The organism is Ureibacillus sp. FSL E2-3493, from assembly GCF_038077515.1.
Classification (GTDB): domain Bacteria; phylum Bacillota; class Bacilli; order Bacillales_A; family Planococcaceae; genus Ureibacillus; species Ureibacillus halotolerans.
This window is the reverse complement of record NZ_JBBOPK010000001.1, coordinates 2,277,230-2,334,900: the sequence shown is the minus strand read 5'-3', so window position 1 is coordinate 2,334,900 and position 57,671 is coordinate 2,277,230. Positions and strand designations below refer to the sequence as shown.

The window sequence follows — 57,671 nt, the reverse complement described above, 5'->3', positions numbered from 1 at the left end:
CTGAATTGGAACTAATGGAGCAATTTGCTGTAAGTCGTCCTGTATTGAGAGAATCGTTAAGTGCATTGGAAACTTTAGAGATTGTTACAAGAAAACCGAGGGATGGTACAATTATTAATGATCGAATTAGTAGTTCTCCGTTCAAAGCGATGTTAGCTTTATCGATTAATGATGTGCCCGCTATTATTGAAGCCCGTATGGTTTTAGAACTCGGCCTTGTTACAATGGCGTGTGAAAAAATTACGGATGAAGAGTTGGAGAAACTAAAACGTACGATTGATTTAATCGAGGAAAATCGGGATACGGATTACGGATATTTGGATCAAGAATTTCATCGTATTATTGCAGCGGCGGCAGGAAATCCCGTTGTAGAGGGCATGATTGTGGCGCTGCTTATCGCACATAAAAAGACGGACAGCTTGATTACTCGTCGTGATCCCGATATTACAATTGAGCATCACTTAGCCATTTATTTGGCATTAAAACAAAGGGATCATATCGCTGCCTACAATGCGATGTATAAACATTTATCCTTTGTTCGTTCGAAAATTTTAGGCAAACAATTATAGTGAATAATCGCTATCGAAATGATTAATGGAGTAAAGGACAAAATGAATAAATGGACATTAATTAGCAGGAAATTTATTCAAATACTTTCTCCCTCTTAAGGTTTTCAACATGTAAAAGCGCTAAAATGCGCTTTTATTTTTTATATTGAGGAAACGTTTGTACCAAGGGTGTTATTGAAATAATTCGAAATGATAATTATTGTAAGAGTTGAAAGACTTAAAGTAGAGATTTTTAATCTCATTATTGTTAATGAATTTAATAAATAGTCGAAATTAAATAAGAGAATAACTAATTCATATTTACTAATTAGCAATATTTATAGTCTATAAATATTTATAAAATTCATTAGCATTAATATAAGAAAGATGGTTAAAAAAATGGCTAGGAGAAAGAAACAAAATCCAATTGAAGAGTTGATTGGAATATTATTTGTAATGATAGTCTTAGGAGTATATTATTTGAATAAATCATGGGGTATTGCATTTAGCGTAGGTATTATCTATATTGTGGGTGTAATCATCATATTTATATTAATAGAAACTATTCGAAAAGCTAAACTTCGAGAATCTGGTATTGAGGAAATCGATAATATGACTGGGATACAATTTGAAAAATATCTAATGGTACTTTTTCAAGATTTAGGATATTTGGTTAAATCAACACCTAAAACGGGAGATTTCGGTGCGGATTTAATTTTGCAGAAAGACAAAAGGAAAGTTGTAGTTCAAGCAAAGAGATACAAGAAAAATGTTGGAATTAAGGCTGTTCAAGAAGTAACTTCAGCAATTAAATACTACAACGCAAATGAAGCATGGGTAGTCACAAACAGCTTTTTTACAAAAGCTGCTATAGAGCTTTCTGAAAGTAATCATATTACCCTAATTCATAGGGATAAATTAATGGATATAATAATCTCAAATAAAAAGCAAAAGAAAATGTCAAAATAATAGAAAAGGAAGACAAATTTTAAATTGCGAGCATTTTTTTAAATAGCACTCTTCTTAGTTTCCATTGCAGCTTCTGAAAAAATTATAGAAAGGTAGTTATTTAATTGCATCTAAATGAAAAATTAAAAGATATGGTAAAACCATATAATAATAATTTCGATTTACCGTATTTTCGACCTTTCGTTCGTAAGGGCAATCAGACTGAAATTGATATTTTTTTAATAGGCATTAATCCTGCAACTCCAATCTGTAAAAAACACATGGATATGGATAAATACATAAATTTACTTTTAGATTATGATCGTTTTTACGAAGAATATGAAAAAATACGGTTAGACAATGGAAAGTCTAAAATTTCTAGAACAAGAACTGGAATTGTGAATTTCATCGAAGATGTTAGTTCTCAAACTGGGAAATCTATTTTAGAAACGAATATTATTCCATATCCAACAAAAAATTTGAAGTGTCTCAATAAAGTCCCAGAAGAAATAAAAGATTATGCAAAGAAAATATTTTTTTCTATTTTATTAGAGTATTCTCCCAAAATACTTATTGTTTTCAGTAAAACTAGTTTGGAGTCTTTAATAGAACTCTTGTATAAAAAAGAAATTATAAATTATAAAATTGAAATAAGAAAAACTATTAAAGAGTTGGAAGATAGCAAAACTCCCGTTATTGAAATTATTTATCCTAATGGTAAAAAAGGGGCTATATTTTGTTGTAGACATTTAATGTATCACGGTATAAATGGTAACAGTTTTTTAAAATTCAAAAGAAATTTAATTGAATATATTAATAAATTATAAAATTTGTTCCTATTCATATTCTAAATTTTAACTATGTTTGAAATAGCTACTTTAAGTTGAAACGCCCTAACGATTTTTTAATCATCAGAGCGTTTCTTTATTTTATCATGAACTTGCTTTTACTATAATATCCGGTTCATTTTGTTGGTCCTGTTCTCGTTTTTTCGCTGTATAGCCATAGTAAAATTTCAGAGCGGGCATAACGAGTAAGAAAATGAAGAGCAGCCTAAAAATTTGGAAGATGGAAACGATGGAGACATCGGCACCAATGGCATCTGCTAATAATACCATTTGATCGAGTCCTCCTGGTGCCGTACTTAAAAAGCTTGTGGCAAAGGAGTAATTTAAAAAATAGGAAACGATAAAGCTAGAGCCGTACGTTAAACCGATTAGTCCTACTGCACTCAAAATACCTGCTACTAAATATCGGACGGGCAACTTGACCATATGGGGCTTTAACATAAGACCGATATGTGCGCCGATTAATAGTTGGGCTGCATTCATAACAGGTGCAGGTAACGGAGCCAAATCAATCGCCGTAAATTGTAATCCAATAATAAGCAAGATGGGGGTTAAAAAATAGGCAACCGGCATTTTGAGCTGTTTTGCTACATAGGCACAACCCCAGGCGATTAAAATTAATGCGACTAAACTAAAGGTCATCGGGACATTCGTTGTTGGCTTACTTATCATATGACCAGAAACGATAAATGGGATGACAACAACGACTAATAATAGACGTACAATATGGAAATACGTTATGGCTGCTAAATCAACATCCTTTTCTTCCTCAGCAAAGACGACAATTTGCCCTAAACCTCCAGGAATCGTTCCTAAGATGGTCGACTTTAACGATAATTTTGACCATTTACTTAACCCAAACCCTAACAAAATGGAACTAGCAATCAATATCACATTTAATAGAAACATATAGAGTAGTAGTATGCCAATGCCACTAAAAAGGCTTAGGTTAAATTGTTCTCCTATGGCTACCCCTACAATAACTAGCCCGAAATCCCGTAACTTTGGAGACCATACTAATGTCCCTTTATAAAGAAATTGGGCAATCAGAATCGAAAAAATTGGACCGAGCATCCATGGAATGGGTATATGCATCCAGCTAAATATATACCCTCCAATTATCGCTAGAACTAATACTTTTAACATACCTTTCAACAACATCACCCTTTCTGACATATAGTCAGAACTTACGAAACCACCAAACATTCATTATGACTGAGTGAAATCATAAGGGAATGCTGGTGGTATAAATTTACTTTATGCTTTTACCGGCTGATCACGATTGACATCATCACGACGGCGATCTCCCCAGTAAGTAGATCCGTGTTTCAAATATTCATCGTAACTCCACTTAACTGGCTCCCAATCCGGTTCAAAAATTAAATAGCTATTTGTAAAAATTTCCACACGAAGACCGCTACCAGGATCTTTTACATAAATAAACATTGCTTGTGAAATTCCATGTTTACCAGGTCCAACAAAACCTACTTCATTTTCACATAAAATATCAGCAGCCCGTAATAGATCTTGTGAGTTATCTAACCAATAGGCAATATGGTGCATTTCATTCGGTCCCGTTGATTTTTTTGTCATCATCGCTACGTCGTGAACTAAGTTTGTTACGCTCATCCAGCTAGCTACTTGCACATCATCCGGGTTAACGAAGTATTCTCGAAGCTTGAACCCTAATGTTTCGGTTAAATATTGTACGATTTCTTTATTATCCATGGACGTTTGTAAATTAACATGGTCGATCCGTCGCGGTGAAACACCTTTAGCCCAAGATTTATAGACTTGGTTTTTCAAGACGGATTTACGTCCTTCTTCAGCCGCTGGTTTTTCCATATCGTAATAAATTTCGAAACGATGTCCACTTGGCAGTTCAAAACGGATTGCTTCACCTTGCCCAACTTCTTCACCATCTGCAATCCAACGTACATCTGTCCCTGCATCTTCTAATAGGCGAGCAAAGTTTGCCACATCTTCCTTGCGTTTTGCTTTCCAACCGATGTGGTCGATGTAAGAAGTTTCTCCAGCAGTAATCGAAAGGGTATGGTGCTCAAAATCACCCCATGCTCGTAAATAGTGGGTCCCGTTGACTTCTCGGGTTTCTTCTAAACCAATCACTTCTTTAAAAAACCATAACGATTTTTCTAAGTTTTCGGTTACTAATGCTACGTGTCCTAGTTTTGCAATTTCTGGTGCATAAATAAACTTTTCCATAATTTCACCTCATTTGTAGATTGAAAAACGGGCTATCTATTAACCTTGAATTCCTGTTTGAATACCAAATAAATGTCTACCATAACCATGGATTGCATCTTCGTATAACGATGTGATATGGGTTGCAATTGCCATCAAGTCACGTGTAAACATTTCAACTGGATGACCTTTAAGTAAAGCGTGGCCACCTAAAGTTAATAAACTTTTAACGCCAATATGAACACATTTATCGATAATGGAAGCGCGAATTGCTTTATATTTTGCCCCTTCATAAGGACCGCCTTTATCTTGTTCCATCATGATAATGTATTGATTTAATAGCGCTTTCGCAGCCTCCATCTCTAAGCTTAATTCAGCTAACACCCGTTGACTTGTAGGGGATTCTTTTTCTACAACACCGGAGAATCGAATTCGTCCAGCTGTATGTTTTTCAAATTCAGCTAAAATCCGTTCGGCGCCTCCAACTGCCATTGCTGCGAACCCTACATAAAAGCCAGGATAGAACGGTGTGTTGTAGTATAAATAATCTTGATCGAAATCCTTTTCTTTTGGTTGGCTGCACTCAATTATTTTACTGAAACGGATAATCGCTTCAGGCTTCACAAATACTTTATCGACGATGAGTGTATTACTTCCTGAACCACGTAAGCCGAGGGAATCCCATGTTTTCACGACTTCTAAGTCTGACACTTTTAAACAAATACCAACCCGTTCAGGCTTTTCTGCATCGTCAAATTTCATCATGGCTCCAACGCCGACCCAATCACAATAATTGATACCGCTTACAAAATTGTATTTACCTGAAACGTAATATCCGCCTTCAGCTTCTTCTACTTTTCCTACAGGTGCAAACACGTCCGCCACAAAGCCACCTTGGTTAACAACTTCATCCCGTAGTGGTTTGGGTAAATAAGATACCCACGCATTGTGTACCGAAAAGAAATAAGTGAGCCATGCCGCTGATAAGTTGTGATAACCAACTGTACTTACCATATCGACAAAGGTACGCCAGTCTAGTTGGGGGTATCCATATTCTTTCGGAAGAATTAATCGGTGAATGCCTTCCTTCCGAATTAAATTAGCAATATTTTCAGAGATGGTTGAATTTTGATCTGCTTCTAATGCTTCTAGTTCCGCAGCTTCTCCAATTTTTTTCGCCTTTTCGATTATTTCATCATAAAGCACTTTATTTTCAACAAGTACTACCATACAATCAGTCCTTTCAAATGGGATATAATCGATTACTTTGCAGTAACAGCTTCTTTATGGGTAAGGGCAAAAAAATCAATAACGAGTTGATTGACTAGTTTTGGTTGATCGGTTTGACATTGATGCCCACAGTTGTCAATGTACTCAAATTCAATGTTTGGAAGTAACTTTTCCAGCTTATAAGCGGTCTCGATGGATGCCACTGCATCTTGTTTCCCCCAAATAAATTTGCCAGGAACTTTTAGTTTTGGTAAGGAATCTTTAATACAGTATCGATCCCATAGTTTTGCATCCGTATTCATTTTTTCCAAATACTCATCAAATGCTTTATTTGCTTCTTTTACGCCTGGACGTGTAGCTGCTTGGTGGCGAAGTTGAATTAATTCTTCGGGAACTACTGTATCGCCAACAGAATTTCGATTCATAAATTTACGAAGGGATTCTTCTGTATAGTCGTAACCGATAACCTCTAAAAAGGATCTTAATTTTCTCTCAGGTACTTCTTGCATCGCTTGATAAATTGTATTACTGCCAATATAAACGATCTTTTTCACCTTTTCAGGATGATCAATAGCATATTTTGCTGCGACATAAGCTCCTTGGGAATTTCCGACTAGATACACTTCGTCGAGACATAATGCTTCAATAAAATCATGGACATGATCTACTAAACTTTGATGTCCATTAACTGGCCATGCATGGGGTCTTGTATCTGTAAAGCCCATTGATAATTGGTCTGGTGCATAAGCTCGATAGCCCGCTTCTGCTAAAGCAGGTAACATAAAGCGCCAACCAGCTGCACCACAAGCACCTGGACCTGCCCCGTGTAATAAAATGACTGCCGGGCCTTCCGTTCCTGCCCATGAATAATGAGTACGAACACCATTGGCTAACACCCAGCTATTATAAAAACCTTCGAAAATTGTCATGTGTTTTACCCCCTTGTTTTGTTTGATATCGCTTTTCTGAGTTCAGTATACAAGTTTAAATTTCGAAATATCATATTAATTTTTATTGAATCAATAGTATGAATCTTTAAAATTTATTGAAATTGGATTGTCTGTTGATTTAATATTAGAATCATAAATTCGAACAGAGGGGGAATGTTCATGAATAATGTGACGTTTGATGCTGAGGGGACAAAAAATATATTAATGTCAGCAAACGCCTTTCTCACATTAAAAAACAATTTAGTCAATAACATCGGATCCCATAAAACAAAGGGGTTTCTTTTTCGGTTTGGAAAGGAATTTGGCATGGAGGCAGCAAAAAATTATTTCCAAAATAAAACGAGGAAAAAAACTGTAGGTAAAATGCATGCAAGGCTAGGACATGTTAAAGATGTTACTTTTATGGGGGAGATTGTGAAACATCCTGACGGCAAAATCGAATGTATTAATACAAGAGGGAAGTGGGTTGAGTCCTTCGAAGCGGAACTTCACGTTAAAAATTATGGCATAACATCCGAATGTGTTTGTCATACATTATGTGGGTTTGCTAGTGGCGCATTATCCTATGAATTTGGGACATCCATTATTGCAATTGAAACGAAATGTGTCGCAAAGGGAGATCCTTGCTGTGAATATGAAATTCGTCTAGAAAAGGACTGGCTTCCAGAACAACAAGAGTTAATCAACTTATATCAAAGTGATAATATTTTAACAGAATTAGAAATGACCTATGATGCGTTGCTCCATCATAAACGAATGCTTGAAAAAATATCGACCTTTCATAGTCAACTGACACAAAATGTAACAGAAAAACACTCGATGGATGAAATCATTCAAACCGCCTTTGATTTACTTCAAATTCCGATTTTGATTGAAGATATACACGGCAATCAGTTAAGTCAAATTGGTTTAACTGAACAACAGCAAGAAAATATAAAAAAAGAACAATCCAAATTAAAATATCTTGAAAAAAAACATAACGTGTCCTACTATGCAGGACATTCCCATTTCAAATTAGTGACACCAGTATTAATTAATAAAAAAAATTATGCTACTTGCTCCTTCTTTTATTTCTCACCTCAGACAATCGACGACAATGACTATTTGTTTTTAGAAAAGATATCGAATGTCATCGCATTGTGTATTTTATACGAGGAAGCCCATTTTGAAGAACAGCAACGGATGAGAAGTTCCATTTTAGATCGGTTAATTCATAATCAAAATATTAAAGATATTGAATCTTACTTTAAATTTTTACCGTTTAAATTCGAACCACCATTTACGACAGCTGTCATACAAGTTCAAAAACTAAAACCGAATAAAGACATTATCGATTTACATGAACAGTTAGTTCAATTATCACGCTTGTTTAAAAAATGGGAGTTGCCGAGTATTTTTGCTGTAGTTGGGGAAGAAATTGCGTTATTAAACTCCCAATATACGAATAAACAATCTTTCATCAATAAATTTAATACTATTTTCCAGCAAATGGAGGAACTAAATGGGAACTATAAATATACTTTAGGGATTAGTGGAAACTTTACGGAGTTTAAACATTTTGAACGAGCGTTAAAAGAAGCAAGGGTTGCTCAACGATTTCCAAATAAAAAACTTATAACCGACTATGAGGATTTAGGAATGTTAGGGGACATCGTTACTAATATGAGTTTAGAGCAATTACACGAAATGGCAAAAAAAACATTAAAGGATTTGTATCAATTTAACGATCCACGAAAAATGGAACTGTTGCATACCCTTTATGTATATTTGTTAAACGGACAACGCCTAAAAGAAACGATGGAAGAACTCGCTTTATCAATCGGTGGAATTCAATATCGGATTAAGCAAATAGAGGAACTGTTGCAAGTTTCCGTAAAAAATGCTTCAACGACCGCCTATTTATTATTAGTCATACAGGCATTAATATTGTCGGGGGAATTACAATTTGATTAAGACAAGCTTTATATAATAAACATAACAAAAAAACTCATCGAAAAACCTTTCGATGAGTTTTTTTGTAATTTATGCATTTTCTTCAACTAGAAGAGATGGTGTTATCGATTCATCTTTTTTCGTAAAAGCAGCTTTCCGTTTTCGTGTCATGAGTAAGAACACGGCACTAATGATGTATAGTGCGACAACGATTAAAACGCCTGAATTGAAACCTGATCGAATATCGTCTCCTGCTAATGTAATTAAATAGCCTGTAATATATGGGCCAATAATTCCTGCCATACTCGTAAAGGATAAGGAAATCCCTGTAACACTGCCGATTAAATTTTTCGGAACGATTAATGTTTTAATCGTAGTCCCTAGTGGAAGTAAACATGTATTCATGATTAAGCCAACCGCAAGGAAAATAACAGCTAACACTGGCGAATTCACAATCGTTGTTACTCCATAGGCAACAGCACCGATAAGTAGGACAGATGTTAAGACGATATCGTATGATTTAATAAGACTTTTCCTTTTACGGAATAAAACATCTGTAAATTTGCCGATGAAAATAGCAAATATTGTGCCTGTTATCCCCATACAGGCAAATACAACACTCATCACTTGTGACTCAAGTCCAACAATTTGCGTTAAATAAGTTGGCGCCCATGTCAAAACCCAAGTGTTGATCCACATGGAAACAAATTCAACGACAATAACTGACAGAACATACGGATTCAACATGACTTTCAAAATGTCTTTAAATTGAGCATCCTGTGTAGACGGAAGATCTGTAATCGTTTCTTGAATTGGTTTTTTCGGCTGTCCTTTCATGAAGAAGAAGGCAACTGCCCAGATGAGGCTGGCGATGCCTAAAGTTGCAAATGTATGTTGCCAACCAACTGTGTCGATTAAATAAACTAAAATCGGTGCAGCTAAATAAGTTCCGACAGTTGTCCCAGATGTCATCATTGCATAAGCAGATCCACGTGTTTCACTAGTAAACCATTTCGCAACATGGGCAACACATAATCCGTAAGTACCACCTTCAAAGAAACCTAAAAGGACACGAATGGTAATTAATCCTGCTAAGCTATCAACAAAATAGGCACTTGACAAAGAAATCGTCCAACCGATTGCAATCAGTATGAGTAAATACTTTGTATTAAACCGATAGGTCAGAGTGCCGAGTATAATACTTCCAATCGCATAGGCGGCAAAGAAACTACTACCGACCAATCCAAATTGATCATAGCTCAAATTCAGTTCATTCATAATCGGGTCTGCAGCTAAGCCAAGGACTGACTTATCTGTGTAATTCATAACAGACAATAAGAAAAGCATCGCCAATACTACCCAACGCATCATAACATCCCCCTAAGTTAAACATTAAATTTTCAATCCCTGTACCGTCCCCAACTTTTTAAATTTTGTTACCGCTTTCAAATTAAGTTAGTTCAAATCGCCCCCTTATATGGAATGAGTGACTGTTAAATTTTTTGTTTTGACACCTTGTTTGTTTGGATAGAAAACGAACAAAATGTCAATTTTTTTCGGAATATTCCGATGAAACACATTCTATAAGATTGATAATCTATTTACAATCTAAATTTTCTGACGATTGGAAGTTGAGGAATGAAAATTTTCTTGTTTAACTTGATAGAAAAGGAAAGGGGATATTACTCGAGAATATTGATACGTCGCTAGTTCAATCGAGTTAAATTTGTTTTAAAATCTAGCATTTGTTGCCATTGATTTTTATTGTTTTTATCTGAATTTTCAATAAAAATAGCAATTATAAAGATTTTTTGATTATTTTATGATAATACCAACCACAAACGAAACGGGGGAATATAGGATGGATAATCGTTTATTTCGAAACGCAATGGGGAAATTTGCAACAGGTGTCACGGTGTTAATAACGGAAAATGATGGGGTGCCCCATGGTATGACAGCAAATGGTTTTATGTCTGTCTCACTTGATCCAAAGCTCGTTGTTATTTCCATCGGTCATAAAGCTAAGTTTTTAGAAAAGGTAACCCTTTCGAGAAAATTCTCAGTCAATATTTTAAGTGAAGATCAAGAGCACTATTCGCGTCATTTTGCTGGACAACAAGAACAAGATGTTCAATTTGCAAATTTATCAGGGTTGCCTGTACTTGATGGTGCTATAGCTCAAATTGCATGTGAAGTCGTAAGCGAACATGTAGAAGGGGATCACACTTTATTTATTGGAAAAGTCATCGATTTGCGAATTGAAGATAAAAACCCGCTATTATTTTTTGGAGGGCAATATCGCCAGTTAGCCGAATTAGCCACAGTTGAATCGTAAAGGGGGTATGACGATGGATAGAAAAATTATAGGAGAGCAATTACTTGAAGCAGAACGTTTAAAACAACCAATCGCTCCACTAACGTCGACAACAGAAAACATTTCGGTTGAAGATGCATATGCCATTCAACTTTATCAAATTCGAAAAAAAGTTGATGCAGGGGCAACGGTAAGGGGACTAAAAATTGGTTTAACGAGTAAAGCAATGCAAGAAATGCTGAACGTGTACACACCAGATTACGGCTTTATTTTAGATTCGATGGTGTTTGATGAACATCAAGGTATTTCGGCTGAACCGTTTATTCAACCTAAAGTAGAATTTGAAATTGCCTTTGTGTTGAATAAGCAATTAAAGGGACCCAATGTCACAGTACAAGATGTAATTGATGCAACGGATTATGTTGTACCGGCAGTAGAAATTATTGATAGCCGTATTGCAAACTGGAACATCCGATTTGAAGATACAGTTGCTGATAATGGCTCTTCAGCAGGTACGATTTTAGGGAAAAAACGGACCCGATTATCGGACATTGAGGATATTTCCAATGTGGAGATGACGGTCTATAAAAATGGGGAACTGTTAGACCGAGCAACGAGTGCGGCTGTGCTAGGAAATCCGTTAAACGCTGTCGTTTGGTTAGCGAATGAAGTATGTCATTATGGTGTTTCCATTGAGCCAGGTATGTTTGTGTTATCTGGTGCTCTATCGAAAGCAGTAGAATTTAAAGTAGGGGACGCTTTTGAGGCGGACTTTGGTGTGCTTGGAAAAGTAAGCGTTACCATTTTGAAGGAAGTGGTGAAAAAATGACAAAATTAAAAGTGGGAATTATTGGTTCTGGTAACATCGGTACCGATTTGATGTATAAAATCGAACGTAGTCCTGTGTTAGAAATGAGTGTAATGGTCGGTATTGATCCTACTTCAGACGGTTTAAAACGGGCTAAGGATCGGGGTTATAAAATTATTACGAATGGAATCGATGGATTAGCAAAAAGACTGGACTTAGTAGATATTGTCTATGACGCCACGAGTGCGTATGCCCATCAAAAAAATAGTGATGTGTTAACAGCTGCTGGAAAAAAAGTAATTGATTTAACACCGGCTGCTATTGGTCCATTTACTGTACCGCCAGTTAATTTAAAGGAACATCTAGAAAAATCGAATGTCAATATGGTCACTTGTGGTGGGCAAGCAACGATTCCGATCATCCATGCCATTAATCGAATTGTACAAGTAGAGTACGCTGAAATTGTAGCAACTATTGCGAGTAAAAGTGCAGGTCCTGGTACTCGGGCGAACATCGATGAGTTTACAAGTACTACATCCAAAGCGATTGAAGTAGTAGGTGGTGCAAAGAAAGGGAAAGCGATTATTTTATTAAATCCTGCTGAACCACCAATTATTATGCGTGATGCTGTTCATGCATTGGTGGAAGAAGAGGGACATGAGGAAGCTATTCGAAATTCCATTCAAAATATGGTAGTGGAAGTTCAGTCGTACGTGCCGGGTTATACAGTAAAAGTAGATCCAATTTTTGAAGGAAAAAGAGTATCAGTATTTTTGGAAGTTAATGGGGCGGCTGATTATTTACCTGCATACGCTGGTAACTTGGATATTATGACAGCGGCTGCAGTACAAGTTGGAAATGAAATGGCACGACATTTTATGCGTGAGAAGGAGGCAGCAAAATGAGTCAATCATTAAATATTTTAGATGTATCATTACGTGATGGAAGCCATTCAGTACGCCATTCCTTTACAGTGGAGCAAGTACGTGCGGCAGCAAAGGGGTTAAATGCTGCAGGGGTACGCTATTTTGAAGTAACCCATGGGGATGGTTTAGGTGGTTCTTCATTGCAATACGGTCTTTCCAAAGTAGATGAGTTGAAACTTATTGAAGCGGCGGTGGAGGAAGCAACCTTTTCAGAAGTGTCGGTATTATTAATACCTGGCATTGGAACGAAACAAGACTTACAGGCAGCTGCATCAATTGGAGCAAAAATGGTACGCGTTGCTACTCACGTAACAGAGGCAGATGTAGCGGCTCAGCATATTGGACTAGGCCGTGAATTAGGTTTGAAGACGGTTGGATTTTTAATGATGGCCCATATGACACCGGTAGAGAAAATTGTAGAGCAGGCGAAATTATTCGAAAGCTATGGTGCAGAGGTTGTCTATGTAACTGATTCAGCTGGCGCTTTATTGCCACATGAAGTAACGGCACGAGTAGCTGCTTTAAAAGATACGTTACAATGTGATATTGGCTTCCATGCCCATAACAATTTATCGATGGCTTTAGCGAATACAATTGCTGCAATAGAGGCAGGAGCGAATTACATTGATGGCAGTTTACGAGCACTAGGAGCTGGTGCAGGGAATACCCAAACGGAAGTAATGGTCGCTGTACTCGAAAAACTAGGCTATCAAACAGGCATCGATTTATATAAATTGATGGACGTTGCCAATGAGGTCATCGCACCATTAATGCAGCAACCGCAGGAAATTTCAGGGTCTAGTTTAGTTCTAGGTTATGCCGGTGTCTATTCCAGCTTCTTGCTCCATGCCCAAAAGGCTGCTCAACAATTTGGTGTTGACGAACGAGATATTTTAATGGAATTAGGTCAAAGAAAAACCGTTGGAGGTCAAGAGGATTTAATTTACGAAGTAGCCCAACAATTAGTGAAGGCTTAAAACAAGGAGGATACGCAAATGAAAGTAATCTATGTGAATGAAGCAAACTTACGGGACTTACAGGCGCAAGCAGAAGATGTGGCAATGGCTCTCGGATACTTTGACGGTGTGCATTTAGGGCATCAAAAAGTCGTGAAGACCGCAAAAGAACAAGCTTTGAAACATAGTATTTCATTAGCGGTCCTATCCTTTTTCCCTCATCCGAAAAGCGTTTTAATTCCGGGCTTTGAAGTTGCCTATTTAGAGCCCCTTGAGCAAAAAGTCGAAAAGCTGGAGCAGTTAGGTGTTGATCTCTTTTATGTCGTAGAGTTTACAAAGGAATTAGCAAAAGTGGAAGCATATGAGTTTATGCAACAATACGTGTTAGGCTTAGGGGCAAAGGAAATTATTTGCGGCTTTGACTATACATATGGCTACAAAGCGAAGGGGAATGTGGAAACGATTTATCGTCATGTACCATCTCAAATTGGGGTTACGATTGTGGATGAACTAAAGTGGCAAGGACAAAAAATTAGCTCCACCCTCATCCGAAAATATTTAATGGAGAGTAGATTACAAGACATTCCGAGCTTGTTGGGGGACTATTATGAAACAAAGTACTGTTGTAAAAATGGTATATTACCAAACTATTCAATGCCTAATTTAGGCAAGTATAAAATTTTGATTGGGACAGATGGTGCAATGTCTGAAGCAATTGCGAAAGTGCAGTCAAAGAAGGAAATTCTTTTACAAACTGACCAACCTCCAATGGATAGTGTATTGACGATTAAATGGTTAGAGAAGATAGGAAGTTAGAAAAGGGGGCAGCTACTTTTGAAACTGTTACGATTTTCAGTAGAGGATAGGGTTCATATTGGTGTTAAGCAAGGAAATAGGATTATCGACTTAACAGCTTATGCAAAAAGTAGGAACTATCCTTTTCCAAACACTATGGAACAAATTATTACGAGTTGGAATAAAGTGTCGGTATTCATTGAGTCTTTAATACCGAATGAAATCGAACGATTCCGGTTAACGGAGGGACAATTACAATTTTTACCTGTTGTCGAGTCACCCGAAAAAATTATTTGTGTAGGGGTCAATTATCAAGAACATGCCGATGAATCCAATTTGGCTGTTTTGGATGATCCAGTCCTATTTAATAAATTCACCAACTCGCTAAATGCCCATCAAAATAACATTTTGATGCCGGCTACATCGAAAGAAAATGATTACGAAGGGGAATTAGTAGTTATTATTGGGAAAGTGGCCCGTAATATTTCAAAAGAAGATGCTCTCAACTATGTGTTTGGATACTCCATTGCTAACGATATATCGTCCCGTGATTGGCAATTCCGTACCCATCAATGGATGTTAGGGAAAGCCATCGATGGCTATTGTCCGGTTGGACCATATATTGTGACAGCTGATGAAATTCAAGATCCCCATCACCTAAACATTCGCACTTATGTAAATGGAGAAATCCGTCAAAATGCCAATACATCACAAATGATTTTTAACTGCGCGGATATTATTTCATACTTATCTGCCCATATGACATTAATGCCTGGTGACGTTATTTTAACAGGTACTCCTGAAGGTGTCATATTAGGTATGGATCCTTCTAAGCGTCAATATTTACAAGCAGGTGATATTGTTGAAATTGAAATTGAAGGTATAGGTCGACTGAAAAATAAATTTGTAAGGTAAACTGGATTTGAAGTATGGCATAATTTCAATTATTTTGAGTTTCTTCTATATAATATATACTTTAAAACTTTTCGGTTATGTTGCTCAACTAACCCCTTTCTGTAGCCACTTTTAATTGCTAAAAAAAGTACCCCATAAGAGAGACTTTTTATAAATTGTCTGTCTTATAGAGTACTTTTTTCGTTTACAATCAAATGATTATCCGTTTTTGCTGATTGTTTTCGGTGTTGATATAACGTCGGCAACATCATTCCGAAAAGAACTAGAACAATCCCGATAATTTGTATCCATGTTAAAGCTTCATGCAAGACAATAACAGAAACAATAATCGCAACTGGAAGCTCGGTAGCGCTTAAAATGGAAGCTATGCCACCACCAACTTTTGGAACTGCTATTGTAAATAAAATAATGGGTAAAATAATCCCGAAGAATCCAAGGGCTAATCCAAAATACAATAGGCTAGTACTAAATAGTTTTCCAGTCGTAATAATCTCGGGTGCTTGGAAAACAAGTACGATGATCATCGAAAATAATGACATAACTGTCATTCGACCAATTGTTGAAATTCCTTCAACCTGCTTCGAGTTAAATTGCATAAAGCAAGCAAAGCTAAATGCGGCTGCTAAACCGAACGCCCATCCTCTCCAATCTAGTCCACTTAAATCAACATCTAAAATACCAGCAGCTAAAATCGTACCTGCTACTAAAAAGACTAGGGAAATTAGTTCTGGTCTTGTCGGACGGCGGCGGTGAATAATGCAATCTAAAAATAAGCCGATCCAAGTAAACTGGAATAACATAACAACTGCTAGGGAAGCTGGTAAGTAATGTACAGCTTGTCCATATACGATGCCGGTTGTACCAGTTAGGAAACCAGAAATCATGATAACAAAAAAGCCTTTCAACGAGATTTTTGGTAAAGCCCGTTGCGTAATAATGAATAAAATAATAGCCAACATAAAGCCTACCACATATTGACTTGTCACAGCCTCGGCTGTTGTGAAGCCGTGTTCCATGGATAGTTTAATGATGGTGGATAATATCCCGTAAGAGCTTGATCCAATCACGATAAGTAGGGGATATATTAAATTTTTATTCATCTAAACACCTCAATACTTTCAAAGTTAAACTTGTTGCAACAAATTTCTTTGCACTTATTATTAACATCATCATAACAATTACCCCTATAATGAAAAGGACATATGTCCAAAAAGGGGTTTTTTATGTGCAAGTAATTAGAGATTCGATACTTCTTCGTGACAAATTAATGAAATTTAAGCTTCATAAAATTTTTGAACAATATGAGGAACGTCCATTTAAATTACTCGCGTATGCGGAAGGTGAAACGGTTTTACGAGAAGGGGCAGAGGCAGAATATTTACTTTATTTAGTGGAAGGAAGAGTTAAGGCAACATCAAGTGTTGAAACGGGAAAATCGTTATTGTTGCGATTTAATCATCCCCTCGCTTTAATTGGTGATTTAGAACTTGTGCGTCAAATCCCAATACAATCTCAAATAACGGCTGTAACTGAGTGTCTTTTTATCGCTTTACCATTTGATTATATTTATAAAAAGGAAATGGGAAATAATGCGTTTTTGCAAGACCTTTTAAAACATCTAAGTTACAAATTAGAAACGATTACGACATCATCCCGTGTTAATTTGTTAGCATCGGTAGAAAATCGTCTGGCAAGTTTTTTATTATCTATTTCCACACCGGGAAATGAATTTGGAACAGAGCTTCAGACAGGAAATACTAGGGAAATAGCGAATTTACTTGGAACGACCCATCGTCATTTAAATCGGGTTATTCATGATTTAACTGAAAGAGGTATTATTGAAAAGACACGTCAAACGATTCGCATATTGAATTATGAGAAGTTAAAAAAATTGTCCCAAGGTCTTAGATATGAGTAGAGGTTCAATTTTAGAAAACATCTGTCGAAAAAGAAAATTATTTTATAGAAAAATGTTTCAGTGACCCATCTTCATTGTTGACCAAAAAAGAAAATCCTTCTATCAAATAATGAAGGATTTAAGTTTCTATAAATTACATATTGTTATTAACGACGGAAAAGTTATTTATTATCCAATAGAAGCAGACCATTTTCACAATTTAAAGCGTCCGTATGATAGTCATTTTCGGAAAATATAAACGTCCATGGCATGCTTACGTTAGCTGGTACACTTAAAGCAGGGATTGTGAAATTTTTTTCTGCCACAATTTTTTCTAGTGTACGGTAAACTAATGACGTGTTATGAAATGTTAGCGGTCTGTCTGTAAAGTTATGTACTAATACGGTAATTAACAGTTCTTTTTTATAGTTGTATGAAAGTCTGATCGGAGAGAAGTGTACGCCGGAAGTTTTCAATTCCTTCGTTTGTTGAAATAGTTCTTCAATCATACTTCGATCTTGAGTAGATAATGCTTTATTCCAAGATTGTTCAAATTGTAGTTGTTGCATAATGAAAACCTCCTCTTTATGCCAAGTGTAACATAACGGTTTGAAAAACAAAGATTATATCATAAATTTAAACTAATCGTGGTAAAAATATAGTATAATAACATTTTGAAACTATCAGGATATCCTGTAAATATGTATGATAGGTGGAACGTAAGATGAATTACCAAGTTTTATTATATTATCATTATACAACGATTGAAAATCCAGAAACCTTTGCCGAAGAGCATTTACAAGTATGTAAGGATTTAAACTTAAAAGGTCGAGTTCTTGTTGCAAAAGAAGGCATTAATGGAACTGTTTCTGGAACAATTGCAGATACGAATGCTTATATGGAAATGATGAAAAATGATCCATTGTTTGAAGGGATTGTGTTTAAAGTAGATGAAGCAGAAGGGCACGCTTTTAAAAAGATGAAATGTCGCCCCCGTCCTGAGCTTGTAAATTTAAGCTTAGAAGACGATATAAATCCAAAAGAGATTACTGGTCGCTATCTATCACCTGCTGAATTTATGGAAGAGATGCAACGGGAAGATACGGTTGTGTTAGATGTACGTAACACTTATGAATACGATGTCGGTCATTTCCGTGGGGCGATTCGTCCTGAAGTCGAAACATTCCGGGACACTCCAGCATGGGTACGGGCAAATAAAGAATTATTCGAAGGAAAACGGGTATTAACTTATTGTACAGGCGGTATCCGTTGTGAAAAATTCTCCGGCTGGTTAAAACGGGAAGGAATCGGGGAAGATGTAGGACAATTACATGGTGGGATTGCAACATATAGTAAAGATCCGGTTGCTAAAGGTCAATTATGGGACGGACAAATGTACGTTTTCGATGAGCGGATTACTGTACCGATTAACCAAGTAGAACATGTCGTTGTCGGAAAAGATCATTATGACGGTACACCATGCGAACGTTATATTAAGTGTGCGAATCCTGAATGTAACAAACATATTCTTGCATCGGAAGAAAATGAAGCGAAACATCTTGGTGGATGCTCATTAGAATGTGCAAAACATCCACGCAATCGATATATTGCCAAACATAATCTTTCCGAAGAATATGTGAAAGAAGTTATGGAACAATTGGAAGAGCGGTTTGGGACCTCTGTATAATTGAATACTTTGTTTAAGTAAAGCAGCGAATGAATGAATTTGGCTACAAATTTATTCATTCGCTTTTTGTAAAAGGAATTATAACAAACAGTTATGATGTCGATATATCGGGAATATAATAGGTTGTACAGTGATCGTCTCATTTCGGATTGCATGACTTGTAGCTGCTTCTGACTGTTTGAGGACAGAAAATGATGCGAAGGAAGTGTAATGTTGGCGATTTCCAACCCTCAGTATGCCTTTTTAGAGGCTGATTACATGAATCCAAATTTAAATCGCTTCTTACCTAAACTTAAAGATTGTTCAGAAAAGGTAGACGATAGGGAACAACACGAAGATCTTTCCGAAACATTACTTAAAATGATTCCAACGAACGTTTATTTAAAAGTAAACTGGCTATCTTATTTTGTGAATAGTAGATATTTATTTTATTGTAATTCTGTTGATAGGAGAGGGATATTTATTCTGAAAACCCTTAACCTTATTCCTTAGCTAATAATGGAGCTAAAACATAGTTGGTGGAGAATCACTTACAACCTTGATTTAAACGAGGTTGTAAGTGGTTTTTATGTTTAGAAAATTCAATTTGATTATTTGTGTACAAAGAAATAATATATGTTTACAAGGAAAATTCTTTCGAAACAGAGAGGATGGTTCATATGTCGCAAACCGTAACAATTCGTTTTTCAGATGAGGAATATGCCTATTTAGAAGATGTGACAAAAGAGGCGGAGCAATCTATCGGTACAGTTATTAAAGATATGCCTTTGTCAGAAAGGATTCGGACAATGCAGCCTTTTATAGAAAGAATAATAGCGAAGAATTGGACTGGGATTAAAATTATACTTCTATAAAAAAGATACCAGTATGTTTCCCTTTTTCAATTTCTATAAAAATACAACATTTACAAAAATTCACCTTCATGGTTTACTTATAAAGTCAACAAAGAATAAAAGAAGGTGATTTGATGAATGAACAAGAACAACAAAAATTAAATCCGTTTTTATCGGTTTGGTTACATCCGAAAAAAACAGCAAGATATGTAATGGATCATAAGGGGATTCCTTATTCGCTTTTCATCATTATTATCGGATATATCGGCGTATTCTGTGCATCAATAATTGATACAGAACTTTATCCATTTTTTCCAATTTGGGGAATATTAATCTTACTTATTTTCTGTTCAGTGTTTTTCGGAATTATTTCTAATGCATTCTATTCCTTAATTGTTTGGCCGATAGGGAAAATGTTTAAAGGAGTTGGAACATATCAGGAGATATTTAAAGGATTATCCCTTATTTCAATTCCTTATGTGATTTTAATTCCTTTTTATATTATTTGGATGTTTACTGATCCATATAGTTTATTTACTCCGGATGTTGAAGGTAGTAGTTTACTCCTAGTTATTATTACGCTTTTGTTAACAGTTGTAGTAACGGTTTGGTGCATTGTCATTTCCGTTGCGGTTATCGCAGAAGCACATCAAATTTCAAATTGGAAAGCTTTCTTTACCCTATTAATACCGACTGTTATTTTTACGATTTTATTTATTATCGTTTTCATTTTTCTCGCTATAATTGGAATAGCAATCGGTTCATTTTTCGCCTACTAGCAGAGATATTCTGCTAGTTTTTTTGTTTTAAAAGAACAATGTATGACGAGTTATGACAGTAAACAATTAGGAATATAATACATTACACAGTAAAAAACATTTCGGATTGCATGACATGTAGTTGTTTCAAAAGGATTGGGAAAATTATACGAAGGAAGTGTAATTTTGGCGATTTCAAATCCTCAATATGCCTTTTTAGAGGCTGATTACGTGAATCCTAACTTGAATGAAGCCATTTGGGAACTGCAAGATTCTTCTGAAAAAGTAAACAACAATGGACTACTTGTTGATGCTCAATCTAACGCTCGTTTTAAAATAATTCCAACGAACATCTATTTAAAATTAAATGCGTTGTTTCCTTACCTTCATATGGTACCGATAGATATGTATTGTATTGTAATGTTGTTTATAGGAGAGGGGTTTTTACTTAAATAAACCCTATCCTTTTTCAGAACGATATTGTAAAAGTAGAATCTTTTTTGTACTTAAAGTGAACAATTAAGGTTGAAATAATTGATAAAAATTTTTATTTATGCTATAATTTACAATTAAATTAGTAATGTATATAATAAGATTCTCCTGGCCAGGGGAATCTTATTTTTTTGGGAGGAAAAGGGTTGAATAATAATGAAGCAAGTTTAACTTCCTTAATATCTGCTTTTAGTAGAGCGTACCATAGTAAATTTGATGAACCAAAAATATTTGATGATTTTATCGCAGCGGATTTAATTACCGAAAAAGAATTTGCAACGATTCGAGAAAACATGATTAATGGAATACAATTTTTTAATAATGAAATTGCACATCAGTTTCAAAATCAACCAGATGAAATACTAAAATGGATTACGCAAGTACAACTTTCCCCAACGCCTTTAGCTCGTGCTGCCTATTGCGAAAATATATTACAAAATGAAATTCTACTTGGCGTTCAACAATATGTGATTTTAGGAGCTGGGTTGGATACTTTTTGTTATCGGTATCCCCATTTAAATGGGTGTCTAGAAATATTTGAAGTGGATCATCCAACTACACAAGACTTTAAAAAAATAAGATTAACAGATACTCACTATCAAATTCCAAAAAATCTTCATTTTGTTTCAATGGATTTTACGAAATTATATAATACCGAAAAGCTTGTTGGAGTAGGGTTTAATGAAAAACGTAAAACTTTCATAAGTCTTTTAGGTGTTTCTTATTATTTAACAAAAGAGGAATTTGCTAAGTTGCTAATTGAACTTTTTGTAAAATTACCAAAGGGAAGTTCAATCGTTTTTGACTATGCAGACGAAAAGTTATTCGAAGAAAAAGGTGTGTCAAATAGAGTTCAAAATATGGTTCGAATGGCTTTAGCCAGTGGAGAGCCAATGAAATCGTGTTTTTCTTATGAAGAAATGGAGAAATTATTAGAAGACGCAAATTTACTTATTTATGAACATTTATCACCAGATGCAATCCAAAATCAATTCTTTAGTAATCGGACAGACTATTTATCTGCATTTGAAACGATTCATTACATTCATGCTGTAAAAAAATAGTATTTATTTAAAAGGATAGGTAAATATAAATCAATGAAAAAGAGGCTGTTCTTTAAAGTTTCTACTTTATTGAACAGCCTCAATAGATTTATGGAATGGCATAGACTTCTACTGTGAAGCTTTCTCCATTTGTATTTTCCGGATTGGCGATGTAAAGATTATCTCCAGTTACAACGTCTGTCTCCGACTCGGATTGAAGATCGTTTAATATCGTAGGATCGACGTCAAAACTAATATCTTTCATAACATCGAACTGGACATTAGTTGGTCCATCGATGACTTTCCACTGTAGCTTTGTCGCGTAAGACGGGATACTTTGAATAGAGAAATTATCGCTTGAACGATGGTCCTGATCTTCTTGTGGCTGACCTTCAGAACGGATTGTCGCAATTTTTTCGGGAGCTTCGACCTCAACTTGGAATGGGTCCCCGTCTAATACACGGTCATAAGCATACCATGCGCCTAGCCATCTTCCCGCAGCTTCATTGGAGTCTGCTGATATAAGTCTTATAGAGAAATTATCTGATCCATTTGTGGAAGATCCTTGCCATGTTGAAGCAAAAGGAAACTCATCACATTGTTTACCGGTCCGGTCTTCATTTGCAAATTCTCTTGCACAGACACGGCTAGTCTTTGATCTATTACGATTGTATTCTGTCTGATGTCGTTTTGAATACATACGTGTTAATGTATTATCCCCGACTCCTCCTGGTATTTGTTTTCCAATCATTTCAGGTTTTGTTTGTTCTGGATGATCCATTGCAAATTTCCAATGCTCACCAGCTTCTTTTAACATTTCAAATTCTGGTTTCGTAATGGGTACATTGAAAATAGGCGTTGCATTACTGAATACAGCTCCTTGCCAGTAATATTGATCAGGGAAAACAAACATATAATTAGCAGAATCAAAACGAACTTTCTGTTTAATACCATCAATACTTTCTTCAAATTTCCTTGCTTTATGGGTAAAGGTAAGCTTCGGCCAAAATTCCATATACCCAATCTTATCTGGATTGTCTGCATTTGCTTCAGGGGCTTCTGAAGTGAAAATTTCTGTACTATAGTTTGTGTTTTTCCATTGGGCAATCGTTCGTTCCGTTGCCGGATAGTCGGGATCCTCTTGACAGTCTCCTACATTCAGTTTTGATTCACATACCATATCAATTTTTAATTTTGCACCGTTTAAGGCTGGATCGGTTACTTGTATATCTTCAATCGTATAAAAGACCCTCATTTTTCTGCTTTGGTTGGAGCCATAGCCTATTTCAGTAAATTGAAATTGTACGCCTTCGTAATCACAAATCGGCCCTATACATTTAACTGGAACTTGATATGTTGCAACATGAGACCAGCAAAAGGAGTAACGGTTTTTAATATATCCGGTTTCGGAACTGCTTTCTGGGTGTCTTTGGCATTCGTCGGTTGTTTGGATATGATCATAGTCAAAGGCAGGGGGTGCCCATTCGCCTTCTGCAGTTTTAAATGGAGGAGCCAAGTTTACTCTATATGTTGTTTTGCTTTGTTGATCTTCTTTCATTAATTCGTTTAATGGCTGGATACCTTCTGTTTTCTGAAGCTGATCTTGCTTGATTCCAAGGTCGCCAATGGGCTTTCCTTCTTCCATCAATTCGGTAACTTTTTCAACCATGTCTTTTGGAACCCAATAACCTCCACCTTCTGCTTTTGATTCTGCTTGAGTTGGTGATACCATTCCGATAGACAAAAATAGAGCAAGGACAACTAAAAGAGACTTCCTATAAAACCTAGACATCCAATCCCTCCAAGTTTTTAATAGTATGAAATTCTTCTTCACAAATAAAAGAGGCAACAAACAACCTTTATAACTTCGATGACATCTAAGTTGATGTCAGAATACTACAAATTATAATACTATACAATAATAAATAAGGAAAATAAATCCAATAACCTATCCTACTAGGAAATATGTGTTATAGAAAGAACGTATAATTTCATCATGTTTTTCAACTATCATCTCCATTTCTTAGATGAAGGAAAATTAATTTTTATATTGATACGCTATGTGAAATAGAACAGATTCCCTATTAAGAAATCTATTTTCATTTTCACTCAAAAGCAAACTAGGAAAGAAGAAAGTAGAATTAGACTTTTTATGAAAATATCATTTGATAGTTGTGAGCGGAAAGTGTTTCCTAGACCACAAAATAGCGTAAAGCTATAATGAAATAGGAATGAATAGAAAGAGAGGGATTTCCTGTTATGAATTATTTTGAAGCGTTGAAAAATCGTCGTTCCATCCACTTTTTAGAAGATGTGACAGTAGTTCCAGATGAACAAGTAATTGAAATTGTTGAAACGGCATTAAATCATGTGCCAACGGCTTTTAATGGGCAAGAGACTCGTGCAGTTGTAATTTTTAATGATGAACATAGAACGTTATGGAATCGTGTAGAGGAAGTGGCGAGGGCAAAGAATGGAGACCGAGATTTTTCACGTACCGAGTCTCGTATTAATGGGTTCCGTAATGGCCATGGAACGATTTTGTTTTTCCAAGATACGGCTATTACAAAAGGATTCCAAGAAAAAATGCCAAATTTACATAATGAATTTGATGTTTGGGCGCAACAAAATCAAGGAATGTTACAATATGCTATATGGACTGGTTTAGAAGCAGTCGGTTATGCAGCATCCTTGCAACATATGGAAGTACCATTAAAAGAAGAATGGAATATTCCTTCAACATGGACATTAATCGCCCAGATGCCCTTTGGTAAACAAAATCAAGAATTAACAGAGAAACATATTGTGCCTGTGAAAGAAAAGTTAATTGTAATTCGATAACAAACGATCTAAACGGATTCTGAAATATGGAATCCGTTTTTTTTATTTTCTGCAGAAATCAAGAGGGGAAAGTTTTATATATCAGTAACTCTTACCTGAATGATTGGTGACCAAATTAGTAGTTCAATAGATGTTTGGGTGCTAAAAGGACTATGGACAAAAAACGTTTTTCCTAAAATTAGGAAACTTATTACATAATTAGAAAAAGTATAGTATTATAGCTTTGGTTAAAATCTAATCTTTCATAAAAAAGATTGTTTTTTTAGATGTAATTATAGAGGTCGAACCGATATAAAATTAATATCTGTGAAAAGGAGGGTTTTGATGAAACTTGATGAGTATAAAAGGCTTGCGGCAGAACAGGAAGATTGGGCACCAGGATGGGAATCGATAGATTCGGTTTTTGATAACCTCTATCCTAACCAAAGTCCAGCCCATTACGGAACATTGTTACATTCTCGTGCCATTTTTGGTGGTGATGAATATTTAGATGGATATAGTATTTATGATTCACCAAAAGGATTTAAACATTTAGTTACCTACGGAATGACAGAACTTTATACAAATGAAGAAGCATTCGCTGGTGAGTGGAGTCGCTGGGGCTATGAAATGACGATAAAGCTTAAAGAACAAACAAATGATGAATGTATGTGGGCCATTGATATGTTATCTAACCTTGCAAGATATACTTTCACTCAAAATCGTTTTTTTAAGCCATTGCAATTTATAGCAGGAAATGGAAGTTCTCTTCATATAGGGACGGATTCCAATATTACAGCTTTATTAGTCGTGAATGATACTGAAGCTGAAGGGATTAATACGGTTCATGGTAAAGTGGAATTTATGCAATTAGTTGGTATTACACAAAGAGAATTAGAACTATTAATGGAAAATCGAAAGAAAGCAGATGTTCTTATTGAGGAGATGAAGAAGGATAACCCGTTTTTAATAACAGATATGAAAAGGACCGATTCTTATTTATAATAGTTTAAAAGACTTCAATTTGAAATTTTAACTTCAGGAATATTTACTTACTATAGACTGAATGTTAAAATAAATCGGTCTAAACAAATACCTTTTTAAGGAAAAATTAACAATTAGGAGGAATGAAATGTCGGTACCCCCAAATTTTGAAGATTCATCAACAAACAGCGTAGAGGAAGAAGGTATAGCTATAGAGGAACAAACAATAAATGAAGAAACGCCGAATGAGTACGGATTGAAGTATTGGTTAATTACACTTCTTCTTTTAGCGATTCCTTTTGTAAATATTGGATTTATTATTTACTGGGCATTCTTTGAAAAGAAGGAACCTCGTAAATCATTTACAAGAGCATATTTAATCATTTTTGGAAGCTTTTTTGTACTTTATATGTTATTAATAGCAGTATTTTTCTTCTTTTTTGCCATGGCTTATTTCCAAGATCCATATGAGTATTTTGGTGAGTCTACAAATAAGTATAGTGATGAATACGGTTATAGCGAAGACTATGAATACACTGAAGATTATTTATATGAAGATTCGTATTTGCCAACAAGTTATTATGATACAAGTGTAGTAAATGGTGTGGAAATAGCGGATAGTTGGACTGAACTTAATTATGATTATGAATGGGAACTATTTGTCGACCTATACGTTTCCGGTGAACAAGAAGTAAATGAAATTAAGTTAAAGGTAGAGCAAGTAGACATTGATGGTACAGTTTTAAATACTTCCTATGAGACATTCAATGAGCGTTATTTACCTGGTAATAACTATCACGTTCAACTAGATTTAACAGATAGCTATGATCCGAATGTAGCGGAACTTTGGATAAGTATTGTCGGTGAAAATGATTTAAATAATCTTTAATGAAAAGAACGATAAAAGTAGATGTATCGGTACATAAATGTAGCATTTTTTATTCCAATACATAAAGTTTATTTAAAGTAAAAATCCCACACCTTGCTTTGAGGTAGTGGGATTTAACCGTTATAAAGTTATAATTCTTCTTGGAAATAAATTTTGTAAAATTTTCGATTTGTCCCTTCATCATAACCAATTTCAATGAGCTCGTCGACTTGTTCGATGTTTTGGACATTCACTTGTATTTCGATATTGGAATCAAGTTTTATTTTCCGTTTATACGTTTTTTCTACCTTTTCAATAGCTGTTTCAGATATAACGGTTTCATATGGTTTGACAGTATTGACAATGATATCTTTTTGAGCGGGATCCACTTTTTCAAATACTGTATCAATATAATTATCTACTTGAAATTCCTCTTCATTTCTAAAATAATCGAGGGTTTTATTTAATAAACCTAACTTCTCTGTATTGGAATAACTTTCTTCTTTTAAAATATACTTTTTACATTCTGTTAATGCTAAATTCGTTTTATGGTAATGTTCATCAGCCACTTTAATTTTTAAAAAACGCTCTTGCCAATAGACGACATCTTCTTTTCGTTTTGTTTTAATAAAGACGATTGGAGCTTCATCCGCTCCCATATCGACGATAACGGCCATATTATTTATTTTCTTTGTGTTTATGCCATCAATACCATTTACAACAAGTTTGTTTTCTTCATTTTTCACATCTAAAAATAGTTCTTTTTCATCGATTTTGACAATTGCTAATACCTTTTTTGCACCAGTTGGCATCATACAATTTTCAAATAGACCGATAAATAATTCGCCACCTTTAATGTTTGGATGCTGGGAGGCACTTTGTAAATGGGTAGCAATATTTTTCGACTGTTCTAGAAAACCATCATCTTGGTCAAAAATTGATTTCACATAAGTATATATTTCGTTTAATCCGAGATCCGTTTCATGGAAAAATTCGTATGGTTGTTCAAAATCGATTTTATGAAAAGCTAATTGAGTAAAGGCTGCTTCCAGCATCATTTCTGGTTGAGGATACACTTCTTCGCCTGTTAAAAGGGTATCTGCTACATAATGGATAATATATTTCGATAATTGACTTTCACTAACATCTAGCATTATCTTCACCTTCTCATCTAAAGTTGTCGATAATCTACCATAACATAATTTCTAGACTATGAATATATCACAATAATATTTACTTGTGACCTTTTATAATAGAGGGCTTTTATAAAGTTAGAGAGAAATAAAATAGTATCGTTCCTTGAGGAGTGGTGATAATGATCAGAGCTATTTTGTTCGATTTAGATGGGACGTTACTCAATCGTGATGAGTCGGTGAAATATTTTGTTGAAAATCAATATGACCGGTTTTGTACAAACTTTGAATTCATTTTAAAGGAGATGTACACAAAGAGATTTCTGGAACTCGATAATCGAGGATATGTCTGGAAAGATAAAGTATACCAAAAGTTGACAAGGGAAATGGATATAAACAAAGTAGCGTGGCAAGAGTTGTATGAAGATTACATTACTGAATTTTACCATTATTGCATTCCTTTTCCTCATCTCAAAATGATGTTAGAGGAATTAAAAAGGAACAACCTTTTATTAGGTATCGTGACAAATGGAATGGGGCAATTTCAAATGGCAAAGATAAAGGCACTAGAAATTGAAAGAATATTTTCAAACAATTATTATCTCAGAATGGGAAGGGGAAAAAAAGCCTCATCCTAAAATATTCAAAAGAGCAATGGAGAAACTAGACGTTTCCCCTTGCGACTGTGTATTTGTTGGTGATCATCCTCTCAATGATATCGAAGCTAGCCAAAAGGTTGGGATGAAGACCATATGGAAAAAGGATTACACTACTTTTTATGTGAACGCAGATTATACAATAGATAATTTAGCAGAAATTCCTCTTATTATTTCCAATTTAAATAATGGGGAGGGGAAAAAAGGATGTTCTTTCATTTTGATTGAAAAATAGGCTATAATCATTCTGATTGGAATAAAAATGCGTGGATTATTATCGTTTTGATTAATTTTCTCGTATAATACGCATAAATAGAAAGTTGGATGGAGGAGATGAAGTGGATCAAATCGATAAAAATATTTTGTCGCTTTTAACTGAAAATGGGCGTTTATCTTATGTAGATATCGCGAAAGAATTAGGTCTATCCCGGGTTGCTGTCCGTGAACGGGTTGCTAAACTAATGGATGATGGCGTAATCGAGCAATTTACCGTTGTCATTAATAGCTCGAAAGTAGGGAAAGAGGTTTCTGCATTTTTTGAAATAGACTGTGAGCCAAGTTCCCTCGTTCGAGTAGCGGAAGCATTGGCGGAAAATCCAAGTGTGGCCAGCTGCTATCAAATGACGGGACCTTCTACATTACATACCCACGTATTAGTTGATAATTTTCCTGCTCTTGAACGATTCATCAATGAAGAATTATATGCATTAGACGGAATTACCCGAGTTGAAAGTCATATTTTGCTTCGACGATTTAAAAGTAGACGTGGTTTAAAATTATAATAATTTTTAAAACTCATCGTAGATTACGATGGGTTTTTTTATATCTTACATTTTGTTTTACAAACATAGGTAAATGGAAACATTTCGTAAGTCGAAAGGTATGGAGAATTATGAAAAGCCTATTTCTATCGCAATGTAAACCTTTTCAGTTTCCGAACAAAAATTAATGTTATGGGGAAAAATAGTAACTTTTCGGAAGTATTTTGCTGCTAAAACTATCAAAAAGTAGAATGATTAGATAGAATTTTTAAAAAAATCTATATTTTTTGTAGATTTTTAAATTTCTATGGCGTATAATCGTTTTTAAATTATTCAGAACATTAAGTAAGTGAAATTGAAAATTTGGTTTACAAATGTTCGAAAAGGAGGCTGTTAAATGATTGCAATGATTGTCCGTAGGTTTTTTCAATTGATTTTCTTATTATTTGGAATTACCTTCTTAGTTTTTTCTTCTATGTATCTTGCACCTGGAGACCCAGCTTCTATGATTGGAGGGCCAACTGCAACAGAAAGCGATCTAGAAGCCATTCGAGATGATTTAGGATTGAATGATCCTTTCCTCACTCAATACGGTCGCTACATAGCCAACTTAGCTCAAGGAGATTTAGGATTCTCCTATCAAACCCGCCAGCCAGTTGCTGAGGCTATTGCTATTCGATTTCCAAACACATTAAAGCTTGCCGTCGCCAGTATGATTATTGCGATTATAATTGGAATCTTCGCTGGTTTAATTTCAGCATTGAAGCACAATAGCTGGTTGGATGTCACTTCGACTACCTTTGCCCTCGGAGGAATTTCCATTCCCAACTTTTGGTTAGGTTCCATTCTTATTTTAATCTTTTCCGTTAATCTTCAATGGCTCCCGGTAGCGGGATTGTCAGATCCGTGGTGGACAGCAGAAGGAATCAAACAGCTCATCTTACCAGCCATAACGCTCGGAACCGGTTCGGCAGCGATGATTGCCCGAATGGTCAGGTCTTCGATGCTTGAGGTTGTTCGTGCTGATTATGTGCGAACGGCAAGAGCGAAAGGCGTGAAAGAGCGCAGTGTTATTTGGATTCATACTTTAAAAAATGCGATGATTCCTGTCATTACAGTAATTGGTTTGAATTTCGGTGCATTGTTAGGTGGCACGATTATTACTGAGAAAGTGTTCGCTATTAATGGGGTTGGGCGTTTAATGATTGATGCGATTGCAGCCCGCGACTTCCCGATGGTACAAGGATCTGTATTACTAGTCGCAACTTTATTTGTTCTAGTAAATCTGATCGTCGATATTGTTTATACGTATATTGATCCAAGAATTAAATATCAGTAAGAAAGGGGGATGACAATGGCTGAAACGGTAGCTTTAACAAGTATTAAAAAAGAAAAGAAGAAAGAAAAAACCTTTATCGTCATTACGAAACGATTGTTAAAAAATAAACTGGCAGTTGCTGGTTTAATTATTATCGCGCTCCAAATCGCCATGGCAATATTTGCCCCGTTTATTACTTTTCATGATCCGGTAAAGCAAAACTTAAATTTAAGTGAGCTTCCGATGTTTAGTGAAAATCATTGGTTAGGAACAGACAATTACGGCCGTGATGTATGGAGCCGAATTGTATATGGAGCACGTATTAGTTTAATCGTTGGGATTGTTGCCGTAACTTTAGGACTTATCGGTGGCGTTATCCTCGGGATGCTCGGTGGTTATTATAAAAAACTAGATGGCTTGATTATGAGAATAGTAGATTTGTTGTTCTCATTCCCAGGTATTTTACTTGCCATGCTGATTATTGCCATTTTAGGAACAAGTTTAATCAATGTGGCCATTGCTATAAGTATTTGGTCAATCCCTACTTGTGCAAGAATTGTTAGAGGTTCCGTTCTTTCCATTAAAGAAAAGGAATATATCATGGCGATGAAATCGTTAGGAGCTTCGGACTTACGCATTATGTTCAAACATATATTGCCAAACGCCTTTGCTCCAATTATTGTATTTGCCACAATGCGGATGGCAACAGCCATTCTTTCTACGGCTTCACTAAGTTATTTAGGATTAGGGGCTCAGCCGCCAACGCCTGAATGGGGGGCGATGATTTCCCAAGGACAAGCATTTATGTGGACTTCCCCCCACTTAACGATAATACCAGGTATTGCCATTATGTTAACCGTGTTTGCCTTTAATGTAGTGGGTGATGGATTACGCGATGCCATTGATCCAAATATGGATATTCAATAAAACAAACGGAGGAATGAAAATGAAGAAAAATTGGTTCTTAATGTTTACCCTCATTACGGCTCTATTATTAGCAGCCTGTTCGAGCGATGATTCATCATCTCAATCAAGCAATGAATCTAGTGGAGGTTCGAAGGAAGTTGAAAGTTTAACGTATGCTTCTTTAACAGATGCAGTTGGTTTAAGCCCGATTATGACAAATGACTCAGCATCTTCTAACGTTATTGAACATGTTTATGAAACTCTTTTTGAAAGAGATGCTGAGACGATGGAAATTAAACCATTATTAGCTGAATCCTATGAAAACCCAGATGAACTTACTTGGGTAATCAAATTAAAACAAGGAATTAAATTCCATGATGGAACAGACTTCAATGCAGAAGCAGTGAAATATACGTTTGATAAACTACGAGATCCAGCAACAGCAGCACCTCGTGCAAGTTTACTAGAACCGGTAGATACAATTACAGTTATTGACGATTACACAGTTGAAATTAAAACGAAATATCCATACGGACCATTTTTAGCAGCTTTATCCCACTCGAATGCAGCGATTGTTAGTCCAACAGCTGACCAAAAGCAAGATTTAATGAAGGAACCAGTTGGGACAGGTCCATTTAAGTTTGTTAGTTGGACACCAGGTGACCAAGTTGTATTAGAAGCTAATCCTGAATATCGTGATGGCCCACCGGCAGTGAAAAAGTTCATTTTAAAAGTTGTTCCAGAAGTATCCACAGCAATTTCTATGTTACAGGCAGGGGAAGTACAATTTATTGACAAGCTTCCAACTGAACAGTTAAGCCGGATTGAGGGGATGAAAAATGTTAATGTCGAAAAAGTAAATGGTACAGGAGAATACTATTTAACATTCAATTTCTCCCGTCCTGAAAATCAAGATCCAGAGTTTAGAAAAGCGGTAGCAAGTGCTATCGATCGCGATGCATTTATTTCAAAATTAAATGATTTAGGTGTAAGAAGCGACAGTGTCATCGGACCTCAAGTGTTTGGTTATCAAGATACTGCTGATAATGCTGGAACACCATATGACTTAGAAACAGCAAAAGAATTAGTAAAGAAAAATGGTTATGATAAACGTCCGATTACGTTACTTACTGCTAACCGTGGAAACTTCGTATTAATGGCTGAAGTTGTTCAAGCTCAATTAGCGGAGGCAGGATTCGATGTTCAAATTGAAACGATGGAATGGGCAGCATTTTTAGATACTGCAAGAGCGGGAAATTATGACCTTACATTCTTAAGTTGGTCAAACGTAACTGCAGATGGTTCTGAATTACTTTACCCTAACTTCCATAGCGATAATGTTGGTTCATCAAACCGTGCCCAATATAGTAATCCAGAATTCGATAAACTGGTAGAAGCGTCAAGAACGACGACAAATCAAGAAGAACGCTTAACGATTTTAGATCAAGCAAATCGATTAATGCTTCAAGATGATGCGGTAGTCGTAATGTATCACGACGTTGTAACAGCAGCATTAAGCAATGATTTACAAGGGCTAATTCTTGATCCGACTGGGAAATGGGATATTTCTGCTGTAACAGCAAAATAGTTGAAAAGTTAACGGGACAAAAAGGGAACAAACTTAACTTGTCCGGTCGGTTAATGAACAATGGGTTGGATACACCACTTACAGATTGTTCACACACCTTTACAAGTAATGCAGAAAGTAGGGTTACATTATGGGAGAGACATTACTGGAAGTCAAAAACATTGTGACGGAATTTCGCACAGCAGACGGACAACTTCCCGCTGTGCGAGATGTCTCCTTTTCATTACAAAAAGGAGAAACACTGTGCATTGTCGGTGAATCAGGTTGCGGTAAAAGTATTACTTCTCTCTCGGTAATTGGACTATTACCTAGCAATGGAAAGATTACGAGTGGAGAAATTCTTTATGAAGGCAACCCAATTCACAATTTACCACAAGAAAAAATGCGTAAAATACGCGGTAATAAAATTTCAATGATATTTCAAGAACCGATGACTGCTTTAAATCCGGTACTTACAATTGGTTATCAAATTCGGGAACCGTTAATGATTCATCATGGGTTATCGAAATCAGAAGCAACAAAACAAGGGATTGAATTGCTAAAACAAGTAGGGATTCCTTACCCGGAAAAACGGATGAATCAATACCCCCACGAACTGAGTGGAGGAATGCGTCAACGGGTTATGATTGCTATTGCTTTATCTTGTAATCCAGGATTGTTAATTGCGGATGAACCGACGACCGCATTAGATGTTACGATCCAAGCTCAAATTCTTGATCTCATTAAAGCTTTAAAAGAAAAGTACAACATGGGTGTCATGATGATTACCCATGATATGGGTGTTGTAGCCGAAGTTGCTGATCGGGTTATGGTGATGTATGCAGGGAAAAAGGTTGAAGAAGGAACGGTTGAAGAAATCTTTAATAACCCAAAGCACCCTTATACAATAGGTCTTTTAAATTCTGTACCTAATGTAGACGATCCAGATTTTGAATTGGAATCGATTCCTGGATCTCTACCTAGTCTAAATGAACAAATCACTGGATGTCGATTCCATACGAGATGTCAATTTGCAACGGATATTTGCCGGACAAAAGAGCCGACAGTATATGAAGTATCAGCAAGTCATAAAGTGAGCTGTTGGTTAACGGAAGAGGGGGTGAACAAATGAAAGTCGCTTTAGAAAAAACATCGCCAAAAGAAAAGATTGATTCAAAGGTGCTCCTAGAACTCCAAGGCATTAAAAAATATTTTCCTATTAAAGGTGGCGTTCTGCAACGGAAACAAGGCGATGTCAAAGCGGTGGAGAATGTTTCCCTTAAGCTTTTTGAAGGGGAGAGTTTAGGAGTAGTAGGTGAATCGGGGTGCGGAAAATCAACATTAGGTAGAGCTATTTTAGGATTAGAAGAGTTAACCGATGGTAAAATCTTTTTTCAAGGTACTGAAATTCAAGATTTAAAGAGAAAAGAAAAGCTTCGGTTTGTAAAACAAATGCAAATGATTTTCCAAGATCCCTTTGCCTCATTGAACCCCCGTCAACGAATTGGTCATGCGTTGGAGGAAGTGTTCACGATGCATACAGACATGTCGGCAAAGGAAAAAAGGGAAGCGGTCATTAGTTTATTAGAAGAAGTTGGATTAAAAGAGGATCATTTTTATAAATATCCCCATGAATTTAGTGGGGGGCAACGTCAACGGATAGGTATTGCCCGTGCCATTGCCTTAAATCCTTCCTTTGTCATTTGTGACGAAGCGGTTTCGGCCCTTGATGTGTCCGTTCAAGCTCAAGTATTAAAGTTGTTAAAGACATTACAGGAGAAATATCAGCTTTCTTATTTGTTCATTTCCCATGACTTAGGTGTCGTACGTTATTTCTGTGATCGGGTGCTTGTTATGTATTTAGGTAATACGGTGGAACTTGGTACAGTAAAAGACTTGTTTGATAAGCCTCTTCATCCATACACGCAAGCATTATTATCGGCGATTCCAAGACCTACCGTTAATCGGAATCGTTCGAGAATTCGTCTTCAAGGGGATTTACCAAATCCGGCAAATCCGCCAAGTGGTTGTCCGTTTCATACGAGATGTCCAATTGCAACGGAAAAATGTTCAGCTGAAAAACCGGAGTGGAAAGAATACGGACCAAATCATTTTGCTGCCTGTCATTTTGCAGGTCAGTCTATATTGTAAAGAAAACTCCTCCTACGAAAATAGTAGGGGGAATATTAGTTTCGTAGTAAACTATATTTAAACAAATGAAACTTGGTACTATGTAGTTGAATGTTGTTTATAGGAGGAATGTTCATGGATTATTTATTTCACCCATTTGCATCAAAACGACATACCGTTTTTGCTAAAAAGGGGATGGTGGCTACTTCACAGCCATTAGCAGCACAAGCAGGATTAGAAATTTTACAAAAGGGTGGGAATGCGATTGATGCAGCCATTGCGACAGCGGCTGCTTTAACTGTTGTTGAACCGACTTCAAACGGAATCGGTGGTGATGCTTTTGCGTTAGTATGGATCAAAGATCAATTGCATGGATTGAATGCTTCGGGTCCTTCTCCACAATCTATATCAGCTCATGCAGTTAAGGAGTTAGGGTTTGACAAAATGCCAGTACATGGTGTTATTCCGGTTACCGTTCCGGGTGTCCCAGCTGCATGGGCGGCATTGGCAAAACGTTTTGGGCGTCTACCATTATTAGAATCATTAAAACCAGCAATCCGCTATGCGGAAGAAGGATATCCGTTAACGCCGATTTTAGGGAAATATTGGCGTATCGCCTATAACAAATTTAAAACGACTTTTGCAACAGAAGAATTTGATGCATGGTTTGAAACTTTTGCTCCAAATGGAAGAGCCCCTGAAATAGGGGAAGTTTGGAAATCACCGGGTCATGCTGCAACACTGAAGTCAATTGGGGAAACGGAAGGCCGCTCCTTCTATGAAGGAGAACTTGCTGATAAAATTGATTCATTTATGAAACAGCATAATGGATTTTTAACGAAAAGTGATTTAAGCCAATTTGAACCCCAATGGGTAACGCCGATTTCCACCAATTATAGAGGCTATGATGTTTGGGAAATTCCACCTAATGGGCAAGGAATGGTAGCTCTTATGGCATTAAATATATTCGAAAAATTACCAACGCCCCAATGGCAAAGCGCGGAAACGATCCATCATCAAATTGAGTCGATGAAACTGGCCTTTACAGATGGTCAAGCATATATAACAGAACCGGAGGAAATGCCGATTTCTGTTGAAGAATTATTGTCTGATCGTTATGCAGAAAGACGCAGCCAAATGATTGGTGATGAGGCCCTTGATCCGCAACCTGTTGAATTAGTAAAGGGTGGTACTGTCTATTTAGCTGCTGCAGATGAAGAAGGAAATATGATTTCCTATATTCAAAGTAATTATATGGGCTTTGGTTCGGGAATCGTTATCCCGGGAACGGGCATAGCGATGCAAAATCGTGGAGCAGACTTTAGTTTAGATGAATCCCATCCGAACGTGTTAAAGCCTGGTAAGAGAACATATCATACGATTATTCCAGGATTTTTAACGAAGGACGGGCAAGCAGTCGGACCATTTGGTGTAATGGGTGGTTATATGCAGCCTCAAGGCCATTTCCAAGTTGTAACGAACACGATTGATTATTTATTAAATCCTCAAGCAGCTTTAGATATGCCAAGATGGCAATGGATGAAGGGTAAAACGGTACACGTGGAGCCGGAGTTCCCGAACTACTTAGTTCAGGCGCTTGCACGTAAAGGTCATGATGTGCATGTAACTTCGGATGGTGGTAGTTTTGGGCGTGGTCAAATTATTTGGCGAAATCCAGAAACTGGAGTATTGCAAGGTGGAACAGAATCCCGTACAGATGGAGCAATAGCGGCTTGGTAAAAACTGTAGAGAAAGAACAGGCACCTGTGTCCCTAACTCCTGAACCACCACGCCCTTATTGGAAAAGAAATTGGGATATTATTGTCGCCTTCTTTCGAGTAGGAATGTTAGGCTTTGGAGGGGGGCCATCTGCTATTCCCCTTGTGCATCAAGAAGCCGTAAAAAAATATAAATGGATGACAGATGAGGAATTTTCGGATACATTAGCTATTGCTAACACGCTTCCAGGACCAATTGCTACGAAAATGGGCGGTTATATTGGCTATCGTGTTGCCGGTGTCGTTGGTTGTATCGGTGCCTTGCTTGCAACGGTTGCTCCAACTGCCATCATCATGATTTTTTTACTGCAAGTTTTACAAAAATTTAAAGATATACCATGGGTACAACATATGTCCATGTCAGTTGTACCTGTTGTCGCTGTAATGCTTGCGACGATGACGTGGGATTTTATAAAAAAATCAGGGGAAACCCTTGGCTGGTTAAAAGGATCAATTTTTATATTTTGTGCTTTACTTTTAACGGAATTACTTCAAATTCATCCAGCAATCGTGATTTTAGCTTTAATTATGTATGTGTTTCTTCCCTTTAGCCGAAGGGGGTTAAAGAAATGATATATTGGGAAATTTTCTGGGCCTTCTTTATATCGAGTATTTTAGGTTATGGTGGTGGACCGGCTTCCATTCCGTTAGTAGAAAAGGAAGTTGTAGACCATTACGGCTGGCTGACAAACCAGGAATTTAGTGAAGTGTTAGCGGTTGGTAACTCATTACCTGGACCGATTGCTACGAAACTTGCTGCCTACATTGGCTATACAGAAGGTGGTTTCCTTGGTAGTTTTATAGGTTTGTTTGCTACAGTAGCCCCATCCATTATTTTAATGTTGCTGTTAATGGCGGTCTTACTGAAACATAAAGATAAGCCTCAAGTTAAAAATATTAGCGTTGTAGTACGGCCGGTCATAGCTGTTCTACTAGGTGTAATGACGTTCGATTTTGCAAAAGATAGTGTTGTAAGTCTAGGAGTCATTTATACAATCATTTTATTAGTAGGAAGTTATGTATTACTTGAAAAATTGAAATGGCATCCAGCGCTAGTTATTCTTATTGCGCTTGTAATAGGTGCAGTAACTGGTTTATACAATTCCGGGGAATTAACCTTCGGATTTTAAAGTGAATGCCTAAAGAAGTTCAACCGATATTCTGGTTGAACTTTTTTTGTTTTCCGAGTTTATAAGATTTATTTAATATAGTATCGCTCGAAAAAGAATTTTCTAATTTTTAGCTACCGAATATGCATGAAAACTATTGGAAGTTCAAAATAGTAAATTTTTTACGTAATCTTTTTACACTTTGTCTAATGTATATGACAATTTCCTCGCTATATAATTATGTAAATAATCTTCACATATTGAGTAATAAAATCTGCCATGGAATAATTAGTTATTCCGACAATGGAATGGAGAGGAGAGATGTTCATGACAATAACGAAAATAGACAGTCCGGAAATTATGATGAGTCAAGTAAGTATGTGTTACAAAACGAATTCAACTGAAGTGCTGGCGTTAAAAGAAGTGACAGTAAATATTCAAAAGGGAGAGTTTGTATCTTTACTCGGACCGTCCGGTTGTGGGAAAACGACATTGCTTCGTATAATGGCAGATTTATTGCAACCTACAAGTGGTGAAATTACTATCTCAGGCGGAACAGCAAAAGAGGCTCGATTGGCACGGAAATATGGTATCGTTTTTCAAAGTCCTGTTTTGTATGATTGGCGAAAAGTTAAAAAGAATATTACATTGCCATTGGAAATGATAGGGCTACAAAAAGAAGAACGGGAAGAGAGGGCTGAACGATTACTAGAATTAATAGGACTCTCAAAATTTAAAGATCAATACCCTTGGCAATTAAGTGGTGGAATGCAGCAGCGTGTAGCCATTGCAAGGGCATTAGCCATTGAGCCGGAGATTCTACTAATGGACGAGCCTTTTTCTGCATTAGATGAATTTTCCCGGGAGCGATTAAATGAAGAACTGCTTTCCATCTGGTCTAAGGTAGGTAGTACCGTTGTTTTCGTTACCCATAGTATCCCCGAAGCGGTATTTTTATCAGACCGTGTTTTTGTTCTATCCCCACATCCAGGAAGATTATCGAAAGTAGTAAATATACCCCTACCTCGTCCAAGAAGAGAGGAAATGAGAAACAGTCCCGAATTTTATCAACTAATATCTGACATTCGTCAAAGTTTTGAAGGAGTGTAGCCGATGAAGTGGCAAGTGTATCGAAGTCGATGGGTTCCTACGATCATGTTAGTTATCGGTTTATTGATTCTTTGGGAGTTTCTTTCTTGGCTTTTATTAACGTTAGATGTTCCATTAGCCCAATCGAAAGTTCCTTATATTCATGAATTAGTTATCACCTTTACCCAATATTCCGGAACCCTTTTTTCGGAAGGTTCGGTTACCTTGGCCAATGCTTCCCTAGGATTTCTTTTAGGGGCTGTTGGAGGAATTGTATTAGCTATTTTGATGAGTCTGACAAAATGGTTAGAACAACTCGCCTTTCCTTATGCTGTAGCTTCCCAAATGATTCCTATTCTAGGTTTAGCACCGATTGTGTATGGTATTTTTCGAGATGAACAATTAGCCAGAATTTTGATTGCAGCTTATACAACCTTTTTCCCTGTTACTCTAAATATGTTACGAGGTTTGCGCAGTGCTGAACCTTCCTCCCTTGAACTAATGTACTCCTATGCAGCAAAAAAGTGGACCATTTATACCCGGCTTCGCTTTCCACAGGCATTGCCAAGTCTTTTTACGGGGTTAAAAATTGCAGCACCTTTAGCTGTTACAGGTGCGATTTTAGTAGAGTTAATGGGTGCAACAAAAGGATTAGGGGTGCTTATGCTTCGTAATCTTTACTATGGCCCTTCCCATAATTATATGTTTTGGCTAACCGTTCTTTTTGCTGCTTTCTTAGGAATAGTAAGTTATTTCATTGTTACTGTTATAGAGCGAATAGTCACCCCATGGCAACCGGAATTTCGAAAGTCAGGAGGAGATAAATAGATGGGAGAAAAAATTGCTGATCATAAGACGTGGGTCGAATCATCTGTTGAACAAGAAACGTCCTCTCTTCCTTTTACATTTTCAATCTCTCAAAAAAGAACAAGTAGAAAGAAGAATGTACGTAAAGTTCTCTTACCTCTTATAGCGGGTATTTTGTTTTTATTATTATGGCAATATCAAGTTTTTCACCGTATTTTCCAGTTAGAAACTTATCAATTACCGATTCCCACAAGTATTGGAGAAGCCTTCGTTGAAAATTTTAGTACCCTTATTTCCTTCACAGGCTATACATTAACGGAAGCCTTCTTCGGAATGGTTATTGGATCAGCACTCGGGTTTCTTTGGGCAATACTTGCGGCAGCTTTTCCAAAATGGGGGAAAAGTGCATTAATGTTAATCGTCGCTTTCAATGCGGTTCCAATTGTTGCTTTAGCACCGATTATGAATCTCTGGTTTGGCAATGGAATTGGCTCAAGAATAGCAATTGTTACAATAACGACAATGGCCGCTATGGCAATAAATACGTATAAAGGGTTAATGAATGTAAATCCACTTGCATTAGATTTAATGTATTCCTACGCAGCTAAAAAAACTAAAGTATTTCGATATTTAAGAATCACCAATAGCCTACCATATATATTTACTGCTTTAAAAATTAATACGACGGCAAGCATGATTGGTGCCCTTGTTGGTGAGTTTTTCTACTCTTCAAAAGGATTAGGTTATTTACTTTCCAACTCAATTAAAATTGCTCAAATGCCCCTTGGATGGTGTTGTATTGTCATTGCTTCGATTGGAGGGGTCCTCTTTTATTTAATAATGGAAGGTTTAGAGAAAGTTTTCTTAAGTTGGCATACTTCTGAGAGAACGTAATGGATTCATTTAATTTAGATAAAATGACAATGAATTAGAGGGGGAATGGGAATGAAACGAAAATTTTATAGTGTTTATCGTTTATTTGCACTATTTGTACTTGTCATAGTTATGATATTGACTGCGTGTGGATCTGAAACGGAAAGTGGGACTAATTCTGAATCATCAAGTAATGGTTTAACGCCTGTTACATTGCAATTGAAGTGGTTTCCCAAGCCCAATTTGCCGGTTATTATGTAGCGCTTGAAAAAGGATATTATGAGGAAGAAGGGCTTGATGTAACAATTGCTCCAGGTGGCCCTGACATTGTGCCGGAACAACAGGTTGCTAATGGAGCGGCACATATCGGGGTTGACTGGGTAGCAAGTTTATTACCCCATATTGAACAAGGGTTGCCTTTAGTGCAAATTGCACAAATTTATCAAGAAAGTGGATTGTTACTTATTTCGAAAAAGGATGCCGGAATTGAGTCGCCGGAAGATTTAGAAGACAAAAATGTTGGTAATTGGATGGGTGGAAATGAATTTGAACTATTAGCTTTATTTGATAAATATGGATTTGATCCAAATAGCGATCTTTCTTTTGTAAAACAAGCTTTTACGATGGATCAGTTTTTATCGGGAGAACTAGATGCAGCATCTGCTATGACCTATAATGAATATCATGTTGTTCTTGAATCGGGAGTTTCAGAAAGTGACTTAAATGTGATTGATATGAATGATGAAGGTGTTGCGATGCTCGAGGATAATCTATTTGCCAATAAAGAATGGTTAGAAGAAAATAAAGAGACGGCAGCAAAATTCCTTCGGGCTTCCATTAAAGGATGGCAAGAAGCGATAAAGGATCCAGAAGGTGCAGTAGATATTATAATGGCTGAATCTGAAGAAGGAAGTAGTACAAGGGAACACCAATTGACGATGATGAAAGAAGTGGCAAAACTTGTCGTTCCAGAAGGGTTTGATCCGGAAAAGATTGGACAAACCGATGCGGAAATGTTCCAACAAACAGCAGACATCGCCCACCAATTTGGGGTAATCGAAAAACCTGCTAATGTAGAAGAGGCTTTTACGAATGAAATATTTGAGATGGCCACTTCGCAATAATGTAAGAACAAGTATCACAAAATGAATATTATTTATAATAAGCAGGTAGAGGAAAACGGTATGTTTTTCTTTACTTTTTTTGTGTTTTAATGTTCAGAATTTTGACAATATACAGAATGGTTGGTAGGTGTTAATATTATCCATATAGATATACCAATCCGAATTTTAAATTTGAAGAAGCGGACCAACGATTTACAATTCCTTTCGTACCCTTTAACGTTGGAAAAAATGTTCGGAATTTCATTTCGTTTCTTCGCTATTCATTGTTATCTTGAATTGAAGAAACGAAAGATTATGAGCTAGTTCCATTGGGGGCGATAAAATGAAAATGATTCGGAAATATTATTTAATCTTTTTTGGGTTTGGATTTTCCTATTTAGGAAATTGGATTTACCTTGTGGCATTAAATTTATTCGTTTGGCATTTAACCGAATCACCAGCTGCAATGGCAGGAGTTTATATTGTTGGACCAATTGCTCGAATATTAACGAGTTTTATTGCAGGTTCTATCATTGATCGGACGAATAAGCGAAAACTAATGATAGTAAGTGATGTGAGTCGGGGGGCCATTGTCTTGTTGATGCCATTTATGGATTCCATCTGGTTCATCTATCTTCTTCTTTTTATGGCCAATATTGCGAGTAGCTTTTTTGCGCCGAGCAGTACGTACTATATTACAAAATCAGTACCAAATGAAGAAAAACAACAATTTAATGCTTTATTAGGCATGTTCAATTCAGGCTCCTTTTTAATCGGACCAGCACTTGCAGGGGGACTTATTTTATTGTTTGATACATCTGTCGCCATGTGGGTAAATAGCTTAACGTTCTTTACTTGTGCATGGGCCATTTATTTATTGCCCAATGTAGAAGAACCAGAAGCGGTCAGGGAAACGATGACTTGGAAAATGCTAAAGGAAGATTATGTGACGGTCATGGATTTTGTCAAAAAAGATAGCTTATTCATAAAGATATTTTTATTTTTCCAGTTAACACTAATGATTGCCCATGCCCTTGATTCCCAAGAAGCTACTTTTATCAAGCAGCAATTGGCGTTATCAGATAGTTTATATGGAATGATGGTCAGTGTGGCGGGTGTTGGTGCTATTGTCGGTGGTATGGTTGCTGCAAAATACGCCAATAAGTTTACAAGTCGGCAATATATCGCAAATGGTTTATTTTTAACGATGTTCTTTTATGCGTTATTTTATTGTTCGTCAACAATGTATTTGGCGTTAATAAGCTTTGTGACATTAGGGTTTTTTATGGCATTTAGTAATGCAGGGTACAATACGTTTTATCAAGTAAGTGTCCCAGCTGAAATCATGGGACGTTTCGGCAGTATTGCGAATATTTTTCAAAGTACAATTCAAATACTGTTTACATTGTTTATTGGTCTATTTGCAGAATGGTTTACGTTGCAATTTACGACGGTTTCCTTTGGAATATTAGGAGTTCTATTTGCATTATTATTGTATATTATCTTGTATTCTAAAAAAGCTTCATCACAATTTAAGGAGGGGTTAGCTTGATAAGCTACGAACTACAATGTATTTTTTGTAAGCAACCATTTCATGTGATCGAAGGAACTCGGAAATATAATTTATACAAACGAAATATGAATGGAAGATTTTCTTGCGAAGATTGTGACCGTAAAATTGAACATGAGGCAAGGAAAAGTTTATTAAGAAAACTTTAAGGAATGATAACCTCCTGCTAGTGGGGCAGGAGGTTGATTTTCTTCGATAAATTTTCATTATTTTTGGATCAGTGTTTTAATATCCTCCATTAACTCCTGGCAAACTTCTTTCGTAGTAAACCAAGATGTAACGAACCGAATAGCGATTTTATCTTCTACAGGTTCCCAAATTTCAAATTCATACATTTCCCTTAATGCATCAACTACTTCTTTATGGAAAATGGGGAAGATTTGATTTGTAGGAGATTCACTTAAAAGGGGAACACCTAATCGTTTTAACTCATGACTTAGAAAACTTGCAAGTTCATTTTCATGTTGCCCCATTTTAAAATATAAATCATCTTTAAAAGCAGCCTCGAATTGAATTCCGACAACAAATCCTTTCGCAAGCATAGCACCTTTATTTTTAATATGATAACGGAAATATGGTTTTAATTTATCATGAAAGATGACGATTCCTTCTCCACTTAACATACCTATTTTTGTTCCACCTATGTAAAAAACGTCACAAAGATCCTTTAACATATTAAACTTCACATCGCTAGCTGCCAGTCCACTTGAAAGTCGTGCTCCATCAATATACAAATAGAGGTTGTGTTGCTTACAGTATTCATATAATGTTGAAAGTTCATCTAGTGTGTAAACTGTCCCAATTTCCGTTGATTGGGAAATGTAAACTAATCCGATTTTCACCATATGTTCGTCTTGATGGTAAGTTAATGCAGCTTCAATATCTTTTGGGGAAAGTTTTCCGTCTTGTCCAGGAACGGTATAAACTTTATGGCCGGTTGCTTCAATCGCTCCCGTTTCGTGAACGTTAATATGACCGGAATGACAAGCTAGTACCGCTTCGTATGGGCGAAGTATGTGGGAAATGACAGAAGCATTTGCTTGTGTTCCGCCGGTTACAAAATGAATGTCACAATCATTGCTTTCCAACTTCTCTTTAATTAATCGTTTCGCATTTTCTGAATGCCGATCTAGTCCATATCCAACATTTTGCTCGTTTCTTGCTTTGTTTAATGCTTCTAAAATAGCTGGATGACATAGTTCACTATAATCATTTCGAAAACTATATTTCATATGGAAACCTTCTTTATCTTTTATTTTTATTCCATAGTATACCACCAAATCTATTTTTTGAAATAATCTTTCTTTTTATGATAATTTAAAAATAATGAATTTATATAAAAGAACTGAAGAATGGGAGAAGCGGTTTATGACGAATTATTATTATTTAGCATCCGATCAAAAAATGGGTTTAGGGAATGGTTCCCTTGATATGACGGAGGCTGAGGTTGAAACAATACCTGGATTTGATTTCCCTGTTCAAGTGGAGATTGTTAATGGAGTAGAAAAAGCGTGGGAGTTAAGAGAACTTTTACAATATATCCAAAATCATATGGCACCTTATAAAACGTGTACAGTTCAAGTGGCAAATCTTTTAAATTCCAATCGTGTTGAATTGAAAGTACAAAAGAAATCCAACATATTATTACACGAAATAACGGAATCGAGGCAATTATTCGTACAAGAGGGGCAATTATTGACGATTAATAAAGTGCCAACTTCCTCATAATGTCTTATTACAAAAGAAAAAGGAAAATCTAGCGGAGAGGATTTTCCTTCTATCTTTAAAAGAAAAAATTTTTTAAGTTGATAGCTCTAGAAAAAAATCTTGCATCTCTTCCCATCTTACTATTGGAATGGGTGTAGGAAGATAAACATTGTTGAAATAACCGATCACAATATCTTTTATTGCTATTTTGTAAATAGCATTCATCATGAAATTTACAGCAAGCATCAACTGGGTTTGTTGGTGCACCGGGCCCTGAACAGCCGGGTCCGCAGTAACGATAACCGGGATAACACAATCCTATTCTAGGACGACGCATGTTTTGTACCTCTTTTCTATTTTTTCTAGTCATAATAAATTATGTTTTACTAGAATTGTGAAATAGGCTTTAATCGAGTAATGACAGTAGGAAATAAGAAAAATGTATTATAAAACCTCTTAAATGTTTTGTTTTCTCTGTAATGATTGCTAATCACCAAAAAGTATGATGTAGAAAAAACCAAAATGTATTTTTCCGGAGCTTCTATATTTACACGGAAAATCCATTTGAGTGAAATCTAAATATTCAATAAAAAAAGGAAGTGCCTTAGACACTTCCTTTTTAACTAACGACGATGTTCAACTAGGTCAATTGCACCTAATACAATATGGGCTAAACCGAAACCGAAAATCGTGTTTGCTAACATTTTGTTAGAACTTTTTTGTTTCATGGCATAACCTGCAGCTGTTACTGCTGAACCTAGCACTGTTGGGATTAATCCTTCACGAATATTGTTCATAAAAGTCCCTCCATCGAAGTTAGTTGGTGATGACACCTTTCCTATTATTTCTTAAAATCCACGAGGATATTCTTTTCATGAGAAAATTCAATTATCCTAATGAGAAGGTGGTAAGAAAGAGGTTTTTATAATGCAATATCGAATATTACATGGAAATAAATACATAGTTGGAGGTAATCAGTTGGAATCCAATTTAATAAAGAGAATCGACTATTTAAAAAATGCCGATAGCATTCTACCTTTAACAAAAGGATTTTCAAACGACCAAAAATTTGTCATTGATCAGCGGTTTCTTTTAAGAATTTTTCCCATGGACCAACAAGTAAAAAGAAAAATAGAATTTGACACGATCCATCAACTATCTAGCATTTCCGAATGTGTCCCAAAAACAATCGAATTTAATCATCTTGAAGATCTAAATAAATGTTATATGATCGTCTCATTCTTACCTGGGAAAGATGCAGAAGAAGCATTGAAAGAATTAACTACTACTGAACAATATGATGCCGGATATATGGCAGGGAATGAACTAGGAAAATTACATCAATTAGTAGCCCCATCCCATTATCCTTCTTGGGACATAGTAAAAAAGAAAAAAAGCGATTATTATTTACTTGAATTGAAAAATATTAATATTGATGAAAATATAAAACAATTACTAGAGTCTTATATAAAAGAAAATGAAGATTTGATGATTGGTCGACCGAATACATTTCAACACGATGATTTTCATCCTTCAAATTTATTAATAAAGGATAAGACCTTTGCTGGCATTATTGACTTTGAAAGGATGGATTGGGGAGATCCGATTCATGATTTACAAAAGTTAGGTTTTTTCTCAAAACAAGTTAGTGTTGAATTTACTAGGGGAGTCATTGCTGGCTATCTTGCTGGTCAGACAATGGATTCTTCTTATTTTTGGAAGTTATACGCTTTATATAGTGCAATGCATATCGTTTCTTCACTTGTATGGGGATTAAAAAGCGTACCAGAAACCTTCGATATACTATTAAAACATTCATTGGAAGTGTTAGAGGACCATGACAATTTCAAAAATACCATTCCGAAATGGTATCTTCCATAATACATAAATGTGTAAGCAAAAAGGAGTGGCAAAATGGGCAAAAAAGTAAGGGAACTAGGAATTAAAATTGGCAAGTTACCTGTAGGTAAGAAAAATTGTATTACCGATGTGGTCGGTGTCAAAGTTGGCCATGTGACATTAGATTATCCATTAAATCAGGAGGGGGGATATGCATGTACTGGAGTAACAGCAATTTTACCCCATGGAAATAATTTGTTTCAGCAAAAGGTAACTGCAGCAAGTTACGTCCTAAACGGATTTGGCAAAACGACAGGTCTTGTTCAAGTTAACGAACTAGGGGTCATTGAATCTCCAATTATGTTAACGAATACGTTCGCTGTTCCTGCCGTTACACAAGGTACACTTGAATATATGTTAGAATCTAATCGTGAAATTGGTGTTACGACCGGTACGGTTAATGTTGTTGTCGGAGAGTGTAACGACAGTTATTTGAACTCCATTCGCTCCTTTCCTGTCACACCAGATCATGCGATGGAAGCGATTCTGAACGCATCAACTAAAGTTGCTGAAGAAGGAGCTGTTGGAGCAGGGAAAGGAATGGTTTGTTTCGGTTATAAAGGAGGGATTGGCTCTTCTTCCCGCCTCGTCCATGTTGAAGGAATGAACTGTTCTTATACGGTAGGATGTATCGTATTAAGCAATTTTGGAAGCAGTTCGGAATTTTTAAAAGAACGATACATAAAATCTAGTACCCAGTATTCTTCTACGATTTCACCGACAGATGGATCGATTATAATCGTCCTTGCAACAAATGCTCCTTTAAGTAGCAGGCAACTGACAAGAATTATTAAACGATGTGGTATAGGATTAGGACGAACGGGGAGCCATTTCTCCCATGGAAGTGGAGATATTGTGATTGGTTTTACTACGGCTCATTCCATTCCTCATACAACTGATGGCGTAGTTGAAGTTCGTACACAATTACGTGAGGATCATGCTGTAATGAATTTACTGTTTACAGCAGCTGCAGAGGCAACAGAGGAAGCAATACTTAATTCTCTCTCCCAAGCAGAAACGACAGTAGGACGAAATGGCCATATCGTTCATGCTTATTCATTTGAAGAAAAATAAAAACATTCAAAGTTATTTAAGTATAAATTGCTTAAGTAACTTTTTCTTTTTATCGCAATTATAGAATACTCATTCTGCCCCTTAATAGAAAACTTACATTTCCTACATTTCTTATGGAAAATATTTAATATAACATCCTAGTGAAAGCGCCATTAAAATGGCAAAAATATTATTTTTTACCTAGTAAAAAAATGTAAAGTATGATAGATTTGTTTTTAAATACTGAATAATCTAAATATTTAAATATCTGTGCTACTTATACATAGTGTGAGGTGATGTTTTATTCATCATATGTTTGATCCAATTGTTGAAAATAAGAGATTAATAGATAGTGTGAGCCCGATTATTGTGGACAATAAGGAACAGCTTGTCCAAATCAAAGATGATCATCCAAGGATTTTTACAAAGCCGATGTATTTTGAACAACAAATTTCAGGTAGTTTAGCATCCATTTATTTACGAGAAGGAGTGTATGAAAAGTTACAACATGTCCTTCAACTATTACCTAAAGAGTATAGTTTGATTTTATATGATGGTTTTCGACCGTTTCAGGTACAGCAAAATTTATTCCATCTTTTTTTAAATGAAATAAAAAGAAATAACCCGACATTTTCAGAAAAAGAGATAATAAATGAAACGTTAAAATATGTTGCTTATCCAAGTTTTGAGCCTGATCGAATTTCTCCCCATTTAACGGGCGGTGCCATAGATTTAACTTTAGGGAATGTAAAGGGGGATCCTCTTGATTTAGGCACGGCATTTGATGAATTGAGTGAAAAATCCGTAACCCGTTATTTTGAAGATCATCTAGATGAAAATGTATATGCTTTACAGAATAGAAGGTTGTTGTATAACTGCATGACTGCAGTTGGATTTGCAAACTATTTAGGGGAATGGTGGCATTATGACTACGGAAACATTCAATGGGCAAGACGCATGGGAGAAAAGAAAGCCCAATATGGTGGTGTAGAAGTAACAATTGAAAATAACCTCGTAAAGGAGTTTCGATTTCGATGAAAGTATATATTAGTGCAGATATAGAGGGAATTACTGGAACGACAGCTTGGATTGAAACGGAATTAAATACACCAGATATTCAACCTTTTTTACAGCAAATGACAAAGGAAGTAGAAGCTGCCGTAGAAGGGGCGATTGCGGGTGGAGCGACGGAAATATTGTTAAAAGATGCCCATGATTCTGCGCGGAATTTGGATATTTCCAACTTGCCTGCGAATTGTAAAGTAATTCGAGGGTGGACTGGTGATCCAATGTGTATGGTAACAGGATTAGATGAAAGTTTTGATCGAGCGATATTTATCGGATATCACAGTAAGGGGGGAAGTCATCGAAATCCATTAGCCCATACCCTTGTTGTAAATGCAGATGTAAAAATTAATGGTGAGTACGCTAGCGAATTTCTAATTAATACGTATGCTGCTGCTATACATGGTGTACCAGTTGCCTTTGTTAGTGGAGATGTTGGCCTAACAGAGGAAATTCATTCAGTGAATGAAAACATTGTGACCTTTGCAACAAAAGAAGGAATTGGAAGTGCCACAATCAGTGTTAGTCCAATGGTTACGATTGCTGAAACAAAAAGACTTGTGGAAGAAGCAATGAAAGCCGATCGAGAGTTATTACAAGTAAAGTTGCCAGAGAAGTTTGTCGTTGAAATCATATATCGGGATCATACACGTGCCTATCGTAATTCATTTTATCCGGGCGCTACTTTTAAACCGCACAATACGGTGGAATTTGTAACGGAAGATTATTATGAAGTGTTACGGATTTTACATTTTTTAACGTAATCAATTCTCCATTCCATTTCCCAATAAAGGGATATGAATCCTTTAAAGGTAAATAGTTGAAAGGTGATTTAATGAAAATAAAAGACATAGTAATAGGGGTAGTAGAGGCACCTCTAATCACTCCATTTAAAACGGCTCTTCGAACCGTTTATTATATTCGGAATATTGCGATTTATGTTCATACAGATGACGGGCAAATAGGAATAGGGGAAGCAGCGCCTACTGCTGTCATTACCGGTGAGACGAATGCGTCCATTACTGAAGCGATTAACGAATATATTAAGCCTGCCATTATCGGAATGGATGTGGAAGACATTTCACAAATTATGGAACGTCTCGACAAAAGCATATACAAAAATACGAGCGCAAAAGCGGCCATCGATATGGCTATTTATGATTTGCTTGCTAAACGTTATCAAGCCCCCCTTTATAAATTATTAGGGGGCTATCGAAAAGAGCTCGTAACAGATATTACGATTAGTGTTAATGAGACAGCAGAAATGGTGAAGGATAGTTTAGAAGCTATCAAACGAGGGTTTCAAATATTAAAAATTAAAGTTGGCAAAGATCCAGCTGGTGATATTGCACGAATCTTAGCCATACGGGATGCGGTAGGTCCGACGATTACATTACGAGTAGATGCCAATCAAGGTTGGACCCCTAAAGAAGCTGTACGAATTATTCGTGCCTTAGAAGATGCAAATGCAAATATTGAACTAGTGGAACAACCGGTTCATTACAGTGATATAGAAGGAATGCAATATGTAACTGCTAACACCATCACTAATATTTTAGCGGATGAAAGTGTTTTTTCTCCAAAGGATGCTATTACGGTGATTGAAAAACGTGCGGCTGACCTTATTAATATTAAATTGATGAAAACTGGAGGGATATACCAGGCGCAAAAAATATGCAACATTGCAGAGGCAAATGGCATTCAATGTATGATCGGTTGCATGTTGGAAACGAAAATTAGTGTCAGCGCGGCAGCTCATTTTGCTGCTTCACAAAAAAATATTACGATGGTCGATTTAGATGGACCTATTCTTTGTGTGAAAGATCCTGTTGCAGGTGGTCCAATATTCAATGGGCAATCCATTTCGATGTTAGATAAGCCTGGAATCGGGTTTTCATTATAAAAAAGAGAAGCAAGAATTGGGAGGGGTAAAATGAAAAAGTTTTGGTTATTATTGTTAGCTGCAATCGTTGCCACATTTTTAGCGGCTTGTAGCGAAGAAGGGGACGAATCTTCTGGTAAAGTATCGGAATACCGTACCGTTTATTCAGGAGAGATTAAAACGTTAAATTACTTAAAAACAGCTGAAGCAAATGAATTTGCAATGTCTGCAAATATCATTGATGGACTAATTGAGTACAATCAATACGGTATTGTCCAACCTAGTTTAGCGGAAAGCTGGTCTTCTAATGAAGACAACACAGTTTGGACATTTAAACTGCGTCAAGGAGTTAAATGGGTTACAAATGAAGGGGAAGAGTATGCAGATGTTGTGGCACAAGACTTTGTGGACGGCTTAAATTATGTCCTTGATGCCAAAAATGAATCGTCAACTGCGTGGATTGCCACTGTTGTAAAAAATGGAGATGCTTTCTACAATGGCGAGATTACGGATTTTTCACAGGTTGGTGTGAAGGCTATTGATGAGTACACTTTAGAGTATACACTTGAAAATCCAACACCTTATTTCCTTTCGATGTTGAACTACGTTTGTTTCTTCCCTGTTAACGGCGAATTTTTAGCTGAAAAAGGGGAAAGTTTCGGTACGACGAAAGAAAATGTCCTTTATAACGGGGCATATATTTTAGATAAATTTGAACCTCAAAATGAGCGCGTCCTAGTAAAAAATGATACGTACTGGGATAAAGAAAATGTGTTCATCGATCGCATTCGCTACAAATATAACAAAGAAGCTGGAACGGTAGCACCTGAATTATTCTTACGTGGTGAGGTTGATTCTGCAGCAATTCCAACTACTGTTATCGATGAATGGTTTAATGATGAAGAGAAAAAGTCCCAAGTTCGTCAAAGTCAAAATAACTTCTACACTTACTTCTATGCACTGAACTTTGATCCTCAATTTGACGCCCAGTATGAACCAGAAAACTGGAAAGTTGCTGTGAATAATAAAAATTTCCGTAAATCGTTATATCACGCCCTTGACCGAGTTTCAGCAATGTTAACGACAGAGCCATACAACCCTGAAGATATGTTGAATAACACGATTACACCGAAGAACTTTGTCGATGTTGAAGGAGTCGATTATACACAATTAGAACCATTAAAAAATATTTCTAATACAGATTCATTCAATAAAGATTTAGCATTAGAGTTCAAAGAAAAGGCAATGGCAGAATTACAAGGAAAAGCAACGTTCCCTGTAAAAGTGTTAATGCCTTATAATTCCGGCAGTCCTGACTGGGCAAACCGTTCGCAAGTAGTGGAACAACAACTGGAAACATTACTAGGCGCTGATTATATCGATATCATTGTGGAAGCAGGTCCTTCTACTGGATTTTTACAAGAAGTACGTCGCCCAGGTAAATATGCATTATTAGAAGCAAACTGGGGACCAGACTATGCTGACCCAGCTTCGTATACAGATCCATTTACAGAAGGTGGAACGTACAATAAACCAGAACTGGCTGAAGGTTATACAGAATCAAATGGTAAGTCAAAATATCAAAATATGGTTGATGCAGCAAAGGCTGAAATGGATTTAGCAAAACGTTATGAACTATTCGCTCAAGCAGAAGCCTTCCTAATCGAAGAAGCCTTTGTCATTCCTTACGCAGTTGGGGGGACTGGTTATATTGCTTCCAAATTAAATCCATTTGAAGCCCAATACTCCCCATTTGGCGTAACATTAGAGAAATTCAAAGGTCAGAAAGTATTAGAAAAACCGATGAGTAATGAGGAGTATAAAGAAGCTTTAGCTAAATGGGAACAAGAACGGGCAGAAGCATTAGCGGGAGCTGGAGAACAGTAGAGAAACAAAAAGAGAAATTTAGTGGAGAGTGATGACTTAAGGAGATGTCCGGGACCGAATTTGGCATCTCCTTCCTTTCATTCTTCTGTTCATAGCAGGGAGGGGTAAGAGTATGTTGAGGTACTTAGGAAAGCGGTTGTTACAGTCTGTAGTAACCCTTTTTATTATCGTTACGATTGTTTTCTCATTGCTACGCTTAATGCCAGAAGAAGGGTACCTAGGGGCAGCGGCTGATAAAATGACACCGGAGCAACAGGAAGTTTATTTAACGAATTTAGGACTGCGTGATCCATTGATTGTTCAACTAGGTCATTTTTATGGAGATTTACTCCAAGGGGATTTAGGAACTTCGGTTACATATCGCACGGATGTACCAGTCAAAACGATTATTGCTGAAAAAATGATGTACTCCATTTTATTTGGATTAGGAGCGGTTGCTCTTTCACTTCTTGTTGGAGTGCCCCTGGGTATTTTAATGGCCCAAATGAAAGGACGTTGGCTTGATCGTTTAGGAACCGGCTACATTGTGTTTGTCGTAGCAGTACCTGCAGCGGTCTATTATATTTTCATTCAAATGTATGTAACGGATTTATTTAATTTACCAATGTTATTTGATGAATATAATCCAGTTAGCTGGCTATTACCGTTAACTTCAATGGCATTAGCTCCAACCGCATCTTATGCGATGTGGATGAGGCGTTATATGGTAGATGAATTAAACAAAGATTATATAAAACTAGCGCGGGCAAAAGGGGTAAAGGAGCGGACATTAATGTTTAAACATGTTATGCGAAACGCCTTTATTCCAATGGCTCAATATTTACCAGCTACGATTTTATTTACGATCACAGGCTCCATTTATATCGAGTCATTGTACTCTATTCCTGGCATGGGTGGGTTGCTTGTAGATGCGATTCAACGACAGGACAATGCCGTAGTACAAGGGTTAGTATTAATATTCTCGTCCTTAGGGATTATCGGATTGTTCTTAGGTGATTTAGCAATGGCACTTGTAGATCCTCGCATTAAGTTAGGAAAAGGGGAGAGTGTTCGATAATGGGACTATATTCTGAAGAAATTACTAACATATCACAAAAATCTAATGAAAACTTATTTGAATTCGCTGTCGTAGATGAGCAAAAGGCGGAAGAAACCGGTTATTCGAATTATTCATATTGGCGTTCGACGTGGAAATCCTTTTTGAAAAATCGATTAGCTGTTTTTCTGTTAGTCCTTGTTTGTATAATCGTTGCCTTTGTTATCATTCAACCTTATTTACCCTATCAAAAATCACCAACGGAAATTTATATTGATGAGCAAACAAGTTCCCAAGCTCGAAATATTGCCCCTAATAGTGAATTTTGGTTCGGAACAAATTCGATAGGGCAAGATTTATGGTCTCGTATTTGGGCAGGAACACGAACATCCCTTTTCATCGGTTTCGTTGTGGCATTAGTAGAAGTGATTGTAGGGATTACGATTGGTGCGCTTTGGGGCTTTTCCCGAAGACTTGAAGCCCCGATTACCCAAGCATATAACATCGTCGAAAATATTCCGACAACAATCGTTCTTATATTAATGTCATATATTTTAAGACCAAGCATTTCAACAATTATTATTGCCATGTGTATAACCGGATGGGTAGAAATGGCCCGTTTCATTCGAAATCAAATTGTAATTTTACGTGATCGTGAATACAATTTAGCATCAAAATGTTTAGGAACACCGAGTTACCGTATTATTCTTAAAAACCTATTACCTTATTTAATTTCAGTCATTATGCTCCGAATGAGTTTAGCTATTCCATTTGCCATTGGGGCAGAAGTATTTTTAACGTATATCGGATTAGGATTACCAATTAGCGAACCTTCTTTAGGCAATTTAATCAATGAAGGAAGAGTATTAATGATGTCCCCCGATTTACGTTATCAATTGATATTCCCAAGTATTGTTTTAAGTATTATCACGATTTCATTTTATATTATTGGGAACGCCTTTGCAGATGCAGCTGATCCGAAAAACCACGTGTAAAAGGAGGGATACCGATGGAAGAAATTCAAACGAAGTCACGGATTTTATCCATTCAAAATTTAGTTATTCAATTTAAACTGCGTGGTCAAGTATTAACAGCCATTCGTAATATTTCTCTAGATTTATATAAAGGAGAAAGCCTTGCAATTGTAGGTGAATCGGGCTCAGGGAAATCCGTTCTCGTCAAATCAATCATCGGTTTACTAGAGAAAAATGGTTCAGTTGCCCAAGGAAGTATTTTATACAAAGAAGATGATTTAACGAAGTTTTCAACTGAGAAGGATTGGTTAAAAATTCGGGGGAAAGAAATTGCCATGGTAACACAAGACCCAATGACTTCTTTAAATCCATTAAAAACGATAGGAAAGCAAATAGAAGAGTGTGTAATCCTCCATCAAAAATTACAAGGAAAAGAGGCTTATCAACGAACATTGCAATTACTTAAAGACGTAGGAATTCATGATGTGGAAAAAAGGTATAAGCAATATCCCCATGAATTTTCGGGAGGAATGCGTCAACGTATTGTCATTGCGATCGCCATTGCTTGTAATCCGAAAATATTAATTTGTGATGAGCCGACTACAGCCCTTGATGTAACAATTCAAGCGCAAATTTTACAACTGTTGAAAAACTTGCAACAAAAATATGGACTTACAACGATTTATATTACCCATGATTTAGGGGTCGTGGCAAAGGTAGCTGATCGGATTGCGGTAATGTATGCAGGAGATATTATCGAAGTAGGTCAAACCCACGAAGTATTTTTCAATGGCAAACATCCTTATACATGGGCACTTCTATCCTCCCTACCGCAGTTAGGCGCAAAGGGAGAGGAACTTTATTCGATTAAAGGTACACCACCAAACTTATTTAAAGAAATAAAAGGTGATGCCTTTGCACCACGTAATCCTTATGCTTTAAAAATTGATTTTGAAGAACGTCCGCCTTTCTTTAAAGTTAGCGAAACCCACTATGCGAAGACATGGTTACTTCACCCGAATGCACCGAAGGTGGAACTTCCGCAAAACTTGCAAGCATTTTTTGAGGAGGGGAGACGATTTGCCCATGAACACTAAAGAAGTATTACTGGATGTGAAAAATTTAGAAGTCGCCTTTGGGAAGGGAAAAAATAAATTCCAAGCGATTGATCAAGTTAGTTTTCAAATATATAAAGGTGAAACCTTTGGGCTTGTAGGGGAATCGGGTTCAGGGAAAACAACAATTGGTCGCTCGATAATGCGAATAAATGAAGTAACTGGCGGCGAAATTTTATTCCATGGAAAGCCGATTAACGGAAAAATATCGAAAGAATGGGATCGGGAAATTACACAAAAAATCCAAATGATTTTCCAAGATCCAATGGCATCGCTGAATGAGCGGGCAAAAGTAGATTACATCATCTCTGAAGGATTAATGAATACAAAACATTATAAGGATGAGGCAGAAAGACAAAAAAAGGTCCATGATGCATTACTGGAAGTAGGGTTGCTGCCTGAGTTTGCTAGCCGTTTTCCCCATGAATTCTCGGGAGGTCAACGTCAACGAATTGGAATTGCCCGCGCACTTATCATGGAACCGGAGTTCATCATTGCTGATGAGCCAATATCTGCTTTGGACGTGTCGATTCGTGCGCAAGTATTAAATTTATTATCGAATTTACAAAAACAAAAAGGGTTAACATATTTGTTTATTGCCCATGACTTATCGATTGTACGATTTATCACCGATCGAACAGCGGTCATTTATAAAGGGAAAATTGTCGAGTTGGCTGAAACGGAAAAGCTTTTTGCTAACCCTATTCATCCTTATACCCGCGCGTTGATATCAGCTGTTCCGGAGCCGAATCCGTATAAAGAGAGGGAAAAGGTGATGGAGGTGTATGACCCATCCCAGCATAACTATGAGTCAAATCCACCTTCCTTTATGGAAATCGAAGAAGGGCATTTTGTATTAGCAAATGATGAGGAAATGGAGCGTTATCGAACAACTTTGGAAATCGAGGTGTAATGGATGAAAATTCCGAAAGGATTAAAAAAAGGGGATACAATTGGACTTGTTGGTGCTTCCAGTGCGACGCCTCCGGAAGTTTTACCGAAGGCGGTTGAAGCTGTTGAAAAACTAGGGTTTAAAGTTGTTGTTGGAGATTCTTGCCGGGAAAGACACGGCTATTTAGCTGGCGTAGATGAACTGCGAGCAAAGGATGTAAACGAGATGTTTAAAAATCCAGATATTGATGGCATATTTTGTATACGAGGAGGTTATGGCGCGACAAAAATTTTACCTCTATTAGACTATGAAATGATTAAAGAGAATCCGAAAGTATTTGTAGGCTATAGTGATGTGACTGCCTTACATATCGCTTTCAATCAACGATGTGAACTCGTCACCTATCATACTCCAATGCCTTCGACGGAATTTGTAAAGCCGGAGATGGATGACTATACATGGAATTCTTTTTTAGAAAACATAACCGAAACTGAACGTGCATCGTTTTTTTTAGAGAATCCATCCAATCAAAGAATGACAACCCTTGTACCAGGTGAAGTCACCGGTCCGTTAATTGGTGGGAATTTAACTTTAGTAACAGCGACCC

At 36.5% G+C, this 57,671-nt stretch carries 57 protein-coding genes and 1 pseudogene (2 of these 58 running past the window's edge); 46 read left to right on the top strand and 12 right to left on the bottom strand.

Features of this window, described 5'->3' with window-relative positions:
* The 3 genes from MHH69_RS12045 to MHH69_RS12035 all read left to right on the top strand — a co-directional run.
* Positions 1-569, top strand: partial view of a FadR/GntR family transcriptional regulator gene (locus tag MHH69_RS12045; protein WP_341362421.1) — the 3' portion only. It extends 115 nt beyond the left edge of the window; the window shows 569 of its 684 coding nt (coding positions 116-684); the start codon falls outside the window, past its left edge; its stop codon occupies positions 567-569.
* A 378-nt stretch (positions 570-947) separates the two neighbouring features.
* A complete protein-coding gene (locus MHH69_RS12040) occupies positions 948-1,517 on the top strand; it encodes a restriction endonuclease (protein WP_341362420.1) in 570 nt (189 codons plus the stop codon).
* Between the two features lie 104 nt (positions 1,518-1,621).
* Entirely contained in the window at positions 1,622-2,323 is a 702-nt protein-coding gene (locus MHH69_RS12035) for a hypothetical protein (RefSeq protein ID WP_341362419.1), read from the top strand.
* A gap of 105 nt (positions 2,324-2,428) precedes the next feature.
* Here MHH69_RS12035 and MHH69_RS12030 read toward each other — a convergent pair whose 3' ends face one another.
* From MHH69_RS12030 to MHH69_RS12015, 4 genes are all read right to left on the bottom strand, one after another.
* Entirely contained in the window at positions 2,429-3,490 is a 1,062-nt protein-coding gene (locus tag MHH69_RS12030) for an AbrB family transcriptional regulator (protein WP_341362976.1), read from the bottom strand.
* Positions 3,491-3,601: 111 nt separating this feature from the next.
* Positions 3,602-4,567, bottom strand: coding sequence for a VOC family protein (locus MHH69_RS12025; RefSeq protein ID WP_341362418.1), 966 nt, complete (start codon positions 4,565-4,567; stop codon positions 3,602-3,604).
* Between the two features lie 39 nt (positions 4,568-4,606).
* Complete coding sequence (locus tag MHH69_RS12020; protein WP_341362417.1) at positions 4,607-5,776, bottom strand: acyl-CoA dehydrogenase family protein; 1,170 nt, start codon at positions 5,774-5,776, stop codon at positions 4,607-4,609.
* Positions 5,777-5,808: 32 nt separating this feature from the next.
* Positions 5,809-6,705 (bottom strand): alpha/beta fold hydrolase, encoded by an 897-nt coding sequence (locus tag MHH69_RS12015; RefSeq protein WP_341362416.1) that lies wholly within the window; start codon positions 6,703-6,705, stop codon positions 5,809-5,811.
* Positions 6,706-6,885: 180 nt separating this feature from the next.
* Between MHH69_RS12015 and MHH69_RS12010 the strand changes: the two genes are divergently transcribed.
* On the top strand, positions 6,886-8,679 hold the full coding sequence (locus tag MHH69_RS12010) for a helix-turn-helix domain-containing protein (RefSeq protein WP_341362415.1): 1,794 nt from the start codon (positions 6,886-6,888) through the stop codon (positions 8,677-8,679).
* A gap of 69 nt (positions 8,680-8,748) precedes the next feature.
* Here MHH69_RS12010 and MHH69_RS12005 read toward each other — a convergent pair whose 3' ends face one another.
* On the bottom strand, positions 8,749-10,026 hold the full coding sequence (locus MHH69_RS12005; RefSeq protein WP_341362414.1) for an MFS transporter: 1,278 nt from the start codon (positions 10,024-10,026) through the stop codon (positions 8,749-8,751).
* 493 nt (positions 10,027-10,519) lie between these two features.
* Between MHH69_RS12005 and MHH69_RS12000 the strand changes: the two genes are divergently transcribed.
* The 6 genes from MHH69_RS12000 to MHH69_RS11975 are packed head-to-tail and all read left to right on the top strand — an operon-like array spanning position 10,520 to position 15,372.
* Positions 10,520-10,993: a flavin reductase family protein gene (locus MHH69_RS12000; RefSeq protein ID WP_341362413.1), complete on the top strand. Its 474-nt coding sequence runs from the start codon at positions 10,520-10,522 to the stop codon at positions 10,991-10,993.
* Between the two features lie 13 nt (positions 10,994-11,006).
* Positions 11,007-11,801 carry a 2-keto-4-pentenoate hydratase gene (locus MHH69_RS11995; protein ID WP_122972322.1) on the top strand — a complete coding sequence of 265 codons (795 nt, stop codon included), beginning with the start codon at positions 11,007-11,009 and terminating at the stop codon, positions 11,799-11,801.
* Positions 11,798-12,685 (top strand): acetaldehyde dehydrogenase (acetylating), encoded by an 888-nt coding sequence (locus MHH69_RS11990; RefSeq protein ID WP_122972321.1) that lies wholly within the window; start codon positions 11,798-11,800, stop codon positions 12,683-12,685. Before MHH69_RS11995 ends, MHH69_RS11990 begins: the two co-directional genes overlap by 4 nt.
* Positions 12,682-13,683 carry a 4-hydroxy-2-oxovalerate aldolase gene (dmpG, locus tag MHH69_RS11985; RefSeq protein WP_122972320.1) on the top strand — a complete coding sequence of 334 codons (1,002 nt, stop codon included), beginning with the start codon at positions 12,682-12,684 and terminating at the stop codon, positions 13,681-13,683. Before MHH69_RS11990 ends, dmpG begins: the two co-directional genes overlap by 4 nt.
* 18 nt (positions 13,684-13,701) lie before the next feature.
* A complete protein-coding gene (locus MHH69_RS11980) occupies positions 13,702-14,478 on the top strand; it encodes an FAD synthetase family protein (RefSeq protein WP_122972319.1) in 777 nt (258 codons plus the stop codon).
* Between the two features lie 18 nt (positions 14,479-14,496).
* Complete coding sequence (locus tag MHH69_RS11975) at positions 14,497-15,372, top strand: fumarylacetoacetate hydrolase family protein (protein WP_341362412.1); 876 nt, start codon at positions 14,497-14,499, stop codon at positions 15,370-15,372.
* Between the two features lie 164 nt (positions 15,373-15,536).
* Here the strand turns inward: MHH69_RS11975 and MHH69_RS11970 are convergent, their stop codons facing one another.
* Positions 15,537-16,472, bottom strand: a complete 936-nt coding sequence (locus MHH69_RS11970; RefSeq protein ID WP_122972318.1) for an EamA family transporter — start codon at positions 16,470-16,472, stop codon at positions 15,537-15,539.
* A gap of 125 nt (positions 16,473-16,597) precedes the next feature.
* On the opposite strand from MHH69_RS11970, the gene MHH69_RS11965 reads away from it, so the two are divergent.
* Positions 16,598-17,290, top strand: a complete 693-nt coding sequence (locus MHH69_RS11965) for a Crp/Fnr family transcriptional regulator (RefSeq protein ID WP_122972317.1) — start codon at positions 16,598-16,600, stop codon at positions 17,288-17,290.
* 161 nt (positions 17,291-17,451) lie between these two features.
* Here MHH69_RS11965 and MHH69_RS11960 read toward each other — a convergent pair whose 3' ends face one another.
* Positions 17,452-17,838, bottom strand: a complete 387-nt coding sequence (locus tag MHH69_RS11960; RefSeq protein ID WP_122972316.1) for an SLAP domain-containing protein — start codon at positions 17,836-17,838, stop codon at positions 17,452-17,454.
* A gap of 155 nt (positions 17,839-17,993) precedes the next feature.
* Here MHH69_RS11960 and trhO point away from each other — a divergent pair, with 155 nt between their 5' ends.
* From trhO to MHH69_RS11935, 5 genes are all read left to right on the top strand, one after another.
* Complete coding sequence (gene trhO / locus MHH69_RS11955; RefSeq protein ID WP_341362411.1) at positions 17,994-18,956, top strand: oxygen-dependent tRNA uridine(34) hydroxylase TrhO; 963 nt, start codon at positions 17,994-17,996, stop codon at positions 18,954-18,956.
* Between the two features lie 659 nt (positions 18,957-19,615).
* The gene (locus MHH69_RS11950; protein ID WP_341362410.1) at positions 19,616-19,810 is read left to right on the top strand and encodes a hypothetical protein; all 195 of its coding nucleotides are present in this window, start codon (positions 19,616-19,618) and stop codon (positions 19,808-19,810) included.
* Positions 19,811-19,923: 113 nt separating this feature from the next.
* Positions 19,924-20,568 (top strand): YIP1 family protein, encoded by a 645-nt coding sequence (locus MHH69_RS11945; RefSeq protein WP_341362409.1) that lies wholly within the window; start codon positions 19,924-19,926, stop codon positions 20,566-20,568.
* 165 nt (positions 20,569-20,733) lie between these two features.
* Positions 20,734-21,003 (top strand): hypothetical protein, encoded by a 270-nt coding sequence (locus MHH69_RS11940; protein ID WP_122972311.1) that lies wholly within the window; start codon positions 20,734-20,736, stop codon positions 21,001-21,003.
* 182 nt (positions 21,004-21,185) lie between these two features.
* Positions 21,186-22,103, top strand: coding sequence for a class I SAM-dependent methyltransferase (locus MHH69_RS11935; RefSeq protein WP_341362408.1), 918 nt, complete (start codon positions 21,186-21,188; stop codon positions 22,101-22,103).
* An 88-nt stretch (positions 22,104-22,191) separates the two neighbouring features.
* Here MHH69_RS11935 and MHH69_RS11930 read toward each other — a convergent pair whose 3' ends face one another.
* On the bottom strand, positions 22,192-23,874 hold the full coding sequence (locus MHH69_RS11930; RefSeq protein WP_341362407.1) for a NucA/NucB deoxyribonuclease domain-containing protein: 1,683 nt from the start codon (positions 23,872-23,874) through the stop codon (positions 22,192-22,194).
* A gap of 467 nt (positions 23,875-24,341) precedes the next feature.
* Here MHH69_RS11930 and MHH69_RS11925 point away from each other — a divergent pair, with 467 nt between their 5' ends.
* The 3 genes from MHH69_RS11925 to MHH69_RS11915 all read left to right on the top strand — a co-directional run bounded on the left by MHH69_RS11925 (position 24,342) and on the right by MHH69_RS11915 (position 26,775).
* Positions 24,342-24,923 carry a nitroreductase family protein gene (locus MHH69_RS11925; protein WP_122972308.1) on the top strand — a complete coding sequence of 194 codons (582 nt, stop codon included), beginning with the start codon at positions 24,342-24,344 and terminating at the stop codon, positions 24,921-24,923.
* 324 nt (positions 24,924-25,247) lie between these two features.
* Positions 25,248-25,907 (top strand): suppressor of fused domain protein, encoded by a 660-nt coding sequence (locus MHH69_RS11920; RefSeq protein WP_122971555.1) that lies wholly within the window; start codon positions 25,248-25,250, stop codon positions 25,905-25,907.
* 127 nt (positions 25,908-26,034) lie between these two features.
* Complete coding sequence (locus tag MHH69_RS11915; protein WP_341362406.1) at positions 26,035-26,775, top strand: hypothetical protein; 741 nt, start codon at positions 26,035-26,037, stop codon at positions 26,773-26,775.
* A 128-nt stretch (positions 26,776-26,903) separates the two neighbouring features.
* Here MHH69_RS11915 and MHH69_RS11910 read toward each other — a convergent pair whose 3' ends face one another.
* Positions 26,904-27,908 (bottom strand): nucleoid-associated protein, encoded by a 1,005-nt coding sequence (locus MHH69_RS11910; RefSeq protein WP_122971556.1) that lies wholly within the window; start codon positions 27,906-27,908, stop codon positions 26,904-26,906.
* Positions 27,909-28,069: 161 nt separating this feature from the next.
* Between MHH69_RS11910 and MHH69_RS19335 the strand changes: the two are divergent.
* The 15 genes and pseudogenes from MHH69_RS19335 (at position 28,070) to MHH69_RS11830 (ending at position 43,536) form a co-directional block, all read left to right on the top strand.
* Positions 28,070-28,778: pseudogene (locus MHH69_RS19335) on the top strand (HAD family hydrolase).
* A 103-nt stretch (positions 28,779-28,881) separates the two neighbouring features.
* Positions 28,882-29,325 (top strand): Lrp/AsnC family transcriptional regulator, encoded by a 444-nt coding sequence (locus tag MHH69_RS11895; protein WP_241559290.1) that lies wholly within the window; start codon positions 28,882-28,884, stop codon positions 29,323-29,325.
* A gap of 376 nt (positions 29,326-29,701) precedes the next feature.
* A complete protein-coding gene (gene nikB / locus MHH69_RS11890; protein ID WP_341362403.1) occupies positions 29,702-30,643 on the top strand; it encodes a nickel ABC transporter permease in 942 nt (313 codons plus the stop codon).
* 9 nt (positions 30,644-30,652) lie between these two features.
* On the top strand, positions 30,653-31,549 hold the full coding sequence (locus tag MHH69_RS11885) for an ABC transporter permease (RefSeq protein WP_122971559.1): 897 nt from the start codon (positions 30,653-30,655) through the stop codon (positions 31,547-31,549).
* 19 nt (positions 31,550-31,568) lie between these two features.
* On the top strand, positions 31,569-33,116 hold the full coding sequence (locus tag MHH69_RS11880; protein ID WP_341362402.1) for a glutathione ABC transporter substrate-binding protein: 1,548 nt from the start codon (positions 31,569-31,571) through the stop codon (positions 33,114-33,116).
* A 130-nt stretch (positions 33,117-33,246) separates the two neighbouring features.
* Positions 33,247-34,227: an ABC transporter ATP-binding protein gene (locus tag MHH69_RS11875; protein WP_122971560.1), complete on the top strand. Its 981-nt coding sequence runs from the start codon at positions 33,247-33,249 to the stop codon at positions 34,225-34,227.
* The gene (locus MHH69_RS11870; protein ID WP_341362401.1) at positions 34,224-35,246 is read left to right on the top strand and encodes an ABC transporter ATP-binding protein; all 1,023 of its coding nucleotides are present in this window, start codon (positions 34,224-34,226) and stop codon (positions 35,244-35,246) included. Before MHH69_RS11875 ends, MHH69_RS11870 begins: the two co-directional genes overlap by 4 nt.
* Positions 35,247-35,360: 114 nt before the next feature.
* The gene (locus MHH69_RS11865) at positions 35,361-36,965 is read left to right on the top strand and encodes a gamma-glutamyltransferase family protein (protein WP_122971562.1); all 1,605 of its coding nucleotides are present in this window, start codon (positions 35,361-35,363) and stop codon (positions 36,963-36,965) included.
* Positions 36,966-36,991: 26 nt separating this feature from the next.
* Positions 36,992-37,576, top strand: a complete 585-nt coding sequence (locus tag MHH69_RS11860) for a chromate transporter (RefSeq protein ID WP_341362975.1) — start codon at positions 36,992-36,994, stop codon at positions 37,574-37,576.
* Complete coding sequence (locus MHH69_RS11855; RefSeq protein WP_341362400.1) at positions 37,573-38,133, top strand: chromate transporter; 561 nt, start codon at positions 37,573-37,575, stop codon at positions 38,131-38,133. Before MHH69_RS11860 ends, MHH69_RS11855 begins: the two co-directional genes overlap by 4 nt.
* A gap of 300 nt (positions 38,134-38,433) precedes the next feature.
* Positions 38,434-39,222 carry an ABC transporter ATP-binding protein gene (locus MHH69_RS11850; protein WP_406927403.1) on the top strand — a complete coding sequence of 263 codons (789 nt, stop codon included), beginning with the start codon at positions 38,434-38,436 and terminating at the stop codon, positions 39,220-39,222.
* Between the two features lie 3 nt (positions 39,223-39,225).
* The gene (locus MHH69_RS11845; RefSeq protein ID WP_341362399.1) at positions 39,226-40,029 is read left to right on the top strand and encodes an ABC transporter permease; all 804 of its coding nucleotides are present in this window, start codon (positions 39,226-39,228) and stop codon (positions 40,027-40,029) included.
* Complete coding sequence (locus MHH69_RS11840) at positions 40,030-40,902, top strand: ABC transporter permease (RefSeq protein ID WP_122971567.1); 873 nt, start codon at positions 40,030-40,032, stop codon at positions 40,900-40,902.
* Positions 40,903-41,105: 203 nt separating this feature from the next.
* Positions 41,106-42,005 (top strand): ABC transporter substrate-binding protein, encoded by a 900-nt coding sequence (locus MHH69_RS11835; RefSeq protein WP_341362398.1) that lies wholly within the window; start codon positions 41,106-41,108, stop codon positions 42,003-42,005.
* Positions 42,006-42,327: 322 nt separating this feature from the next.
* Positions 42,328-43,536: an MFS transporter gene (locus MHH69_RS11830; RefSeq protein ID WP_122971569.1), complete on the top strand. Its 1,209-nt coding sequence runs from the start codon at positions 42,328-42,330 to the stop codon at positions 43,534-43,536.
* Between the two features lie 224 nt (positions 43,537-43,760).
* Here MHH69_RS11830 and MHH69_RS11825 read toward each other — a convergent pair whose 3' ends face one another.
* Positions 43,761-44,786 carry a threonine aldolase family protein gene (locus tag MHH69_RS11825; protein ID WP_122971570.1) on the bottom strand — a complete coding sequence of 342 codons (1,026 nt, stop codon included), beginning with the start codon at positions 44,784-44,786 and terminating at the stop codon, positions 43,761-43,763.
* 136 nt (positions 44,787-44,922) lie between these two features.
* Here MHH69_RS11825 and MHH69_RS11820 point away from each other — a divergent pair, with 136 nt between their 5' ends.
* Positions 44,923-45,282 (top strand): hypothetical protein, encoded by a 360-nt coding sequence (locus MHH69_RS11820; protein WP_122971571.1) that lies wholly within the window; start codon positions 44,923-44,925, stop codon positions 45,280-45,282.
* Between the two features lie 55 nt (positions 45,283-45,337).
* On the opposite strand, the gene MHH69_RS11815 is transcribed toward MHH69_RS11820, so the two are convergent.
* Positions 45,338-45,598 (bottom strand): Parvovirus coat protein VP1-like protein, encoded by a 261-nt coding sequence (locus MHH69_RS11815; RefSeq protein ID WP_122971572.1) that lies wholly within the window; start codon positions 45,596-45,598, stop codon positions 45,338-45,340.
* A gap of 286 nt (positions 45,599-45,884) precedes the next feature.
* Positions 45,885-46,058 (bottom strand): asparagine synthase, encoded by a 174-nt coding sequence (locus tag MHH69_RS11810; protein ID WP_122971573.1) that lies wholly within the window; start codon positions 46,056-46,058, stop codon positions 45,885-45,887.
* Between the two features lie 130 nt (positions 46,059-46,188).
* On the opposite strand from MHH69_RS11810, the gene MHH69_RS11805 reads away from it, so the two are divergent.
* The 11 genes from MHH69_RS11805 to MHH69_RS11755 all read left to right on the top strand — a co-directional run.
* Entirely contained in the window at positions 46,189-47,142 is a 954-nt protein-coding gene (locus MHH69_RS11805) for an aminoglycoside phosphotransferase family protein (RefSeq protein WP_122971574.1), read from the top strand.
* A gap of 33 nt (positions 47,143-47,175) precedes the next feature.
* The gene (locus MHH69_RS11800) at positions 47,176-48,234 is read left to right on the top strand and encodes a P1 family peptidase (protein ID WP_341362397.1); all 1,059 of its coding nucleotides are present in this window, start codon (positions 47,176-47,178) and stop codon (positions 48,232-48,234) included.
* A gap of 291 nt (positions 48,235-48,525) precedes the next feature.
* Complete coding sequence (locus tag MHH69_RS11795; RefSeq protein WP_341362396.1) at positions 48,526-49,251, top strand: M15 family metallopeptidase; 726 nt, start codon at positions 48,526-48,528, stop codon at positions 49,249-49,251.
* Positions 49,248-50,042, top strand: a complete 795-nt coding sequence (locus tag MHH69_RS11790) for a M55 family metallopeptidase (protein ID WP_122971576.1) — start codon at positions 49,248-49,250, stop codon at positions 50,040-50,042. The genes MHH69_RS11795 and MHH69_RS11790 overlap by 4 nt, the downstream gene beginning before the upstream one ends.
* 71 nt (positions 50,043-50,113) lie before the next feature.
* Positions 50,114-51,181, top strand: a complete 1,068-nt coding sequence (locus MHH69_RS11785; protein WP_341362395.1) for a mandelate racemase/muconate lactonizing enzyme family protein — start codon at positions 50,114-50,116, stop codon at positions 51,179-51,181.
* 30 nt (positions 51,182-51,211) lie between these two features.
* Positions 51,212-53,047 carry a peptide ABC transporter substrate-binding protein gene (locus tag MHH69_RS11780; RefSeq protein WP_341362394.1) on the top strand — a complete coding sequence of 612 codons (1,836 nt, stop codon included), beginning with the start codon at positions 51,212-51,214 and terminating at the stop codon, positions 53,045-53,047.
* Between the two features lie 112 nt (positions 53,048-53,159).
* Complete coding sequence (locus tag MHH69_RS11775; RefSeq protein ID WP_341362393.1) at positions 53,160-54,104, top strand: ABC transporter permease; 945 nt, start codon at positions 53,160-53,162, stop codon at positions 54,102-54,104.
* On the top strand, positions 54,104-55,078 hold the full coding sequence (locus tag MHH69_RS11770) for an ABC transporter permease (protein ID WP_122971579.1): 975 nt from the start codon (positions 54,104-54,106) through the stop codon (positions 55,076-55,078). Before MHH69_RS11775 ends, MHH69_RS11770 begins: the two co-directional genes overlap by 1 nt.
* 14 nt (positions 55,079-55,092) lie before the next feature.
* Complete coding sequence (locus MHH69_RS11765) at positions 55,093-56,154, top strand: ABC transporter ATP-binding protein (protein ID WP_122971580.1); 1,062 nt, start codon at positions 55,093-55,095, stop codon at positions 56,152-56,154.
* Positions 56,144-57,085, top strand: a complete 942-nt coding sequence (locus MHH69_RS11760) for an ATP-binding cassette domain-containing protein (protein ID WP_122971581.1) — start codon at positions 56,144-56,146, stop codon at positions 57,083-57,085. The genes MHH69_RS11765 and MHH69_RS11760 overlap by 11 nt, the downstream gene beginning before the upstream one ends.
* Before the next feature lie 3 nt (positions 57,086-57,088).
* Positions 57,089-57,671, top strand: partial view of a S66 peptidase family protein gene (locus tag MHH69_RS11755; RefSeq protein ID WP_341362392.1) — the 5' portion only. 350 nt of this gene lie beyond the right edge of the window; 583 of the gene's 933 nt are visible here — the first part of the coding sequence; the start codon lies at positions 57,089-57,091; its stop codon lies beyond the right edge, outside the window.

Bases quoted from the DNA above. Each gene is read 5' to 3' on its own strand.
- MHH69_RS12040 (WP_341362420.1), top strand. From the start codon at position 948: ATGGCTAGGAGAAAGAAACAAAATCCAATTGAAGAGTTGATTGGAATA.
- MHH69_RS12030 (WP_341362976.1), bottom strand. From the start codon at position 3,490: ATGTTAAAAGTATTAGTTCTAGCGATAATTGGAGGGTATATATTTAGC.
- MHH69_RS12025 (WP_341362418.1), bottom strand. From the start codon at position 4,567: ATGGAAAAGTTTATTTATGCACCAGAAATTGCAAAACTAGGACACGTA.
- MHH69_RS12020 (WP_341362417.1), bottom strand. From the start codon at position 5,776: ATGGTAGTACTTGTTGAAAATAAAGTGCTTTATGATGAAATAATCGAA.
- MHH69_RS12015 (WP_341362416.1), bottom strand. From the start codon at position 6,705: ATGACAATTTTCGAAGGTTTTTATAATAGCTGGGTGTTAGCCAATGGT.
- MHH69_RS12010 (WP_341362415.1), top strand. From the start codon at position 6,886: ATGAATAATGTGACGTTTGATGCTGAGGGGACAAAAAATATATTAATG.
- MHH69_RS12005 (WP_341362414.1), bottom strand. From the start codon at position 10,026: ATGCGTTGGGTAGTATTGGCGATGCTTTTCTTATTGTCTGTTATGAAT.
- MHH69_RS12000 (WP_341362413.1), top strand. From the start codon at position 10,520: ATGGATAATCGTTTATTTCGAAACGCAATGGGGAAATTTGCAACAGGT.
- MHH69_RS11995 (WP_122972322.1), top strand. From the start codon at position 11,007: ATGGATAGAAAAATTATAGGAGAGCAATTACTTGAAGCAGAACGTTTA.
- MHH69_RS11990 (WP_122972321.1), top strand. From the start codon at position 11,798: ATGACAAAATTAAAAGTGGGAATTATTGGTTCTGGTAACATCGGTACC.
- dmpG (WP_122972320.1), top strand. From the start codon at position 12,682: ATGAGTCAATCATTAAATATTTTAGATGTATCATTACGTGATGGAAGC.
- MHH69_RS11980 (WP_122972319.1), top strand. From the start codon at position 13,702: ATGAAAGTAATCTATGTGAATGAAGCAAACTTACGGGACTTACAGGCG.
- MHH69_RS11970 (WP_122972318.1), bottom strand. From the start codon at position 16,472: ATGAATAAAAATTTAATATATCCCCTACTTATCGTGATTGGATCAAGC.
- MHH69_RS11960 (WP_122972316.1), bottom strand. From the start codon at position 17,838: ATGCAACAACTACAATTTGAACAATCTTGGAATAAAGCATTATCTACT.
- trhO (WP_341362411.1), top strand. From the start codon at position 17,994: ATGAATTACCAAGTTTTATTATATTATCATTATACAACGATTGAAAAT.
- MHH69_RS11950 (WP_341362410.1), top strand. From the start codon at position 19,616: ATGTCGCAAACCGTAACAATTCGTTTTTCAGATGAGGAATATGCCTAT.
- MHH69_RS11945 (WP_341362409.1), top strand. From the start codon at position 19,924: ATGAATGAACAAGAACAACAAAAATTAAATCCGTTTTTATCGGTTTGG.
- MHH69_RS11930 (WP_341362407.1), bottom strand. From the start codon at position 23,874: ATGTCTAGGTTTTATAGGAAGTCTCTTTTAGTTGTCCTTGCTCTATTT.
- MHH69_RS11925 (WP_122972308.1), top strand. From the start codon at position 24,342: ATGAATTATTTTGAAGCGTTGAAAAATCGTCGTTCCATCCACTTTTTA.
- MHH69_RS11920 (WP_122971555.1), top strand. From the start codon at position 25,248: ATGAAACTTGATGAGTATAAAAGGCTTGCGGCAGAACAGGAAGATTGG.
- MHH69_RS11915 (WP_341362406.1), top strand. From the start codon at position 26,035: ATGTCGGTACCCCCAAATTTTGAAGATTCATCAACAAACAGCGTAGAG.
- MHH69_RS11910 (WP_122971556.1), bottom strand. From the start codon at position 27,908: ATGCTAGATGTTAGTGAAAGTCAATTATCGAAATATATTATCCATTAT.
- nikB (WP_341362403.1), top strand. From the start codon at position 29,702: ATGATTGCAATGATTGTCCGTAGGTTTTTTCAATTGATTTTCTTATTA.
- MHH69_RS11885 (WP_122971559.1), top strand. From the start codon at position 30,653: ATGACAATGGCTGAAACGGTAGCTTTAACAAGTATTAAAAAAGAAAAG.
- MHH69_RS11880 (WP_341362402.1), top strand. From the start codon at position 31,569: ATGAAGAAAAATTGGTTCTTAATGTTTACCCTCATTACGGCTCTATTA.
- MHH69_RS11875 (WP_122971560.1), top strand. From the start codon at position 33,247: ATGGGAGAGACATTACTGGAAGTCAAAAACATTGTGACGGAATTTCGC.
- MHH69_RS11870 (WP_341362401.1), top strand. From the start codon at position 34,224: ATGAAAGTCGCTTTAGAAAAAACATCGCCAAAAGAAAAGATTGATTCA.
- MHH69_RS11865 (WP_122971562.1), top strand. From the start codon at position 35,361: ATGGATTATTTATTTCACCCATTTGCATCAAAACGACATACCGTTTTT.
- MHH69_RS11855 (WP_341362400.1), top strand. From the start codon at position 37,573: ATGATATATTGGGAAATTTTCTGGGCCTTCTTTATATCGAGTATTTTA.
- MHH69_RS11850 (WP_406927403.1), top strand. From the start codon at position 38,434: ATGTTCATGACAATAACGAAAATAGACAGTCCGGAAATTATGATGAGT.
- MHH69_RS11845 (WP_341362399.1), top strand. From the start codon at position 39,226: ATGAAGTGGCAAGTGTATCGAAGTCGATGGGTTCCTACGATCATGTTA.
- MHH69_RS11840 (WP_122971567.1), top strand. From the start codon at position 40,030: ATGGGAGAAAAAATTGCTGATCATAAGACGTGGGTCGAATCATCTGTT.
- MHH69_RS11830 (WP_122971569.1), top strand. From the start codon at position 42,328: ATGAAAATGATTCGGAAATATTATTTAATCTTTTTTGGGTTTGGATTT.
- MHH69_RS11825 (WP_122971570.1), bottom strand. From the start codon at position 44,786: ATGAAATATAGTTTTCGAAATGATTATAGTGAACTATGTCATCCAGCT.
- MHH69_RS11820 (WP_122971571.1), top strand. From the start codon at position 44,923: ATGACGAATTATTATTATTTAGCATCCGATCAAAAAATGGGTTTAGGG.
- MHH69_RS11815 (WP_122971572.1), bottom strand. From the start codon at position 45,598: ATGCGTCGTCCTAGAATAGGATTGTGTTATCCCGGTTATCGTTACTGC.
- MHH69_RS11810 (WP_122971573.1), bottom strand. From the start codon at position 46,058: ATGAACAATATTCGTGAAGGATTAATCCCAACAGTGCTAGGTTCAGCA.
- MHH69_RS11805 (WP_122971574.1), top strand. From the start codon at position 46,189: ATGCAATATCGAATATTACATGGAAATAAATACATAGTTGGAGGTAAT.
- MHH69_RS11800 (WP_341362397.1), top strand. From the start codon at position 47,176: ATGGGCAAAAAAGTAAGGGAACTAGGAATTAAAATTGGCAAGTTACCT.
- MHH69_RS11795 (WP_341362396.1), top strand. From the start codon at position 48,526: ATGTTTGATCCAATTGTTGAAAATAAGAGATTAATAGATAGTGTGAGC.
- MHH69_RS11790 (WP_122971576.1), top strand. From the start codon at position 49,248: ATGAAAGTATATATTAGTGCAGATATAGAGGGAATTACTGGAACGACA.
- MHH69_RS11785 (WP_341362395.1), top strand. From the start codon at position 50,114: ATGAAAATAAAAGACATAGTAATAGGGGTAGTAGAGGCACCTCTAATC.
- MHH69_RS11780 (WP_341362394.1), top strand. From the start codon at position 51,212: ATGAAAAAGTTTTGGTTATTATTGTTAGCTGCAATCGTTGCCACATTT.
- MHH69_RS11775 (WP_341362393.1), top strand. From the start codon at position 53,160: ATGTTGAGGTACTTAGGAAAGCGGTTGTTACAGTCTGTAGTAACCCTT.
- MHH69_RS11770 (WP_122971579.1), top strand. From the start codon at position 54,104: ATGGGACTATATTCTGAAGAAATTACTAACATATCACAAAAATCTAAT.
- MHH69_RS11765 (WP_122971580.1), top strand. From the start codon at position 55,093: ATGGAAGAAATTCAAACGAAGTCACGGATTTTATCCATTCAAAATTTA.
- MHH69_RS11760 (WP_122971581.1), top strand. From the start codon at position 56,144: ATGAACACTAAAGAAGTATTACTGGATGTGAAAAATTTAGAAGTCGCC.